The sequence below is a fragment of the Catenulispora yoronensis genome (genome assembly GCF_039531695.1).
Lineage (GTDB): Bacteria > Actinomycetota > Actinomycetes > Streptomycetales > Catenulisporaceae > Catenulispora > Catenulispora yoronensis.
This window is the reverse complement of record NZ_BAAAQN010000085.1, coordinates 1-42,919: the sequence shown is the minus strand read 5'-3', so window position 1 is coordinate 42,919 and position 42,919 is coordinate 1. Positions and strand designations below refer to the sequence as shown.

Annotated in this window: 3 protein-coding genes; all 3 read right to left on the bottom strand. The window is 68.4% G+C overall.

The features are described from left to right. Positions 1-15,789, bottom strand: a 15,789-nt coding sequence (locus ABD481_RS42285; RefSeq protein WP_344671556.1) for a non-ribosomal peptide synthase/polyketide synthase, incomplete at its 3' end; no start/stop codon positions are given. A gap of 15 nt (positions 15,790-15,804) precedes the next feature. Further along, entirely contained in the window at positions 15,805-32,727 is a 16,923-nt protein-coding gene (locus tag ABD481_RS42280) for a non-ribosomal peptide synthase/polyketide synthase (RefSeq protein WP_344671555.1), read from the bottom strand. Further along, on the bottom strand, positions 32,724-42,896 hold the full coding sequence (locus ABD481_RS42275; RefSeq protein ID WP_344671554.1) for an amino acid adenylation domain-containing protein: 10,173 nt from the start codon (positions 42,894-42,896) through the stop codon (positions 32,724-32,726). The genes ABD481_RS42280 and ABD481_RS42275 overlap by 4 nt, the downstream gene beginning before the upstream one ends. Between the last annotated feature and the right edge of the window lie 23 nt (positions 42,897-42,919).

Sequence of the window (42,919 nt, the reverse complement as noted above, 5' to 3'; positions counted from 1 at the left end):
ATCGCAGACCACCGCCACCGCATCCGGACGCTCCACCACATACGCGGCAATCAACTCATGCACACCACCCACCCCAGGCAACCCCACCGCCGTCTCATTCCAACCCCGCACCAACGCCAACTCACCAACACCAACCGCCGGCAAACCCGACAACACCAACTCAGGACCGGCAGCAACCGCCACCAACAACTCCACCCACAACCCCGCCATCCGCTCAACCGTCGACCGATCAAACAAATCAACACTGAATTCCAGGCTCCCGAGAAGCCCACCGTCACGGTGATCGGCCATGTGCAGCGTCAGGTCGAACAGCGCGATGTCCCGCTGCACCCCGGCCGCGCCGGAGACCTCGATCTCACGGAATGTCGCCTGCTCGGCCAGGTCTTCCTGGTCGTAGGTGAACATGACCTGGAACAGCGGGGTCCGGGACCGGTCGCGGTCCGGCTGCAACGCGTCGACCAGTTGCTCGAACGGCAGGTCCTGGTGGTCGTGGGCGTCCAGGAGCTGAGCGCGGACTCCGGCCAGCAGGTCGGTGAACCGCGGATCGCCGCTCAGATCGGCGCGGAGAACCAGAGTATTGACGAAGAACCCGATCAGGTCCTCGGTCTCGGCCCGGTTCCGGTTCGCCACCGGCGTGCCGACCACGATGTCGTCCTGACCGGTGTAGCGCCACAGCAGCACCGTGAATGCCGCGAACAAGGTCGTGAACATCGTCGTCCCGGCATCGCGGGACAGCTCCCGCAGCCGTTCCGTCGTCTCCGCCGGCACCCGGAACTCCGCCAGATCACCGGCCGAGGACCGGATCGCCGGGCGCGGCCGGTCCAGAGGCAGTTCCAGCAGCGGTGCGCCGGACAGGAGTTCCCGCCAGTAGGCGAGCTGCTTGTCGAGGACGGGACCGGTCAGCTGGTCCCGCTGCCACGCCGCGAAGTCCGCGTACTGCACGGTCAGCGGCGCCAACAGCGACAAGGGCGACGGCTCGCCGGCGTGGCAGGCTTCATACAGAACCGCGAGCTCGCGGCGCAGGATCCCGGCCGACCACTCGTCGCAGACCACGTGGTGCAGGCACAGGCTCAGGACATGATCGTCCGGTGCCAGGCGGAGCAGGGTGCCGCGCATCAACGGCCCGGCCGCCAGGTCGAACGGCGTCCTCGCGTCCGCGGCCACCGCGTCGGCCGCCGCGGTGGCGGGGTCGGCCTCGGTGGCCAGGTCCACCAGCGGCAGGTCGAACGCCGACGCCGGGTCGACGACCTGATGCGGCTCGCCGTCGCCGTCCACGGTCAGCCGCGTACGCAGCACCTCGTGGCGTTCGAGCAACGCCGTCAACGCCGCACGGAGCGCCGCGACGTCCAACGGACCGGCCAGCCGCACCGGCATCGGCACGATGTACTCGACCGATCCCGGTTCCAGCTGGTCCAGGAACCACAACCGCTGCTGGGCGAACGACAACGGCAGCGGCGTCGCGGCGCCACGATCCACCGGCACGATCGGCGGGACCACCGTTCCCGGCCCGGCGGTGCCGACAGCGGCGGCGTCGACGACAGCGGCCACGCCTGCGACCGTCGGAGCGTCGAACAAGGTCGCCAACGCGATCTCGACGCCGACCAGGGTCCGGATCCGCGAGGCCAGGCGGGTCGCGAGGAGCGAGTGGCCGCCGAGGTCGAAGAAGTCGTCGGTGACGCCGACCCGGTCCAGACCCAGAACCTCGGCCCAGATCCCGGCGAGGAGTTCCTCGGTGGGAGTGGACGGAGCGGTGAAGGTGTCGGACAGGTCCGGCCGCGTGCCGTCGGGGGCGGGCAGGGCCTTGCGATCCACTTTGCCGTTCGGCGTGCGCGGGATCTCCGACAGCTCGACGAACACCGCCGGGATCATGGAGGCGGGCAGACGCTGTCCCGCGAACCCTCGCAATTCACTGATAGCGGGAATGCCAGCGTTGGCGTCGACCGGGACGAGATAGGCCACCAATCGCTGATCGCCACCGCGATCGGCACCACCGCCGGCACCGGCAACAACCACTGCGGCGGACACCCCGGGGTGCGAGATCAATACCGCCTCGATCTCGCCGGGCTCGATGCGGAAGCCGCGGACCTTCACCTGCTCGTCGGCACGGCCCAGGAACTCCAACTGACCATCAGCACGCCAACGGACCACATCACCAGTGCGATACATCCGCGAACCATCACCCGCGTACGGATCAGCCACAAACCGCTCAGCCGTCAGGCCCGCACGACGACGATAACCACGCGCCACACCGGCCCCGGCAACGAACAACTCCCCCGCCACACCAACCGGCACCGGACTCAAATGCCGATCCAACACAAACACACGCATGTTCCCGATCGGACCACCGATAGGCGGAGCCATACCGTCGACCGGATCGCACTCCGCAACGGACGCACACACCGTGACCTCAGTCGGACCATAAGCATTAAACAAACGCCGACCCGGCGACCAGCGCGCCGCCAACTCAGAACCCAGACGCTCCCCAGCGGTCACCAAAACCCGCACACCAGCCAGATCAGCAGGCTGAAGCACCCCCAACAGAGAAGGCGGCACCGTCGCCACCGTCACACCAGCAGCCGCAACCAACCCGGACAACCGCGCCGGCTCGCTCCGCTCCTGCTCGGAAGCCACCACCAGGCAACCACCCCAGCCCAGAGCCATCACCAACTCCCACACCGAGGCATCAAACGTAAACGGTGCAAAACCCAACACCACATCCGAACCACCGCCGACACCCAACGCAGCACGCTGCGCACCAACCAGGCTCACCAAACCCCGATGACCCAACTGCACACCCTTCGGCCGACCAGTGGAGCCGGAGGTGTAGATCACATAAGCAGCCTGATCCGGCACCACAGAGCCCACCAACGGATCCCCGGAACCGGCATCGATGACCATCCGGGTCAACGGATCATCCAGCACCACCAGCGGTATCCGCCCCGCAGGCAGATCACCCACCGCCTCCGTGCTGCCGACCACAACCGACACACCGCCATCAGCCAGCAAAAACGCCAGACGATCCACCGGGAAACCCGGATCAAGCGGCAGATAGGCACCACCGGCCTTCCACACCGCCACAACCGACACGATCATCTCCACACCACGCCCGAAGCACAGGCCCACCACCGCCTCAGGACCCACACCCAGCGTCCGAAGATGCCGCGCCAACCGATTCGACGCCGCATCCAACTCCCCATACGTCAACGACACGTCGTCACAGACCACTGCGACCACATCCGGAGTCGCCACAGCATGAGCGGCAATCAAGTCGTGCACTCCGGAGACCGCGGACGTCTCCATCTCGGTGGCGTTCCACTCGTCCACCACCTGCCGCCGCTCCGCCGACGGCATGAGCGCGAGCGTCGAGAGCCCACGCTCCGGCGCCGCGACCACCACGGCCAGCAGCTCCTGAAGGGCGCTCACCATCCGCTCGACGGTCGACCGGTCGAACAACCGGGTGCTGAACTGGATCGCGCCGGCCAGTGCGCCGTCGTCCGTGTCGGACAAACCCAGCGTCAGATCCGCCTTGGCCGACAGGACCAACATCGGCTGGGTGTCCTGGGAACCACGGTCACCGCCACCATCGCCAGCACGGCGCTGATCACGACCACGACCGCCGTCACCGGTGACGTAGTTGAACACCACCTGGAACAGCGGGGAACGGGACCGGTCGCGCTCCACGCCCAACGCGTCCACCAATTGTTCGAACGGCAGATCCTGGTGCGCGTAGGCCTCCAGAGTCGCGTTCCGCACCCGGGCCAGCAGTTCGGCGAAGCTCGGATCACCGCTCAGGTCGGTGCGCAGTGCCAGGGTATTGACGAAGAACCCGATCAGGTCCTCGGTCTCGGCGCGGCCCCGGTTCGCGACCGGCGTACCGACGACGATGTCCTCCTGGCCGGAATACCGCGACAGCAGCGCCGTGAACGCGGCGAACAGGGCCATGAACATCGTCGCGCCCCGGTCCCGGGACAGTTCGCGCAGCCGCTCGGCCGTCGCCGGCGGGATCTGGAACTCCACCAGGTCACCGGCCGAGGACCGGATCGCCGGACGCGGCCGGTCCAGAGGCAGCTCCAGCGACAGCGCGTCGGCCAGCCGCTCCCGCCAATAGGCGAGCTGGTCCTCCACCACGGTCCCCGTCAGCCGTTCGCGCTGCCACACCGCGAAGTCCGCGTACTGCACCGGCAACGGAGCCAACGGTGACGGCTGCCCGGCATGGAAGGCCTCATACAACACCGCCAGCTCATGCCGCAGGATCCCCGCCGACCACTCGTCGCAGACCACGTGGTGCAGGCACAGGCTCAGGACGTGGTCCTCCGGAGCGAGTCTGATGAGGGTGCCACGCATCAGCGGTCCGGTAGCGAGGTCGAACGGGGTCACAGCCTCAGCCGCGATCACTTCGCCGGCCGCCACGATCGGATCCTCGGCGGCGCTGACGTCTAGCTCGGCGAGCGCGAATCCGGTAGCCGGGTCAATCGCCTGGCGGGCGTCCCCGTCCGGGCCGGAGAGCAGGCGGGTGCGCAGCACCTCGTGGCGCGCGACGACTTCGTCCAACGCTGCTCGCAGCGCCGGGACGTCCAGCTTGCCAGGCAGACGCACCGGCATCGGCACGTTGTACTCGACCGAACCGGGCTCCAGCTGGTCCAGGAACCACAGCCGCTGCTGCGCAAACGACAACGGCAACGGCACCGAACCATCACGGGCCACCGGCGCCAGCGGAGGAGCGGAGGCCGGCCGGGACGTGGATCCGGACCCGGCGTTCTCGACGGCGGCCGCCAGGCCCGACACAGTGGGGACGTCGAACAAGGCGGCGAGCGGAATCTCGACGTCGAAGACCGCGCGGATACGCGACACGACACGCGTCGCCAACAGCGAATGGCCGCCGAGGTCGAAGAAGTCGTCGGTGACGCCGACCCGATCCAGCCCGAGCACTTCGGCCCAGACCCCGGCGAGGAGCTCCTCGGCGGGGGTGGACGGCGCGGTGAACGTCTCCAGTTCCGGACGGATGCCCTCAGGGACGGGCAGCGCCTTGCGATCGACCTTCCCGTTCGCCGACAACGGCAGGCCCGCCAACTCCACGAAAGCCGCCGGGACCATATAGTCGGGCAGCCGGTCCGCCACGAACCCGCGCAGCTCAGCCACCGACGGCACGCCCACTTCGGGATCGGTCGGCAGCACGTAGCCCACCAGCCGCTGAGCTTCCGGCGGCCCGAACGCGGCCACCACGGCGGAGGCCACCTCGGGGTGGGCCGCCAACACCGACTCGACCTCGCCGAGTTCGATGCGGAAGCCGCGGACCTTCACCTGCTCATCAACCCGGCCCAAAAACTCCAACTGGCCATCCCCGAGCCACCGCACCAAATCACCAGTGCGATACATCCGCGAACCATCAGCAGCGAACGGATCGGCGACAAACCGCTCGGCCGTCAGCGCTGCACGATCGTGATAACCCTGGGCCAGACCAGCCCCCGCAATACACAACTCACCGCCAACCCCGACAGGAACCGGCCGCAAATACCGATCGACCACATACATCTGCGTATTCGCAATCGGACGCCCCACCGGCGGCACCCGATCCACCACGACATCACAGACGAAGAACGACGAAATCACCGTCGTCTCAGTCGGACCATACGCATGTACTAGACGCACCCGTGAACTCCACGCCCCCGCCACCTCCGGACCCATCGGCTCCGCACCACAAATCAACGACCGCAAACTCGGAACACTGGTCGGATCCAACACCCCCAACAACGACGACGGCACACACGCCACCCGCACATCGGCATCCCGCACCAACGCCGCCAGCAAGGAAGGATCACTACGCTGCTCGGCACTGGCCACCACCAACGTCCCACCCGCCGACAAGACGTTCGCCACATCCGAAGCCAAACCATCAAAACCAAACGACACAAACTGCAACACCCCATCACCCACACCCACCCCAAACGCCGAACCCAAACCCTCCGTCAAGTTCACCAACCCACCATGCGGAACCACCACTCCCTTCGGCACACCCGTCGAACCCGACGTATAAATCACATAAGCAACCTGACCCGGCAACACCGGAACCCCAAGTGGCGCCGAAGACAACCCCCCAACCGTCGACTGCACCAGCGGATCATCCAACCAAACAGCAACAGCCCCCTGATCCGCGACAAAATCCGGCGCCACGCCACGACACCCCACCACCACCGACACACCACTATCCGCCACCATAAACGCCAAACGATCACCCGGATACTCCGGATCCAACGGCACATACGCACCCCCCGCCTTCCACACCGCCAACACCGACACCACCATCTCCACACCCCGCCCAAAACACAGACCCACCACCGAACCCACACCCACACCCAAACCCCGCAGATAACGAGCAAGACGATTCGAACGTGCTTCCAACTCCGCATAGCTCAGCGACACATCACCACACACCACCGCCACCACACCCGGGCACTCCACCGCCCGAGCCGAAATCAACTCATGAACACCACCCACACCCGGAACCAACACAGAAGTGGCATTCCACTCCTCGACCATCCGCCGGTATTCCTGCGGAACCAGCACTCCCAGATCTCCGACCGACCGTTCCGGGCCCTCGACGATGGCCCGCAGGAGCCCCGTCAGTTGCTCCCCCAGCTGCCGGATCGTGTCGTCGTCGAAGCGCGCGCGATCGTAGAACAAGCCCAGGCCGAACTCCGGCCCCGGTCGGACCGCGACGGTCAGCGGGTAGTTGGCCTGTTCCCGCGAGATGCTCCCGCGCAGCCGCAGACCGGTCGCCGCGGAGTCCGCCCTGCCCTCGTCCTGGAGCGGGCCGTCCGGGTAGCTTTCGAACACGAAGATGTACTCGAACAACGGCTTGCCGTTGGGGACTTCGCTCCACGCCTGGATCTGCACCAGCGGGGTGTGCTCGAAGGCGCGCGCCGCGACGTTCTCCTTCTGCAACAGCCGCAACCAGTCCGCCACCGGCTGGTCCCGGTCGAGGCGGATGCGTGTCGGCGTGGTGTTGATCAGCAGCCCGACCACGGATTCGACGTCGTCGACGGTGTCGCCGCGTCCTGACGTGGTGACGCCGAACACGACGTCGTCCCGTTCGGAGTAGGCGGCCATGAGGACCGCCCAGGCGCCTTGGACCACGGTGTTCGGGGTAATCCGGTGGCGGCGGGTGAACTCGGCGAGTGCCGCGGTGTCCGCCCGGGACAGCTGGGCCCGGTGGTCGCGGAACTCCTGCTCCCCCGCCGGATCCGAGCCGGCTCTAGTTCGATCAGTTCGATCAGTTCGATCGGTCCGGTCCACTTGCAGTGTCGTGGCGGCGCTGATTCCGCGCAGACGCTCCTGCCAGTAGTCCCGCGCCGCGTCCAAGTCCTGGCCCGAGGTCCAGGAGACATGCTCGCGGAAAGACCGGCGCGCGACGGCCCGGGGCTGGGCGCCGCGCAGGAACGCGCGGTAGGCGTCGACCAGATCGCCGAGGACGATGGGCACACTCCAGCCGTCCATCAGCAGGTGGTGGTAGCTCCACACCATCTGGAAGCGCCGATCGGCCCAGCGGATCAGCGCGATCCGGACCAGTGTCGGCCGGCCGAAGTCGGGACCCCGCAGCCGGTCCTGTTCGAGATGGCGGGCGAGCGCCGCGTCTCGTTCGGCCTCGCCGAGATCCGACCAGTCCCACACGTCGAGCGGCACTCCGCCCGGGACGGACACCACGGACAGCGGTTCCGGAGCCGCGTCCCAGACGACGGTGGTCCGCAGCACCGCGTGCCGCGCGAACACCCACTCCCACGCCCGGCGGAAGACTTCCGGATCCAGTTCGCCTTCCACCAGCAGCGCCTGCTGCACCCAGTAGACGCCGGAGCCCGGGGCGAGCCGGGTGTGGAACAGCATCCCTTGCTGCGACGCGGTCAGCGGGTAGAGGTCCTCGATCGGGGACGGGTGGCGTTCGACGACGGAGTCCAGGGCGGCCTGGTCGAGTCCGGCCAGCGGGAAGTCCGAGGGGGTGAAGCCGCCGGCTCCGGGCGTGCAGCAGTGGTCTATCAGGGTATTGAGTGCGGCGAGATACCCGTGGGCGAGCGCCAGGACGGTCGGCTCGTCGTGGAGCTGATCCGAATAGGACCAGTCGAGCGTGAGCCGTCCGGCTGCCACTTGGCTGTTGATCTCGATCAGGTGGGTTCGCAGGCCTTCCGACGACCGGCTGTCGCCGATCGAGCCGTCGATGCGCGCGAAGCGGGTGGCGCTCCGGCCGGATGCCAGGTCGAACTGACCCAGGTAGTTGAAGCTCACTTCGGCGCGGATCGCGTCGGTCATCGCGGTGTCGGTCAGATAGCGCAGCAGGCCGTATCCGAGCCCGTGGCGGGGAACCGCACGCAGATACTCCTTCGTGCGGCGCAGGGCGATGCCCGGGTCCGCATCCGAGGGAGCTGCGGCGAGCGCAACGGGGAACAGGCTCGTGAACCATCCGACAGTGCGCGACACGTCGACGTCGGCGCCGAGGTCCTCGCGGCCGTGGCCCTCCACGTCGACCAGCACCGCCGGATCGCCGCTCCACGCGGTGAGGACGGTGCCGAGCGCGGTGAGCAGGACGTCGTTGATCTGGGTGCGGTAGGCCTGCGGCACTGTGTGGAGCAGGCGTAACGTCTGCTCAGCACTCAGCGCGAGGCGGACGTGTCGGGTCGACGCGATGGTGTTCACGCCGTCGCGGTCGCGGGGCAGCGGCCGTCCCGCGCCGGACACCGTGCGCCAATATCCGGCCTCGACGTTCGCCTCGGCCGAGTTCGCCAGTTCGCCCAGGCGCGTCGACCACTGGGGGAACGAGGTGGTCTTCGCCGGGAGCCGGACCGGCTGCCCCCGCTCCGCCTGGTCGTAGGCGAGCGCCAGGTCCTCCAGCAGGATCCGGGACGAGACGCCGTCCATCACGACGTGGTGCACCACGACGAGCAGCAGGTGGCCGGATGCGCCGCGGTCGAACAGGACGAAGCGGATCAGCGGGCCGTGTTCGAGGTCGAGGCCGGTCTGCGCTTCGGTGGCCTTGGCCTCGATGAAGGCGTCGGCCGCAGTGTCCGGGTCCGAGGTGGCGACCTCGAACGTCCACAGGGGATCGTCGGACCCTGTCACGATGCGGGCACCCCAGGCGTCGCCTACCCGGTAGAACCGCGAGCGGAGAACGTCGTGGTGGTCGACCAGCGCGTCCACGGCGGTCCGGAGGACCTCCGGATCGAGCCGTTCGGCGATCTCCAGCAGCAGGGTCTGGTTGTAGTGCGCCGGTTCGGGAAGCCGGCGCTGGAAGAACCAGTGCTGGATCGGGGACAGCGGGTACTCTCCGAGCACCGGGCCCTGGTCGGCGTCGGCGGGGCCGTCCTGCTCCGCGACGGTGGCGAGCCGGGCGATCGTCTGGTGCTCGAACATCTGCGGCGGCGTGACACGGAGGCCGCGGGCGCGGGCCCGGGCCACCACCTGGATGCTGATGATGGAGTCGCCGCCGAGATCGAAGAAGTTGTCCTCGACGCCGACCCGGTCCAGCCCGAGGACGTCCGCCCAGACCTCGGCCAGCAGCTGTTCGGTTCGGGTGCGGGGGGCCACGAACCGGTCGGCGAGTTCGGGACGGGCGCCGTCGGGGGCCGGCAGGGCGCCGTGGTCGACCTTTCCGTTGGCGGTCAGCGGGAGCTCGGACAGCTCGACGAACACCGCGGGGAGCATGTGCTCGGGCAGCCGCTGCCCTGCGAAGCCGCGCAGCTCGCTGGTGGTCGGGATGCCCGTGCCCGCGTCGGCCGGAACCAGGTAGGCCACCAGCCGCTGATCCCCGGCGCCGGCGGTGTCGGTGACGACGGCCGCGCGCACCCCGGGATGGGTGGTCAGTACCGCCTCGATCTCGCCGGGTTCGATGCGGAAGCCGCGGACCTTCAGCTGCTTGTCGGCACGGCCCAGGAACTCCAGCTGACCGTCCACGCGCCAGCGGACCACATCACCAGTGCGATACATCCGCGAACCATCACCCGCGAAAGGATCAGCGACAAACCGCTCGGATGTCAGCGCCGCACGATGACGGTAGCCACGTGCCAGACCGGCTCCGGCAACGAACAACTCCCCCGCCACACCAACCGGCACCGGACTCAGATGCCGATCCAGCACGTAGACCTGGACGTTGCCGATCGGACCGCCTATCGGCGGAGCCGTACCGTCATCCGGATCGCACTGCGCGACGGACGCACACACCGTGACCTCAGTCGGACCATACGCATTGAACAAGCGGCGCCCCGCCGACCAGCTCGCCGCCAACTCAGAACTCAGACGTTCCCCAGCGGTCACCAACACCCGCACACCAGCCAGATCAGCAGGCTGAAGCACCCCCAGCAGAGAAGGCGGCACCGTCGCCACCGTCACACCCGCTTCGGCAACCAACCCGGCCAACCGGCTCGGCTCGCTCCGCTCCTGCTCCGAAGCCACCACCAAACAACCACCCCAGCCCAGAGCCATCACCAACTCCCACACCGAGGCATCAAACGTAAACGGCGCAAACCCCAACACCACATCCGAACCACCACCCACACCCAACACAGCACGCTGCGCACCAACCAAACTCACCAAACCCCGATGACCCAACTGCACACCCTTCGGCCGACCGGTCGAACCAGAGGTGTAGATCACATAAGCAGCCTGATCCGGCAGCACCGACACCTCAGGAACCGATGACGGCCCGGACTCGATCACCAGTTTCGTGACCGGATCGTCGACCACCACCACCGGAATCCGCCCCGCGGGCAGATCGCCGACCCCGTCGGCGTCGCCGATCACCACCGACACCCCGGCATCGGCCAGCATGAACGACAACCGGTCCACCGGATACGCCGGATCGAGCGGCAGATACGCACCACCCGCCTTCCACACAGCCACCACCGCCACCACCATGTCCACACCACGACCCAGACACAGCCCCACCACCGCCTCAGCACCCACACCGAACGCCCGCAAATGATGCGCCAGCCGATTCGACGCCGCGTCGAGCTCCGCATACGTCAACGACACGCCGTCGCACACCACTGCGACCGCATCCGGCGTCGCAACACTGTGAGCGGTGATCAGCTGATGAACCCCGTCCACATGCGGGATCTCGATCGCGGTGTCGTTCCAGTCGGTCAGCATCCTGCGGCGCTCGTCCGAGGTCGGCATCGGCAGGTCGGACACCCGTGTCTGCGGACCGGTCGCTGCCGCGTCCAGGAGCGCGATCAGATGTGCGAGCATCCGCTCGATGCTGGAGGCGTCGAACAGGACGCTGCTGTACTCCAGCTCGCCGGCCAGTGATCCGTCCGCGGTCTCGGCCAGTCGGAGCGTCAGGTCGGCTTTCGCCGCGAGGACCGACAACGGCAGCGCGGAGCTGTCCGAGCTGTTGGCGGCGCTGTCGGCGTGGTCGGTGTTGGCGCTGTCGGGGTTGGCGGCGTGGTCGGAGGCCTTGTGCGTGCCGTCTTCCCGGGCCTCGGGATCGTAGTTGAACACCGCCTGGAACAGCGGGGTCCGCGACCGGTCGCGCTCGGGCTGGAGCGCGTCGACCAGCTGCTCGAACGGCAGGTCCTGGCGGTCGTACGCACCGAGCGTCGTCCTACGGACCCGGCTCACCAGGTCGGCGAACGTCGGGTCGCCGGACAGGTCGGTGCGGAGAACCAGGGTGTTGACGAAGAACCCGATCAGGTCCTCGGTCTCGGCCCGGTTCCGGTTCGCGACCGGCGTGCCGACGACGATGTCCTCCTGGCCGGAGTAGCGCGACAGCAGCGCGGAGTAGGCGGCGAACAAGGTCATGAACATCGTCGCGCCGCAGGTCCGGGAGACCGCACGCAACAGTTCGACCGTCTCCGGTGGGATACGGAACTCCAGCAGGGCGCCGGCCGAGGAGCGGATCGGCGGACGAGGGTGGTCCAGCGGCAGGTCCAGGGACGGCGCTTCGGCCAGCCGCGCGCGCCAGTAGGCGAGCTGCGTGTCGAGAACCGACCCGGACAGCCAATCCCGTTGCCAGACCGCGAAGTCCGCATACTGCACCGGCAACGGCGCCAGCGGCGACGGCCGACCGGCACGGAACGCCTCATACAAGGACGTCAGCTCATGACGCAGGATCCTGACCGACCACTCGTCGCACACCACATGGTGCAGGCACAGGCTCAGGACGTGGTCCTCGGATCCCAGACGGATCAAGGTGCCGCGCATCAGCGGCCCGGCCGCCAGGTCGAACGGCGTCACGGCGTCGGCGACGATCGCCTCACCGGCCGCGGCGACCGGATCGGCCGCGTCGCTCACGTCCAGCTCCGCCAGAGCGAACCCGGCGGCGGGGTCGACGACCTGATGGGGTATCCCGTCGGCCCCGGCGACCAGGCGGCTGCGCAGCACCTCGTGCCGTTCCAGAACCGCGTCGAACGCCGCCCGCAGCGCCGGGACGTCCAACTCGCCGGTGAACCGCAGCTCGGCGGGGAGGTTGTACTCCGCCGACCCGGGCTCCAGCCGGTCCAGGAACCACAAGCGCTGCTGGGCGAACGACAGCGGCAGCGACCGACCGGCGCGGTCGACCGGCGTGATCGGCGGCGCGACGGACGACGGCCCGGCGGCGGTATCGATCACGGTGGCGTCGATCGCGGCGGCGAGGCCGGTCACGGTCGGGTCGTCGAACAGAGTGGCGAGCGGGATCTCGACGTCCAGGACGGCGCGAATGCGCGATACGACGCGGGTCGCGAGGAGCGAGTGGCCGCCGAGGTCGAAGAAGTCATCGGTGACGCCGACCCGGTCCAGGCCCAGAACCTCGGCCCAGATCCCGGCGAGCAGCTCCTCGACGGGGGTGGACGGCGCGGTGAACGCGGATGTCGTCTCCGGCCGCATACCATCGGGCGTCGGCAGGGCCTTGCGATCGACCTTGCCGTTCGGCGTGCGCGGGATCTCCGACAGCTCGACGAGCACTGCCGGGATCATGTACTCGGGCAGCCGCTGTCCTACGAACCCCCGCAGTTCGCTGACAGTCGGAATGCCCGTGCCCGCATCGGCCGGAACGAGGTAAGCCACCAGCCGATCGCCGACGTCGCCGTGAGCAACGACCACAGCGGACGACACACCTGGGTGCGAGGTCAGTGCCGCCTCGATCTCGCCGGGCTCGATCCGGAAGCCGCGGACCTTCACCTGCTCATCGATCCGGCCCAGGAACTCCAACGCGCCATCGGCACGCCGGCGCACCAGATCGCCAGCGCGATACATCCGGGAACCATCGGCGCCGAACGGATCCGGGACGAATCGCTCCGCCGTCAGAGCCGCACGGTCGTGGTATCCGCGAGCCAGGCCGGAACCGGAGATGAACAACTCGCCGGTCACCCCGACCGGCACCGGGTTCAGATGACGGTCCAAGACGTGGAGGCGCGTGTTGGCTATGGGATGGCCAAGCGAGACTGCTTCACCGGAGGTGACCTCGGCGCAGGAGGACCAGATCGTGGTCTCGGTCGGGCCGTACATGTTCCACAACTCGACACCGGCGCCAACCAGCCCATCAGCCAGACTCGGCGGCAGCGCCTCACCACCACACAACACCCGCAGGCCCGGCGACGGAACCCAACCATCATCCAGCAGCATCCGCCACGTCGACGGCGTCCCCTGCACCCAACCAGCACCAGTCGCCGCAAGCAGCGAAGGCACCGCTTGCGGCGACTCGGCCACCACCAACCGCGCCCCCACGGTCAGCGGCCCGAACAACTCCAGACCAGCGATATCAAACCCGAACGTCGTCACCGCCACAGCCACATCACCCGACGACAAACCCGGACGACCAGCCATCGAGGCGAGCAGATTCAGCAACGAACCCTGCGACACCACCACACCCTTAGGCCGACCCGTCGACCCCGAGGTGTAGATCACATAAGCAGCCTGATCCGGCCAAGTCGCGACAGACAAAGCGGTCGACGGCTCCGCCGCGATCCGCGCCACAACCTCCGGATCATCAAGCCACACCGCCGCAGAAACCTGCTCGGCCACACTGTCCGGCACGATCGACCGGTGCCCGACCAGCAACGACGCCCCAGAGTCGGCCAGCATGAACGACAACCGATCCACCGGATAATCAGCATCCAGCGGAAGAAATGCCCCACCGGCCTTCCACACCGCCAAACACGCCACAACGAGATCCACACCCCGCCCCACACACAAACCCACCACCGACTCAGCACCCACACCCAGCCCGCGCAGCCGGTGCGCCAACCGATTCGCCCGCAGATCCAACTCCGCATAGGTCACAACATCGCCGCCACACTCCACCGCGACCCGATCCGGACGACGCAGCGCCTGACCCGCAATCAACCCATGAACACCGCCAACACCAGGAAGCTGCTCATCAGTAGCGTTCCAACCGGCCAACGCCCGGCGCTCACCACCAGTAAGCACCGGCAGCTCCGATACACGCAGCTCCGCGTCACCGGCCACTGCCTCCAGCACCATCAACAGATGCCCGGCCAACCGCTCCATCCGCGACACGTCGAACAACGCAGTGCCGTACTTCACCGACCCACTCAGACCACCATCACCCGACTCCAGCATCCCCAGCGTCAGGTCGAACTTCGACACCTCCGGTGCGGCGCCGAACGCCACGACGTCCAACCCCGCGAGCCGCAGCGGCTCGGCATCGCCGACGCCGTAGTCGAACATCACCTGGAACAACGCCGACCGCGACCGGTCCCGCTCCGGCTGCAACGCCTCCACCAACTGCTCGAACGGCAGATCCTGGTGCTCGAAGGCGCCGAGCGACGCGGCACGGACCCGGCCCAGCACCTCCGCGAACGTCGGGTCGCCGCTCAGATCCGCGCGCAGAACCAGTGTGTTGAGGAACAGCCCGATCAGGTCCTCGGTCTCGGCCCGGTTCCGGTCGGCCAGCGGCGTGCCGACCACGATGTCGTCCTGGCCGCAGTAGCGCGACAGCAGCGCAGTGAACGACGCGAGCAGCGTCATGAACATCGTCGCCCCGGCGTCCCGGGACAACGCCCGCAGCCGATCGGCCGTGGCCGCCGGGACCTGGAACTCCACGACGCCGCCGGCGTGCGAGCGCGACGCCGGACGCGTCCGGTCGGCGGGCAGCTCCAGCGGCCTGGCGCCGGCGAGCCGCTCGCGCCAGTACGCCAACTGCTCGTCCAACACCGGGCCGGTCATCCGGTTCCGCTGCCATACCGCGAAGTCGGCGTACTGGACCGGCAACGGCGGCAGCGGCGACGGCTCGCCCTTGGCGAACGACTCGAAGAGAACGGTGAGCTCGCGCCGCAGAATCCCCGCCGACCACTCGTCCGAGACCACGTGGTGCAGGCACAGGCTCAGGACATGATCGTCGGGCCCGAGGCGGATCAGAGTGCCGCGAATCAATGGCCCGGCGGCCAGGTCGAAGGGGGCGACCGCGTCGGCGGCGACGAGGTCACCGGCCGCCGCGACGGGATCGGCGGCGTCACCGACGTCCAGCTCCACCAGGGCGAAGCCGGCCGGCTCGTCGACGACCTGACAGGCCACGCCGTCGGCGGCGGCCACCAGACGGGTCCGTAACACCTCGTGGCGTTCGACGATCGTGTCGAGAGCCGCCCGCAGCGCGGCGACGTCCAGTTCGCCGGTCAGCCGCAGCCCGACCGGCATCGCGTACTCCGCCGACCCCGGCTCCAAGCGGTCCAGGAACCACAACCGCTGCTGCGCGAACGACAACGGCACCGGCGACAAGCCCTCGGGGCGGCGCCGCACCTTCGCGACCGCAGTGGTGCGGGCCCCGCCCAACCGCCGCCGCAGCAGCTCCTGCTTCGATTCGGAAAGCACAGTGGACCTCCGGGGTCAGCGATGCCGGGCGATGTCGGCGCTCAACCGCTTGCCGATCGCGGCCGCGGCATCGTCGTGGATCACGGTGAAGTGCCCCTGCGGCACCGGCACGATCTCCGGCTCGCGCCGCAGCAGGGACCGCCACTGCCGAACCGTCGCACGGCGGGCGTCGGCGGGGTCGTCGTCGGGGAGGAACAGGACAACGTGGCCGTCGTAGGGGTCGGCGGCCCGGTGCGAGTCGTTTCGGTGGCGGATCGCAGCCTGTTGATTGATCAGACGAACGCGCGCGGATCGGGGGTCCGGTCCCGGTTCGTCCTCAGGTCCGAGCACGGCGGCGTCGCGGTCGTCTGGATCCCGATCCCGATCCCGATCCCGATCCAGGTTCGGGCCGCGCAGGGCGTGGACCGGCGGAGCCATCAAGAACACCGCCGGTACTTCCCGGCCTTGCGCGACCAGTCGGCGCGCCATCTCCACCGCGACGTAGCCGCCCATCGACCAAGCGGCGAAGAGGTAGGGGCCTTCGGGCTGGAGGGCCACCACCTCTTCCAGGTAGGCGGCGGCCATCTCCTCGACGGTCTCCAGCGGCTGCTCGCCGTCAACCAGCCCTCGCGAGCGGAGTCCGATGAACTGCTGGCCGTCGGCGAGGTGGCCGGCCAGCTCGGAGAACTCGGTGACGTCACCGGTGAAGGAGTGGACGCAGAACAGGGCGGGGAGCGCCTTACCGCTGCGGACGACGACGGCCGACCGTAGTTCGGTCGGGGAGGTCGTCGTGGCGATCGTCCGTTCCTGGAGCAGCGGAGCCGTTCCGGCGACGGTCGGTTGGGAGAAGATGTCGCCGACGCCGACGTCAAAACCCTCGGCGCGAACGCGGGCGATGACCTGGGTGACGAGGAGGGAGTGGCCGCCGAGGTCGAAGAAGTCGTCGGTGACGCCAACCCGGTCCAGGCCCAGCACCTCGGCCCAGATCCCGGCAAGAAGCTTCTCGGCAGGGGTGGAGGGCGCGGTAAAGGCGGCGGCCAGGTCGGGGCGTAGGCCGTCGGGGGCCGGCAGGGCCTTGCGATCGGTCTTGCCGTTGGGGGTGCGAGGGACCGCCGATATCTCGACGAACACCGCCGGAACCATGTAGTCCGGCAACCGGTAACCGGTGAAGGCTCGCAGTTCACTGATGGCGGGGAGACCGGCGTCCGTATCCGTGGGGACCAGGTAGGCCACCAGGCGTCGATCGCTGCCGTCGCCATCGGCGACGACCACGGCGGCGGACACGCCGGGGTGCGTCGCCAAGACGGCCTCGACCTCGCCCGGCTCGATCCGGAAGCCGCGCACCTTCACCTGGTCGTCGACCCGGCCCAGGAACTCGACCCGGCCATCGGGACGCCACCGAGCCCGATCACCAGTGCGATACATCCGCGAGCCATCGGCGACGAACGGGTCGGCGACGAACGTCTGAGCCGTCAGCGCTGCACGATTGCGGTAACCACGCGCGATACCGGCGCCGGCAATGTAGAGCTCGCCGATCACCCCGACCGGTACCGGGCTCAGAGACCGGTCCAGCACATGCAGGCGTGTGTTCGGCAGCGGAGCACCGATCGGCACCGGGCCCGAGCCGACGATGGCCGGGTCGAGAACCGTGGCGGCCGCACCGATGGTGGCCTCGGTCGGACCGTAGTGGTTGACGATCTGCCGGTCCCCGGCCTGCTCCAGCAGTGAGCGGACCAGCTCCGGGGACGCGGCCTCGCCGCCGAGAATCAGGGTTCGAGCAGGCAGCAGGTCCGCCATGCTGCCTTGGGTCGCCAGCGCCGCCAAATGCGAGGGGACGATCTTCAGATAGTCGACATCAGCACCCTGCACATCAGCCGAGATCCGTAGCCGACCGCCGGTGGCCAGGCAGGTGAACACCATGGTGTTGGCGAAGTCCGTCACCACCGACTGCACCAACCCGTAGGTACGCCCCACACCGCCGATACCGACCCGATCGGCCACGCCGGAGATGTAGTCGATCAAGCCGCGGTGCGTGACCTGGACGCCCTTCGGCCGGCCGGTCGAACCAGAGGTGTAGATCACATAAGCAGCCTGATCCGGCACCACAGAGCCCACCAACGGATTTCCGGAACCACCATCGATCACCATCCGGGTCAACGGGTCATCCAGCACCACCAGCGGTATCCGCCCCGCAGGCAGATCACCCACCGCCTCAGCACTGCCAACCACCACCGACACACCGCCATCAGCAAGCAGAAACGCCAGACGATCCACTGGGAAACCCGGATCAAGCGGCAGATATGTACCACCGGCCTTCCACACCGCCACGATCGAGACGATCATGTCCACGCCACGCCCGAAGCACAGCCCCACCACCGCCTCAGGACCCACACCCAACGTCCGAAGATGCCGCGCCAACCGATTCGACGCCGCATCCAGCTCCGCATACGTCAACGACACGTCATCGAACTCGACTGCCGGCGCGTCCGGGCGTTCGACCGCCTGAGCCGCGATCAACTCATGCACCCCGGCGGCCGCCGGGACCGGCGTCGCGGTGTCGTTCCAGCCGGACAGGTCCTGGCGCTCGTCGGCGGTGAGCAGCGGCAGCTCCGACACCCGCACCGCCGCATCGGCCGCGACGGCATCGAGCAGCGACACCAGATGCCCGGCCATCCGCTCCACCGTCGACCGATCGAACAAGGCCGAACTGAACTCCAACGCCGCGGACAACGCGCCGTCGTCGTCGGAGAACATCAGCCGCAGATCGAACTTGGCCCGGACTCCGCCCGACAACGCCGCGTCCGACTCCGACCGCGCATCCGGCTCGGACTCCCGTGTCCCGCCCTCGAGCGCCGAATAGTTGAACAGCACCTGGAACAGCGGGGAGCGGGACCGGTCGCGATCCGGTTGCAGCACGTCGACGAGCTGTTCGAAGGGCAGGTCCTGGTGCGCGTAGGCAGCCAGCGCCGTGCGCCGGACCCGGCTCACCAGATCGGTGAACGTCGGATCGCCGGACAGGTCGGTGCGCAGCACCAGAGTGTTGACGAAGAACCCGATCAGGTCCTCGATCTCGGCCCGGTTCCGGTTCGCGACCGGCGTGCCGACCACGACGTCGTCCTGGCCGGAATAGCGCGACAGCAGCGCGGTCCAGGCCGCGAACAGGGTCATGAACATCGTGGCACCGGCGTCGCGAGAGGCCGCCCGGAGGCGCTGCGACGTCTCCGCCGGAATCCGGAACTCCACCAGTCCACCGGCCGAGGACCGGACCGCCGGACGCGGACGGTCCACAGGCAGCTCCAGGACCGGCGCCCCGGACAGGTGCCGCTGCCAGAACGCGAGGTGCTCGTCGAGGACCGGGCCGGTCAGCCAGTTCCGCTGCCACACTGCGAAGTCCGCGTACTGGACAGTCAGCGGCGGCAGCGCGGACGGTTCCCCGTGCCGGAAGGCGTCGTAGAGGACCGTCAGCTCGCGCTCCAGGATCCCGGCCGACCACTCGTCCGAGACCACGTGGTGCATGCACAGGCTCAGGACGTGGTCGGCGGGTCCGAGCCGGATCAGAGTGCCGCGAATCAGCGGCCCGGTTGCCAGGTCGAACGGTCTGACGGCGTCCGCGGCCACCAGGTCCCCAGCCGCGGACATCGGGTCGGGGTCGGCCGAGAGATCCACTATCGGCAGCTCGAACCCGCCAAAGGTATCAATGATCTGATAGGGGACGCCGCGATCCCCTTCGACCAGGCGGGTGCGCAGCACCTCGTGGCGGGCGACGACCTCGTCCAACGCCGCCCGCAGCGCCAGAACGTCCAGCTCGCCAGGCAACCGCACCGGCATCGGCACGTTGTACTCCACCGAACCGGGCTCCAGCTGGTCCAGGAACCACAGCCGCTGCTGCGCAAACGACAGAGGCAACGACACCGAGCCATCACGGGCTACCGGCACCAGCGGCGGAACGGAAGCCGATCCGGCCTCGGAGCCGAACCCCGCGCGCTCAATGACCGCGGCCAGCCCCGCCACCGTCGGCTCGTCGAACAACGAAGCCAACGCCACCTCGACCCCGAACACCACCCGGATCCGCGACACCACCCGCGTCGCCAACAACGAATGCCCACCCAGATCAAAAAACCCGTCGCCCACCCCCACCCGATCCAGCCCCAACACCTCAGCCCAAATCCCGGCGAGGAGCTCCTCGGCCGGCGTCGACGGCGCCCGGTACGCCTCCAGTTCCGGACGGACACCCTCGGGAACCGGCAGCGCCTTGCGATCGACCTTCCCGTTCGCCGACAACGGCAGCGATGCCAGCTCCAGGAACACGGCTGGAACCATGTAGTCCGGCAACCGCTCCCCGGCGAAGGACCGCAGCACGGCGATCGGGGGGATGCCCGCATCCTGATCGGACGGCACCAGATACGCCACCAGCTTCTTGGCTTCCGGCGGGCCGAACGCCGCCACCACCACGGATCCGATCCCGGGATGGGCCGCGAGCGCGGCTTCGACTTCACCGAGTTCGATGCGGAAGCCGCGGACCTTCACCTGCTCATCAACCCGGCCCAAAAACTCCAACTGGCCATCACCAAGCCACCGCACCAAATCACCAGTGCGATACATCCGCGAACCATCAGCAGCAAACGGATCAGCCACGAAACGCTCCGCCGTCAACACCGCACGATCGTGATAACCCTGGGCCAGGCCAGCCCCCGCAATACACAACTCGCCACCAACCCCGGCAGGCACCGGCCGCAAAAACCGATCCACCACATACATCTGCGTATTCGAAATCGGACGCCCCACCGGCGGCACACGGTCCACCACGGCATCACACACAAAAAACGACGAAATCACCGTCGTCTCAGTCGGACCATACGCATGCACCAAACGCACCCGCGAACTCCACGCCCCCGCCACCTCCGGACCCATCGGCTCCGCACCACAAATCAACGACCGCAGACTCGGAACACTGACCGGATCCAACACCCCCAACAACGACGACGGCACACACGCCACCCGCACATCAGCGTCCCGAACCAGCGCCGCCAACAGAGAAGGATCACTACGCTGCTCGGCACTCGCCACCACCAACGTCCCACCCGCCGACAGGACGTTCGCCACATCCGAAGCCAAACCATCAAAACCAAACGACACAAACTGCAACACCCCATCACCCACACCCACCCCAAACGCCGAACCCAAACCCACCACCAAATTCACCAACCCACCATGCGGAACCACCACCCCCTTCGGCACACCCGTCGAACCCGACGTATAAATCACATAAGCAACCTGACCCGGCAACACCGGAACCTCAAGTGGCGTCGAAGACAACCCCTCAAGCGTCAACTGCATCAGCGGATCATCCAGCCAAACAGCAACAGCCCCCTGATCCGCCACGAAATCCGGCGCCACCCCACGACACCCCACCACCACCGACACACCACTATCCGCCACCATAAAAGCCAACCGATCACCCGGATACTCCGGATCCAACGGCACATAAGCACCCCCCGCCTTCCACACCGCCAACACCGACACCACCATCTCCACACCCCGCCCAAAACACAGACCCACCACCGAACCCACACCCACACCCAAACCCCGAAGATGACGAGCAAGACGATTCGAAGACGCCTCCAACTCCGCATAGCTCAGCGACACATCACCACACACCACCGCCAGCACGCTCGGGCACTCCACCGCCCGAGCCGAAATCAACTCATGCACACCACCCACACCCGGAACCAACGCAGAAGTGGCATTCCACTCGGTCAGAATCCTGTGACGCTCCGGTCCGTCGAGAATCGCCAACTCCGACACCCGCGTCCCGGCGTCGCCGGCCACCGAGCCGAGCAGCCCCACCAGGTGCCCGGCCATGCGCTCGACGGTCGACCGGTCGAAGAGTCCTGTGCTGTAGACCAGCGCACCGGACAAGCCATCACCGTCTGCCAGGCTCAGCGCGAGGTCGTACTTCGCGGGGATCGCCGACGCGGAATCCAGGTCGGCCGCGTCACCGCCGTCGCTCTCATCAGCGGTGCTCTCCTCGGCGCCGGACTGGGCGTAGTTGAACAGCACTTGGAACAGCGGTGTCCGAGAGCGCTCGCGGCCCACCCCGAGGGCCTCCACCAACTGTTCGAACGGCAGGTCCTGATGGTCGTAGGCGTTCAGCGCCGCGCCGCGCACGCGGGCCAGCAGATCGGTGAACGTCGGATCGTCGGAGAGATCGGTACGCAGTACCAGGGTATTGACGAAGAACCCGATCAGATCTTCGGTCTCGGCGCGGTTCCGGTTCGCGACCGGGGTGCCGACCACAATGTCGTCCTGACCGGAGTAGCGCGACAGCAGGACCGTGAACGCCGCGAACAACGTCATGAACATCGTCGCGCCGGTCTCCCGGGACAGCGCCCGCAGCCGCTCGACGATCTCCGGCGGGACCTGGAACCGCACCAGATCGCCCGAGGTCGAGCGGACCACCGGACGCGGCCAATCGGTCGGCAGCTCCAGGGTCGCCGCACCGGCCAGCTGGTTCTTCCAGTAGCCGAGTTGCGCGTCGAGGACCGAACCCGTCAGCCATTCCCGCTGCCACACCGCGAAATCGGCGTACTGCACGGCCAACGGCGCCAGCGGCGAGGGCCGACCCTGACGGAACGCGTCGTAGAGGGCTGCGAGCTCGCGACGCAGGATCACCGCGGACCACTCGTCGGAGACGACGTGATGCATGCACAGGCTCAGCACGTGATCATCCGGCCCGAGACGCAGCAAGGTGCCGCGAACCAGCGGCCCGGCGGCGAGGTCGAACGGAACAACCGCGTCGGCCGCCGCCAGACCAGCTGCGGCAACCAGCGGATCGGGCTCGGCCGACAGGTCCGTCACCCGCAGTCCGAAACCGCTCGGCGGATCGACGACTTGGTAGGCGATCCCGTCCGCGTCATCGGCGACGAGGCGCGTCCGCAACACCTCGTGGCGCTCGACGACCGCGTCCAACGCCGAGCTCAGAGCCGCGACGTCCAGGTCGCCCGAGAAGCGCAGCCCGAGCGGGATGTTGTACTCCACGGACGCCGGGTCCAGCCGGTGCAGGAACCAGAGCCGCTGCTGGGCGAACGACAACGGCAGCGGCACCGAGCCGGTCCGGGCCACCGGCACGATCGGCGGGGCCGAGGGCGCCGATCCGGCGGTTTCGACGACCCGGGCCAGGCCGGTGACGGTGGGCTGATCGAACAGGTCGGCGAGGGCGATCTCGACGCCGAGGACGGCGCGGATGCGGGACACGACGCGCGTCGCCAGCAGGGAATGGCCACCGAGATCGAAGAAGTCGTCGGACACGCCGACCCGATCCAGACCCAGGACTTCGGCCCAGATGCCGGCCAGGAGTTCCTCAGTGGGGGTCGAGGGCGCTGCGAACCCGGCGGTCAGATCGGGGCGGACGCCGTCGGGAGCCGGCAGGGCTTTGCGATCGATTTTGCCGTTGGGGGTGCGCGGAATCGCCGAGATCTCGACGAACACCGCAGGGACCATGTGGTCCGGCAGCCCGCGGCCGGTGAAGGCTCGCAGCTCACTGACAGCGGGAAGTCCCGCGTCCGGATCGGCGGGGACCAGGTAGGCCACCAGGCGCCGATCGCCGCCCTCGCCATCGGCGACGACCACAGCGGACGACACGCCAGGATGCGCAGCCAGAACAGCTTCGACCTCACCCGGCTCGATCCGGAACCCGCGCACCTTCACTTGGTCGTCGACCCGCCCCAGGAACTCGACCAGACCATCGGCCCGCCACCGAGCCCGGTCACCGGTGCGATACATCCGCGAGCCGTCGTCGGCGAACGGATCGGCGAGGAAGCGCTCGGCAGTCAGCGACGTACGGTTGCGGTAGCCACGCGCGACACCGGTGCCGGCGATGTAGAGCTCACCTGCCACACCGATCGGCACCGGGCGCAACGACCGATCCAGAACATACAGACGGGTATTCGGCAGCGGAGCGCCGATCGGTACCGAGCCCGAGCCGACGATGGTTGCGTCGAGAACTGTGGCGGCGGCACCGATGGTGGCCTCGGTCGGGCCATAGTGGTTGACGACCTGACGGTCCCCAGCCTGCTCCAGCAGCGAACGGACCAGCTCCGGCGAAGTTGCCTCGCCGCCGAGAATCAGGCTTCGAGCAGGCAATAGGCCTGCCAGGCTGCTTTCGCTCGCGAGCGCCGCCAGATGCGACGGAACGATCTTCAGATAGTCGACATCAGCACCCTGCACATCAGCCAGGATCCGCAGCCGACCACCCGTGGCCAGACAAGTGAACACCATGGTGTTGGCGAAGTCCGTCACCACCGACTGCATCAGTCCGTAGCTGCGCCCCACACCGCCGATACCAACCCGATCAGCCACGCCGGAGATGTAGTCGATCAAGCCGCGGTGCGTGACCTGCACACCCTTCGGCCGACCCGTCGAACCCGAGGTGTAGATCACGTACGCGACCTGATCCGGCAGCACCGGCGCATCAAGGCCCGCAGAGTCCTGCGCCTCGATAACCATCCGGGTCAGAGGATCATCCAGCAGGACAGTCGGAATACGACCCGCAGGCAAACCACCAACCGCATCGGTGCTGCCCAACACCACCGACACACCACCATCAGCCAGCAAAAACGCCAGACGATCCACCGGAAATCCCGGGTCGAGCGGCAAGTAAGCGCCGCCGGCCTTCCATACGGCCAAAATCGACACCACCGTGTCCAGACCCGGCTCCAAACACAGCCCCACAACCGTCTCCGCACCAACACCCAACGCCCGCAGATGCCGCGCCAACCGACTCGACGCCGCATCCACCTCCGCATAGGTCAGCGAAGTGCCGCCGGACTCGACCGCCACCGCACCCGGACGTTCGACCGCCTGCGCCGCGACCAACTCGTGCACCCCGGCCGCGCCAGGAACCGGCACCGCGGTGTGGTTCCACGCCGCCAGCGCCAACTGCTCATCCGCCGTGACGACCGGCAGCTCCGATATCCGCAGCCCCGGGTCGGCCGCGACCGCCGCCAGCAGCTCGACCAGCCGGGTGGCCAGCCGTCGCACCGTGGTCTCGTCGAACAAGGCCGCGCTGAACTCCGCCTCCCCGGCCAGGCCGGCCGGACGTTCCGCGAGGACCAGGCGCAGATCGAACTTCGCACGCACCCCGGTCGACAGCTCCGGCGACGGTGACTCCCCCGGCCGCCGCCCCTGCTCCCGCGACGACGGGTCCCCCGGCGGCGGCCCTTGATCCGGCGCCGCAGGATCGTAGTTGAAGATCACCTGGAACAGCGGCGTCCGAGACCGGTCCCGCTCCACCCCGAGCGCCTCCACCAGCTGCTCGAACGGCAGGTCCTGGTGGCCGTACGCGTCCAGCGCCCCGCCCCGCACCCGGCCGACCAGCTCGGCGAACGTCGGGTCGCCGCTCAGATCGGTGCGCAACACCAGAGTGTTGACGAAGAAGCCGATCAGATCCTCGGTCTCGGCCCGGTTCCGGTTCGCCACCGGAGTACCGACCACCACGTCGTCCTGACCGCTGTGCCGAGACAGCAGTGCGGCGAAGGCCGCGAACAGTGTCATGAACATCGTCGCGCCGCAGTGCCGCGACAACGCGCGCAGCCGTTCGGCGACGTCGGCGGGCACCTCGAACGGGACGGCACCGCCGGCCGAGGACCGGACCGCCGGACGCGGCCGGTCGGTCGGCAGTTCCAGCAGCGGCGCGCCGGACAGGCGTTCCCGCCAAAAGGCCAGCTGCTCATCGAGGACCGGACCGGACAGCCGTTCGCGCTGCCAGACCGCGAAGTCCGCATACTGCACAGGCAGCGGCGCCAGCGGCGACGGTTTGTCGTTCCGGAACGCGTCGTAGAGCATTGAGAGCTCGCGGCGCAGGATCACGCCGGACCACTCATCGGCGATGACGTGGTGCATGCACAGGCTCAGCACGTGCTCGTCCGGGCGGAGGCGGAGCAGCGTGCCGCGGATCAGCGGGCCGACCGCCAGATCGAACGGGACCACGGCATCGGCCGCCACGACGTCGCCCGCCGCCGCCATCGGATCGGGAGCGCCGCTGACGTCCACCTCCGCCAGGGCGAACCCGGCCGCGGGATCGACGATCTGGCACGCCAGCCCGCCGGCGTCCGCGACCAGACGCGTCCGCAGCACTTCGTGGCGCTCCGACAGCGCGTCCAACGCCGCACGCAGGGCCGCGACGTCGAGCTCTCCCGTCAGGTGCAGCCCGACCGGGATGTTGTACTCCACCGATCCCGGTTCCAACCGGTCCAGGAACCACAGCCGCTGCTGGCCGAACGACAGCGGCAACGGCACCGCGCCGTCCCGGCGCACCGGCACGATCGGCGGAGCGGGCGGCGCGCTCCGCCCGGTCGCGTCGACGACGGCGGCCAGGCCTGCCACCGTGGGCTCATCGAACAAGGCCGCCAACGGGATCTCGGCCTCGAACACCGCCCGGATCCGGGACATCACCCGGGTCGCAAGGAGCGAGTGGCCACCGAGCTCGAAGAAGTCGTCGGCCACGCCGACCCGGTCCACGCCGAGGACGTCGGCCCAGACGCCCGCGAGGATCTCTTCAGTCGGCGTCCGCGCCGCCACGAACCCGGTGGCCGCGTCCGGCCGGACGCCGTCCGGCACCGGCAGGGCGCCGCGGTCGACTTTTCCGTTGCGGGTCAGGGGAATCGCGGCGATCTCGACGAACACCGCCGGGATCAGGTGCTCGGGAAGCCGGTCCCGGGAGAAGGACCGCAGATCGGCGGTGAGGGGGATGCCTTCGGCCTGGTCAGCGGGCACCAGGTACCCGACAAGGCGGCGGTCCTGATCCGGTCCATAGGCGGCCACCACTGCCGAAGCGACGCCGGGGTGCTCGGTCAGCACGGCCTCGATCTCGCCCGGTTCGATGCGGAAGCCGCGGACCTTCACCTGCTCATCGACACGGCCCAGGAACTCCAGCTGACCATCAGCACGCCAGCGGACCACATCACCAGTGCGATACATCCGCGAACCATCACCCGCGAACGGATCGGCAACAAACCGCTCAGCCGTCAGGGCCGCACGACGACGGTAGCCACGCGCCACACCGGCTCCGGCAACGAACAACTCCCCCGCCACACCAACCGGCACCGGACTCAAATGCCGATCAAGCACAAACACACGCATGTTCCCGATCGGACCACCGATAGGCGGAGCCATACCGTCGACCGGATCGCACTCCGCAACGGACGCACACACCGTGACCTCAGTCGGACCATACGCATTAAACAGACGCCGACCCGGCGACCAGCGCGCCGCCAACTCAGAACCCAGACGCTCCCCAGCGGTCACCAAAACCCGCACACCAGCCAGATCAGCAGGCTGAAGCACCCCCAGCAGAGAAGGCGGCACCGTCGCCACCGTCACACCCGCGTCCGTAACCAACCCGGACAACCGCGCCGGTTCCCCACGCTCCTGCTCGGAAGCCACCACCAAACAGCCACCCCAGCCCAGAGCCATCACCAGCTCCCACACCGAGGCATCAAACGTGAACGGTGCAAACCCCAACACCACATCCGAACCACCGCCGACACCCAACGCAGCACGCTGCGCACCAACCAGGCTCACCAAACCGCGATGACCCAACTGCACACCCTTCGGCCGACCAGTGGAGCCGGAGGTGTAGATCACATAAGCAGCCTGATCCGGCGCCACGATCGTCTGCGAGGCGACGGACGACTCGGCGGCAATCCGGGCCACCGTTGCCGGATCGTCCAGCCACACCACCGGCACATCAGGACTCGACTCCAGCCGCATCGCCGCCGCACCTTGCGTCACCAGCAACGACGCGCCGGAATCGCTGAGCATGAACGACAACCGTTCCGCCGGATACGCCGGATCGAGCGGCAGATACGCACCACCCGCCTTCCACACAGCCACCACCGCCACGACCATGTCCACACCACGCCCCAGACACAGCCCCACCACCGCCTCAGCACCCACGCCGAACGTTCGGAAGTGACTCGCCAATCGGTTCGACGCGGCGTCCAGCTCCGCATACGTCAACGACACGCCGTCGCACACCACTGCGACCGCATCCGAAGCCACCGCGGCGTGAGCAGCAATCAGCTCGTGAACACCCGCGACGTCGGGCACCGGCACATCGGTCGCGTTCCATTCCATCAGCACCTTGCGCCGCTCGACCTCGTCGAGGACTGCGAACTCGGACACCCGCAGCCCCGGATCGGCCGCCGCGGCGGCCAGCAACCCGAGCAGATGCGCCACCATGCGCTCGACGGTCGACCGGTCGAACAGTCCCGTACTGAACTCCACCGCTCCCGACAGTCCCCTGTCACCCTCGTCGGACTCGACGACGGTCAGGGTCAGATCGAACTTCGCCGGGATCGCCGGCTCGGCGTCCGGCACGGCATCGTCCGCGCCGGACGGACCGCCCGCGTTCTCGTCGGCGCCGGCCCGGGCGTAGTTGAACAGCGCCTGGAACAGCGGCGTCCGCGACCGGTCCCGGTCCGGCTGCAACGCGTCCACCAGATGATCGAACGGTAGGTCCTGGTGGTCGAAGGCGGCCAGCGCGACGTCCCGCACCCGGGCCAGCAGGTCGGTGAACGCCGGGTCGTCGCGCAGATCGGTCCGCAGAACCAGGGTGTTGACGAAGAACCCGATCAGCCCCTCGACCTCGGCCCGGTTCCGGTTCGCGACCGGCGTGCCGACGGCGACATCGTCCTGACCGGAGTAGCGCGCCAGCAGCACCGTGAAGGCCGCGAACACGACCATGAACATCGTCGTGTCGGAATCCCGGGACAGCGCGCGCAACCGGGCCGTGACCTCGTCGGGCACCGCGAAGTCGATCGTCGCGGCCGGTGCGGAGCGATCCGTCGAACGCGGCCGATCGGTGGGCAGTTCCAGCACCGGCGCGCCGGACAACTGCTCGCGCCAGTAATCGAGCTGGGCTTGCAGCACCGGGCCGGACAGCCAGTCCCGCTGCCACACGGCGAAGTCGGCGTACTGCACCGGCAAGGGAGCCAGCGCGGCGGGCTCGCCGTTGTGGAACGCGCCGTAGACGGCTGCGAGCTCGCGACGCAGGATGCCTGCCGACCACTCGTCGAAGACGACGTGGTGGGTGCACAGGCTCAGCACGTGATCCTCGGCGGCCAGGCGCAGCAGCGTGCCCCGGATCAGCGGACCGGTGGCCAGGTCGAACGGGGTCACGGCGTCGGTGGCGATCAGTGCGCCGGCGGCCGACGCCGGGTCCGGCTCGGTGGACAGGTCCAGCAGCGGCAGGGCGAAGCCGTGCGGCGGGTCGATGATCTGATGCGCAACGCCGTCGGCGTCCGCGACGAGCCGGGTGCGCAGCACTTCGTGGCGCTCGACGAGGAAGGTCAGGGCGGCTCGGAGTGCGACGACGTCCACCTCGCCGGTCAGGCGGATCGGGATCGGCGTGTTGTACTCGGCCGAGCCCGGCTCCAGCTGGTCCAGGAACCACAGCCGCTGCTGGGCGAAGGACAGAAGCAGGGGCACCGAGCCGTCGCGGCTGACCGGGGTGATCGGCGGCGCGGACGACGAGGCCGCCGGGCCGGCGGTGTCGATCGCGGCGGCGAGGCCGGTGACGGTGGGCTGGTCGAAGATTTCGGCAAGGGCGATCTCGACGTCGAAAACGGCTCGGATGCGCGACACGACGCGGGTCGCGAGCAACGAGTGGCCGCCCAGGTCGAAGAAGTCGTCGGTCGCACCGACCCGGTCCAGACCGAGGACCTCGGCCCAGATTCCGGCGAGAAGCTCCTCGGTGGGGGTGGCGGGCGCGGTGAAGGCGGCAGCCAGGTCGGGGCGGACGCCGTCGGGGGATGGCAGGGATTTGCGATCGACTTTGCCGTTGGGGGTGCGAGGAATCGCCGATATCTCGACGAACACCGCCGGGACCATGTGGTCCGGCAGTCGCTTGCCGGTGAAGGCTCGCAGCTCACTGACAGCTGGTAGCCCGGCGTCCGGGAGGGCGGTTACCAGGTAGGCCACCAGGCGTCGATCACTGCCGTCACCATCAGCAACCACCACAGCGGACGACACTGCGGGATGGGTCGTCAGGACGGCCTCGACCTCACCCGGCTCGATCCGGAAGCCGCGCACCTTCACCTGGTCGTCGACCCGGCCCAGGAACTCGACCAGACCGTCAGGACGCCACCGAGCCCGATCACCAGTGCGATACATCCGCGAACCGTCGTCGGCGAACGGATCAGCGACAAACCGCTCAGCTGTCAGACCAGGACGGCGGCGATAGCCACGCGCTACACCCGGACCGGCAATGTAAAGCTCACCCGGCACGCCCACGGGCACCGGACTCAGCGATCGGTCCAGGACGTGCAGGCGGGTGTTCGGCAGCGGGGCACCGATCGGCACCGAACCAGAGCCGACGATGGTCGTAGCGAGAACCGTGGCGGCCGCACCGATGGTGGCCTCGGTCGGACCGTAATGGTTGACAATCTGACGATCCCCGGCCTGCTCCAGCAGCGAGCGGACCAGCTCCGGCGAGGCTGCCTCGCCGCCGAGAATCAGGGTTCGAGCAGGCAGCAGATCCGTGAGGTTGTCCTGGGCTGCGAGCGCCGCCAGATGTGAGGGGACTATCTTCAGATAGTCGACATCAGCACCCTGTGCATCGGCTGAGATCCGTAGACAGCCACCGGTGGCCAGGCAAGTGAACACCATCGTGTTGGCGAAGTCCGTCACCACCGACTGCATCAGTCCGTAGCTGCGCCCGACACCGCCAATACCAACCCGATCGGCCACGCCGGAGATGTAGTCGATCAAGCCGCGGTGCGTGACCTGCACACCCTTCGGCCGACCGGTCGAGCCGGAGGTGTAGATCACGTACGCGACCTGATCCGGCAGCACCGGCGCATCAAGCGCCGCAGAGTCCTGTGCCTCGATCAGCATCCGAGTCATCAGGTCATCCAGCACGATGATCGGAATACGACCCGCAGGCAGATCACCGACCGCATCGGCACTCCCCAACACCACCGACACACCACCATCAGCCAGCAGAAACGCCAGACGATCCACCGGGAAGCCCGGATCCAACGGCAGGTAGGCACCGCCGGCCTTCCACACCGCCAAAATCGACACAACAGTGTCCAGACCCGGCTCCAAACACAGCCCCACGACCGTCTCCGCACCGACACCCGACGCCCGCAGATGCCGCGCCAACCGATTCGACGCCGCCTCCACCTCCGCATACGTCAGCGACTCGCTGCCGGACTCGACCGCCACCGCATCAGGACACTCAGCCGCCTGCGCCGCGATCAGCTCATGCACCCCGCCAACTGTCGGCACCAGCGCCTGCGCCGCAGTGTCGTTCCAACCGCTCAAAGCCCGGCGCTCGTCGGAACCGAGCAGCGGCAGCTCCGACACGCGCACCGCCGGATCGGCCGCGACGGCGTCCACCAGCGATACCAGATGTCCGGCCATCCGCTCGATCGTCGACCGATCGAACAATGCGGTGCTGAACTCCAAGGCCGCCGCCAGCCCGGCGCCGCCGTCCACCACCATCAGCCGCAGGTCGAACTTGACGCGGATCCCGCTCGACGCCTCCGCCGACGAAGACGTTCCCGAACCGCCGTCCCCGGTCCACTCGGCGACAGCCCCACCGTCGTCCGGGGCCTCGGGGTCATAGTTGAAGATCACCTGGAACAGCGGCGTCCGAGACCGGTCCCGCTCCACCCCGAGCGCGTCCACCAGCTGCTCGAACGGCAGGTCCTGGTGCGAATAGGCCCCCAGCGACGCGCCGCGCACCCGGCCGACCAGCTCGGCGAACGTCGGGTCGCCGCTCAGATCGGTGCGCAACACCAGAGTGTTGACGAAGAACCCGATCAGATCCTCGGTCTCGGCCCGGTTCCGGTTCGCCACCGGCGTGCCGACCAGCACGTCGTCCTGGTCGGCATATCGTGCCAAGAGCGAGGTGAACGCCGCGAACAGCACCATGAACATGGTCGCGCCGCGATCGCGCGCCAACGCCCGCAGCCGCTCCGCCGCCTCCACCGAGATTTCGAACGCGACCGCGTCACCGGCGTACGAACGCAGCGCGGAACGCGGCCGGTCCGTCGGCAGCTCCAGCGTCGGCGCGCCCGCCAACCGACCCTTCCAGTATTCCAACTGCTCGTCCAGCACCTGGCCGGTCAACCACCGCCGCTGCCACACCGCGAAGTCCGCATACTGCACAGCGAGCGGCGGCAGCGGCGACGGCCGGCCGGCACGGAAAGCGTCGTACAACACCCCGAGCTCATGGCGCAGGATCCCCGCCGACCACTCGTCATAGACCACGTGATGGACGCACAGGCTCAGAATGTGATCGTCCGGGCCGAGGCGTATCAGGGTTCCGCGGATCAGCGGTCCGGCCGCCAGATCGAACAGCGCCGTCGTCTCCGCGGCCACCACATCGCTGGCGGCCGCCACCGGATCGGGCTCGGCGGACACGTCCAGCAGCGGCAGGCCGAACTCCGCCGACGGCTCGATCATCTGGTACGCGACACCATCGGCGGCGGCCACCAGACGCGTGCGCAGCACCTCGTGGCGCTCGACGATCGCCGTCAACGCCGCTCGCAGCGCCGCGACGTCCATCGCACCGGACAGCCGAACCGGGGTCGGAACGTTGTACTCGACCGAGCCCGGCTGCAGCTGGTCCAGGAACCACAGTCGCTGCTGGGCGAACGACAGCGGCAACGGCAGCGAACCGTCGCGGGCCACCGGCCTGATCGGCGACTCCTCGCCGCTGTCGCGGTCGGGACCGTCGAGGTCGGACGCGCCGCGCTCGGCATCGCGCTTCTGAAGCAGCGCAACGAGTTCCTCGCGGTAGTTCCGCAACCGGAGCTTGAGCTCCTCGGTCACCGCGCCCTTCGGCGCGACGAGCCGCAGCCGGCCGTCGGTGAGGAAGACCCGCGCGCCTCGCGCTTCGAGCTCGTCGAGCAGGGCGGGGCCGCTGTTCGGATTCGATGTGCCGGTCACTGCCAGACCCCGCCCTCGTCAGGCTCCTCGTCCTGGAGATCCGCCGCCAGAAACGCGAGTGCTTCGTCTTCGGACATGTGCTCGATCTCGTCGCGGATCCGGGCTTCGATCACATCGGCGAGGGCTGCGACGGTCGGTCCGTCGAACAGGGCGGCCAACGCCACCTCGACGCCGAACGCCGCGCGGATCCGGGACAGCACTCGCGTCGCGAGGAGCGAGTGGCCGCCGAGGTCGAAGAAGTTGTCGGTGACACCGACCCGGTCCAGGCCGAGGACCTCGGCCCAGATGCCCGCCAGGAGTTCTTGGGTGGGGGTGGACGGTTCGGTGAACGTGTCGGTGGTCTGCGACCCGATGCCGTCGGGCCGAGGCAGGGCCTTACGGTCCACCTTGCCGTTCGGCGTGTAGGGGAGCTCCGACAGCTCGACGAACAGCGCAGGGATCATGTAGTCCGGCAGAGTCTCGCGCAGAGCTGAACGCAGGTCGCCGATCGGTGGGATGCCCGCGTCCGGATCGGACGGGACGAGGTAGGCCACCAGCCGGCGGTCGGGGTCGGCACCGCCGGTCGTCGGGGTGACGACGGCCGAGTGCACGGCTGGGTGCGAGGTCAACGCGGCCTCGATCTCGCCAGGCTCGATCCGGAATCCGCGGACCTTCACCTGCTCATCGACCCGGCCCAGGAACTCCAGTTCGCCATCGGCACGCCGGCTCACCAGATCGCCGGTGCGATACATCCGCGAACCATCGTCGGCGGACGGATCCGGGATGAAGCGTTCTGCGGTCAACCCAGGCCGGTTGAGGTAGCCGCGGGCCAGGCCGAAGCCAGCGATGAACAGCTCGCCGGTTACGCCAACCGGCACCGGGTTCAGATGACGGTCCAGGACATGCAGGCGCGTGTTGGCGATGGGATGACCGAGCGACACCGCTTCACCGGGACGGACTTCGATACACGAAGACCAGATCGTCGTCTCGGTCGGGCCGTACATGTTCCACAACTCGACACCGGCGCCGACCAGCTCATCAGCCAGACTCGGCGGCAGCGCCTCACCGCCACACAACACCCGCAGGCCCGGCGACGGAACCCAACCGTCATCCAGCAGCATCCGCCACGTTGATGGCGTCGCCTGCACCCAACCAGCACCCGTTGCGGCCAACAGCCCCGGCACCGCTTGCGGCGACTCGGCCACCACCAACCGCGCCCCCACCATCAACGGCCCGAACAACTCCAGACCCGCGATATCGAACCCGAACGTCGTCACCGCCACAGCCACATCACCCGACGACAAACCCGGACGACCAGCCATCGAATCCAGCAGATTCACCAACGAGCCCTGCGACACCACCACACCCTTGGGCCGACCTGTCGACCCCGAGGTGTAGATCACATAAGCAGCCTGATCCGGCGAAGTAATGGCTGACAGAGCAGCCGACGACTCCGCCACGATCCGCGCCACAACCTCCGGATCATCAAGCCACACCGCCGCAGGGACCTGCTCCGCCACACTATCCGGAACGATCGACCGGTGCCCGACCAGCAACGACACCCCAGAATCAGCCAGCATGAACGACAACCGATCCACCGGATAATCAGCATCCAGCGGAAGGAACGCCCCACCGGCCTTCCACACCGCCAAACACGCCACCACCAAATCCACACCGCGACTCAGACACAAAGCCACCACCGACTCAGCACCCACACCCAACGTGCGAAGATGCCGCGCCAACCGGTCCGACTCCGCCTCCAGCTCCGCATACGTCAGCGACACATCGCCACCCGTGACCGCCACCACGTCCGGACGCGCCACGGCCTGCGCCGCGATCAACTCCTGCACGCCGCCGACACCGGGGACCTGCACGTCAGTGGTGTTCCAACCGGCCAGTGCCTGGTACTCGCCACCGGTCAGCACCGGCAGCTCCGAGACCCTGAGCCCCGGGTCACCGGCGAGGGCGTCCAGCACCACCAGCAAGTGTCCGGTCAAGCGCTCGATCCTGGCGGCGTCGAACAGAACGCTGCTGTACTCCATGCCGCCGGCCAGACCGCCGTCCTCCGCCTCGACCAGCCCGACGGCGAGATCGAACTTCGCGATGCGCAGTCCGGCGTCCATCCCGGACACCACCACATCGCCGAGGGCCGGCCGGCCGTCGTCGCCGGGACCGTAGTCGAACAACACCTGGAACAGCGGGGTGCGCGACCGGTCGCGCTCCGGCTGGAGCGCGTCGACCAGCTGCTCGAACGGCAGGTCCTGGTGGCCGTACCCGCCCAGCGCCGCCGCCCGCACCTGGCCGACGAGCTCGGTGAACCGCGGATCGTCGCTCAGGTCCGAGCGCAGCACCAGCGTGTTCAGGAAACAGCCGATGAGGTCCTCGGTCTCGGCCCGGTTCCGGTTCGCGATCGGAGTCCCGATGACGATGTCGTCCTGGCCGGTGTAGCGGGACAGGAGCGCGGTGAACGCGGCAAACAGGGTCATGAACATCGTCGTGCCGGAATCGCGGCACAGCTTCCGCAACCGCTCGGCGGTCTCCGGAGGGACGCGGAACTCGACCACTCCACCGGCCGACGAGCGGACCGCCGGACGCGGCCGGTCGCTCGGCAGCTCCAGCACCGGCGCCCCGGCCAGCCGCTCGCGCCAGTAGCGGAGCTGCTCGTCGAGGATCGAACCGGTAAGTCGTTCCCGCTGCCACACCGCGAAGTCGGCGTACTGCACGGCCAGCGGCGCCAGCGGCGACGGCCGACCCTGACAGAACGCGTCGTAGAGGGCTGCGAGCTCGCGACTCAAGATCCCGGCCGACCACTCGTCGGAGACCACGTGATGCATACACAGACTTAGCACGTGATCACCCGGCCCGAGACGCAGCAAGGTGCCGCGCATCAGCGGCCCGGCGGCCAGATCGAAAGGCGTCACCGCGTCCGCGGCCACCAGGTCGTCGGCGGCGCCCAGCGGGTCGGTTTCGGCGGACAGGTCCAGCAGCGGCAGGTCGAACCCGATCGTGGAATCAATGATCTGATGCGCATCACCGTCGGCATCCGCGACCAGGCGGGTCCGCAACACCTCGTGCCGTTCGACGATCGCCACCAGTGCGGCGCGCAACGCCTCGACGTCCAGCTCACCGCGCAGACGCAGCGGTCGCGGCACGTTGTACTCGGCGGATCCCGGCTCCAGCCGGTCCAGGAACCACAACCGCTGCTGGGCGAACGACAACGGCAACCGGCGGTCGCGGGATACCGAGACGATCGACGGCGTCCTCCGCCCCGTGCCGGTTCGCTCGATCACACCGGTCAGGCCAGTCACGGTGGGCTGATCGAACAGGTCGGCGAGGGCGATCTCGACGCCGAGGACGGCTCGGATGCGGGACACGACGCGCGTCGCGAGCAGGGAGTGGCCGCCGAGATCGAAGAAGTCGTCGGTCACGCCGACCCGGTCCAGGCCGAGGACTTCCGCCCAGACACCGGCCAGAAGTTCCTCGGTAGGAGTCGACGGTGAGGCGAAGGCGGCAGTCAGCTCCGGGCGAACGCCGTCCGGCGCCGGCAGGGCATGGCGATCGACCTTGCCGTTGGGAGTGCGCGGGATCGCCGATATCTCGACGAACACCGCAGGGACCATGTGGTCCGGCAGCCCCCGGCCGGTGAAGGCTCGCAGCTCACTGACAGCGGGAAGCCCCGCGTCCGGATCGGCAGGGACCAGGTAAGCCACCAGGCGCCGATCGCCGCCCTCGCCATCGGCGACGACCACAGCGGACGACACGCCAGGATGCGCAGCCAGAACAGCCTCGACCTCACCCGGCTCGATCCGGAAGCCGCGCACCTTCACCTGGTCGTCGACCCGCCCCAGGAACTCGACCAGACCATCGGCCCGCCACCGAGCCCGGTCACCGGTCCGATACATCCGCGAACCATCACCCTCGAACGGATCGGCGAGGAACCGCTCAGCCGTCAGTCCAGGACGACGCCGATAGCCACGCGCGACACCGGTGCCAGCGATGTAGAGCTCACCTGCCACACCGGTCGGCACCGGGCGCAACGACCGGTCCAGGACATGCAGACGGGTATTCGGCAGCGCAGCACCGATCGGCACCGAACCCGAACCAACTACGTCGAGGTCGAGAACCGTGGCGGCCGCGCCGATGGTGGCCTCGGTCGGGCCGTAGTGATTGACGACCTGACGGTCCCCGGCCAGTTCAAGGAGCGAACGGACCAGACCTGGTGAAGCTGCCTCGCCACCGAGAATCAGGGTTCGAGCAGGCAGCAGATCCGCGAGGTTGTCCTGGGCAGCGAGTGCCGCCAGATGCGAGGGAACGATCTTCAGATAGTCAACATCAGCACCCTGAACATCAGCCAGGATCCGCAACCGACCACCAGTAGCCAGACAAGTGAACACCATGGTGTTGGCGAAGTCCGTCACCACCGACTGCACCAACCCGTAGCTACGCCCCACTCCCCCAATGCCGACCCGATCAGCCACGCCGGAGATGTAGTCCACCAAGCCGCGATGCGTGACCTGGACACCCTTCGGCCGACCCGTCGAACCCGAGGTGTAGATCACGTACGCGACCTGATCCGGCAGCACCGGCATATCAAGGCCCGCAGAGTCCTGCGCCTCGATAACCATCCGGGTCAGGGGATCATCGAGCAGGACAGTCGGAATACGACCCGCAGGCAAACCACCAACCGCATCGGCACTACCCAACACCACCGACACACCACCATCAGCCAGCAGAAACGCCAGACGATCCACCGGAAAGCCCGGATCCAGCGGCAAGTAAGCGCCACCGGCCTTCCACACCGCCAAAACCGACACCACCGTGTCCACACCCGGCTCCAAACACAGCCCCACAACCGTCTCCGCACCAACACCCAACGCCCGCAGATGCCGCGCCAACCGATTCGACGCCACCTCCAACTCCGCATAGGTCAGCGAAGCGCCGCCGGACTCGACCACCACCGCATCCGGACGCTTGGCCGCCTGCACCGCAATCAGCTCATGAACCCCGCCGACAGCCGGCACCAGCGCCGCGGTGTCGTTCCAACCGCTCAAAGCCCGGCGCTCATCAGCGGTCAGAACCGGCTGCTCCGACACACGCATCGCCGGGTCGGCCGCCACGGCCTCCAGCAGCAGTACCCACCGCCGGGCCATCCGCTCGATCGTCGACCGATCGAACAACGCGGTGCTGAACTCCAAGGCCGCCGCCAGGCCGTCCCCGATCTCGGCGACCATCAGCCGCAGATCGAACTTGGCCCGCACCGCCTCCGTCAGCCCGTCGTCCCCGCCCTCAGCCTCCTGCGTCTCCTCCGCCACGTCGGAGAAGTAGTTGAACAGCACCTGGAACAGCGGCGTCCGAGACCGGTCGCGCTCGGGTTGCAGCACGTCCACCAGCCGCTCGAACGGCAGATCCTGATGGGCGAAGGCGTCCAGCGACCCGGCGCGGACCCGGTCGACCAAGTCCGTGAACGTCGGGTCGCCCGCGAGATCGGTGCGCAGCACCAACGTGTTGGCGAAGAACCCGATCAGGTCCTCGATCTCGGCCCGGTTCCGGTTCGCGACCGGCGTGCCGACCACGACGTCGTCCTGACCGGAGTGCCGCGACAACAGCGCCGTGAACGCGGCGAACGTGACCATGAACATGGTCGCGTCGCAGTCCCGCGCCAGCCGCCGCAACCGCTCCGCCGTCTCGACCGGGATTCGGAACTCGACCAGCCCGCCGGCCGATGAACGGACCGCCGGACGCGGCCGGTCGGTCGGCAGCTCCAACACCGGCGCGCCCGCCAACCGCTCGCGCCAATACCCCAGCTGCTCGTCCAGGACCGGACCGGACAGCCGGTCCCGCTGCCAGACCGCGAAGTCCGCATACTGCACAGGCAGCGGCGCCAACGGCGAGGGCAGGCCGGCGCGGAAGGCGTCCAGCAACGCCGCCAGTTCGCGGCGCAGGATCCCCGCCGACCACTCGTCGCAGACCACGTGGTGCATGCACAGGCTCAGCAGGTGATCGTCGGTGCCGAGCCGCAGCAGCGTCCCCCGGATCAGCGGCCCCGTCGCCAGGTCGAAGGGGGTCGCCGCGTCGGCCGCGAGGAAAGCGCGGGCCGCCGACGCGACGTCCCCGTTTGCGGAGAGATCCAGCACCGGCAGGTCGAATCCCACCGCTGGATCGATGGTCTGATAGGCGATCCCGTCGGAACCGATCGTCAGGCGCGTGCGAAGCACCTCGTGGCGCGCGACGAGCTCGTCCAACGCCGCTCGCAGCGCCAGAAGATCCAGCTCGCCAGGCAGCCGCACCGGCATCGGCACGTTGTACTCCACCGACCCCGGCTCCAACTGGTCCAGGAACCACAACCGCTGCTGCGCAAACGACAGAGGCAACGGCACCGAACCGTCACGGACCACCGGCACCAGCGGCGCCGTGGAATCGGATCCGGATCCGGACACGGCGCTGTCGACGACCGCAGCAAGACCCGCCACCGTCGGCTCATCGAACAACGAAGCCAATGCCACCTCGACCCCGAACACCGCCCGGATCCGCGACACCACCCGCGTCGCCAACAACGAATGCCCACCCAGATCAAAAAACCCGTCGCCCACCCCCACCCGATCCAACCCCAGCACCTCGGCCCAGATCCCGACCAGGAGCTGTTCCGTGGGCGTCGACGGCGCGACGAACGTCTGCGCGGATTCCGGCCGGATGCCGTCCGGCTCCGGCAGCGCGTTGCGGTCGACCTTCCCGTTCGGCGTCTGGGGCAGCGACGCCATCTCCACGAACACCGCCGGGACCATGTAGTCCGGCAACCGCTGCCCGGCGAACGCCCGCAGCTCGCCGGTGTCCGGGATCCCCTGCGCATGATCGGCCGGCACCAGGTACGCCGCCAGCCGCCGGGCGCCGTCCCGACCGAACGGGGCCACCACCGCGGCCCGGACCCCGGGATGGGCCTCCAGCACGGCCTCGACCTCACCCGGCTCGATCCGGAACCCGCGGACCTTCACCTGGTCGTCGGCACGGCCGAGGAAGTCCAGGCGGCCGTCCGGAAGCCACCGGACCAGGTCACCGGTGCGATACATCCGCGAGCCGTCGGCGGCGAACGGATCGGCGACGAACCGCTCCGCCGTCAGCACCGCACGGTTCCGATAGCCCCGGGCCACGCCGGACCCGGCGATGAACAGCTCCCCCGCGACCCCGGCCGGCACCGGGTTCAGCGACCGGTCCAGGACGAAGACCCGCGTGTTGTCGAGCGGCCGCCCGATCGGCGGCGCCGCGTCCTCGTCCGGATCGCACCGGGCGGTGGTGGAGATGACCGTCGTCTCCGTCGGGCCGTAGGCGTTGAACAGACGGCGGCTCCCCCAGGCCTGAACCGTCTGCGCGGTGGTGCGCTCGGCGCCGGAGATCAGTGTCCGTATTCCCGGGACCCGCGCCGGGTCGATCGCGCCGAGCAGCGACGGCGGGACGCTCGCCGCCCGCACGTCGCGGGCGTGCGCCATCGTCGCCAACAGTGCCGGGTCGCCCCGCTCCGCGGACGTGGCCACCATCAGGGTCCCGCCTGCGGAGAGCACCGTCGCCACGTCCATCGCTGCCCCGTCGAAGCTGAAGGAGGCGAACTGCAACACCGCTTCGCCCGGCGTGATCCCGAAGACCGGAGTCATCGCCACAGTGAGGTTCAGCAGTCCGCGGTGGGTCACTTCCACGCCCTTGGGGCGGCCGGTGGATCCCGAGGTGTAGATGACGTAGGCGACCTGCTCCGGCAGCACTTGGACGTCGAGCGGCGCGGAGGTGCGGTCCGGGCCGGGACCGGCCGCGATCAGGGCGCGGGTCCGCGAATCGTCCAGCCAGACCGTGGTGGATGCCGGGCTCGGGTCTGTGGTCGCTTCTGTTTCTGTGCTCGCGTCTGTATCTGTGCTCGTGCTCGTGCCCGTCAGGAAGTCCGGCGCGACCGCACGATGCGCGACGACCACCTCCGCCCCGCTGTCGGCCAGCATGAAAGCCAGCCGGTCGCGTGGGAAGGCAGGATCCAGGGGCAGGTACGCGCCGCCGGCCTTCCAGACCGCCAGGACGGATGCGACCATGTCCACACCGCGTTCGAGACACAGACCGACAATGGAGTCCGGGCCGACGCCCAGGTCACGGAGGTGGTGAGCCAGACGGTCGGCCCACTGGTCGAGTTCGGCGTAGGTGAGCGAGGCATCGGCGCAGACGACCGCAGTGAGTTCTGGGCTCAGCGCGGCTCGTGCGGCGATCTGCTCGTGCACTCCACCGACTGCGGGCGTGGACACTTCGGTGTCGTTCCAGGCGCGCAAGGTCCGGTCATACTCTTGCGCGGTGAGAACCGGCAGCTGCGAGAGGCGCAGCCCAGGGTCGGACCCGACCGCGGCCAGCAGCGTGACGAGGTGGTCGGCCATCCGCTCGACGGTCGAACGGTCGAACAGACCGGTGCTGAACTCCAGGCCGCAGGACGGACCGCCGTCTCGGAGGTCTGACATGTGCAGCGTCAGATCGACCTTCGAAACGACCGCCGGGACGGACAGCGGGTCCTGGGCGGCGTCGCCGATTTCGGGGGCGTCATCGGGCTGGAGGTAGTTGAACGACACCTGGAACAGCGGGGTCCGCGACCTGTCCCGCTCCACTCCCAGCGCCTCAACGAGTTGCTCGAACGGCAGATCCTGGTGGGCATAGGCGCCCAGCGCGGTGCTGCGGACCCGGGACAGCAGGTCGGTGAACGTCGGGTCGCCGGACAGGTCGGTCCGCAATACCAGGGCATTGACGAAGAACCCGATCAGGTCCTCGGTCTGCGCCTGGGACCGGTTGCCCACCAGCGTTCCGGCCACCACGTCGTCCTGGCCGGTGTAGCGGGACAGGAGCGCGGTGAACGCGGCGAACAAGGTCATGAACATGGTCGTGCCGGAGTCGCGGGACAGGCCGCGCAACCGCTCGGCGATTTCCGAGGGGACTCCGAACTCCACCACCGCGCCGGCCGAGGACCGGACCGCCGGGCGCGGGCGGTCGGTGGGCAGCTCCAGCACCGGCGCCCCGGCCAGCCGGTCGCGCCAATAGTCGAGCTGTTCTTCGAGCACGGTGCCGGTCAGCCACTCCCGCTGCCAGACAGCGAAGTCCGCGTATTGAACGGGCAGCGCGGGCAGTGCGGCCGACGACGGCTCACCGTCGTGGAATGCGTCGTAGAGGGCTGCGAGATCTCGGCGCAGAATACCGGCCGACCATTCGTCGCAGACCACGTGGTGCATACACAGGCTCAGGACGTGATCGGCCACGGCCAGGCGGATCAGGGTGCCGCGAATCAAAGGGCCGGCGGTCAGGTCGAAGGGGGTGACCGCGTCGGCGGCGATCCGGTCGATGGCGGCCGTCGCCGGGTCGGTCGCAGTGCTGACGTCCAGTTCGGCCAGAGCGAACCCGGATGCCGTGTCGATGAGCTGATACGGCACGCCGTCGGAACCGGCGAGCAGGCGGGTGCGCAGCACCTCGTGCCGGGCGACGAGCGCGTTCAGTGCCGCGCGGAGCGCCGTCGTGTCCAGTTCGCCCGAGAAGCGGATCTGCATCGGGACGTTGTAGTCGACCGATCCGGGTTCCAGCTGGTCCAGGAACCACAGGCGTTGCTGGGCGAAGGACAGCGGCAACAGACCGTTTCGGTCCACCGGCACGATCGGCGGGGCTGATGCCGAGGACGAACCAGCCTGCTCATCGATGACGGCCGCCAGTCCTGCGACCGTTGGCGCGTCGAACACCGATGCCAAAGGCATCTCCACCCCGAACACAGCGCGGATCCGCGAGACCAGCCGGGTGGCCAGCAACGAATGCCCGCCCAGGTCGAAGAAGCCGTCAGCGGCACCGACACGGTCCACCCCCAGAACCTCAGCCCAGATCCCGGCAAGCAACTCCTCGGTCGGGGTGGACGGGGCCGCGAACGAAGCCGTCAGCTCCGGACGGGCACCATCGGGGTCCGGAAGTGCACGGCGGTCGATCTTGCCGTTCGGAGTCAGCGGTATCGCAGCCAACTCAATAAACGCCGACGGCACCATGAACTCCGGCAACCGCCCACCCACAAAAGCGCGCAGATCGGTCGCCGAGGCGATGCCTTCACCAAGATCGGACGGCACCAGCCACGCCACCAACCGGCGATCCCCAGCCACATCCCGACCATCCACCACCGCCGCCGCAACCCCCGGATGCGACCGCAACACATGCTCAACCTCACCCGGCTCAA